General features: G+C 59.5%; 46 protein-coding genes (1 of these 46 running past the window's edge). 25 read left to right on the top strand and 21 right to left on the bottom strand.

Features of this window, described 5'->3' with window-relative positions:
• A protein-coding gene (gene argJ, locus P8K07_09935) for a bifunctional glutamate N-acetyltransferase/amino-acid acetyltransferase ArgJ (protein MDG1958842.1) crosses the window boundary here: on the bottom strand, positions 1-35 show its 5' end (the start). The gene continues 1,183 nt to the left of window position 1, outside the view; the window shows 35 of its 1,218 coding nt (coding positions 1-35); the start codon lies at positions 33-35; its stop codon lies beyond the left edge, outside the window.
• Positions 36-218: 183 nt separating this feature from the next.
• On the opposite strand from argJ, the gene lnt reads away from it, so the two are divergent.
• The 19 genes from lnt to P8K07_09840 all read left to right on the top strand — a co-directional run bounded on the left by lnt (position 219) and on the right by P8K07_09840 (position 24,717).
• Entirely contained in the window at positions 219-1,709 is a 1,491-nt protein-coding gene (gene lnt, locus P8K07_09930) for an apolipoprotein N-acyltransferase (GenBank protein MDG1958841.1), read from the top strand.
• Positions 1,710-1,802: 93 nt separating this feature from the next.
• A complete protein-coding gene (locus P8K07_09925; protein ID MDG1958840.1) occupies positions 1,803-3,851 on the top strand; it encodes an AAA family ATPase in 2,049 nt (682 codons plus the stop codon).
• Between the two features lie 286 nt (positions 3,852-4,137).
• Positions 4,138-4,914 (top strand): polysaccharide biosynthesis/export family protein, encoded by a 777-nt coding sequence (locus P8K07_09920; GenBank protein ID MDG1958839.1) that lies wholly within the window; start codon positions 4,138-4,140, stop codon positions 4,912-4,914.
• Positions 4,915-4,937: 23 nt separating this feature from the next.
• Entirely contained in the window at positions 4,938-6,065 is a 1,128-nt protein-coding gene (locus P8K07_09915) for a CpsD/CapB family tyrosine-protein kinase (protein MDG1958838.1), read from the top strand.
• Positions 6,062-7,489, top strand: coding sequence for a hypothetical protein (locus P8K07_09910; protein ID MDG1958837.1), 1,428 nt, complete (start codon positions 6,062-6,064; stop codon positions 7,487-7,489). Before P8K07_09915 ends, P8K07_09910 begins: the two co-directional genes overlap by 4 nt.
• 71 nt (positions 7,490-7,560) lie before the next feature.
• Positions 7,561-8,556, top strand: a complete 996-nt coding sequence (locus P8K07_09905) for a polysaccharide deacetylase family protein (protein ID MDG1958836.1) — start codon at positions 7,561-7,563, stop codon at positions 8,554-8,556.
• Complete coding sequence (locus tag P8K07_09900) at positions 8,553-10,127, top strand: O-antigen ligase family protein (GenBank protein ID MDG1958835.1); 1,575 nt, start codon at positions 8,553-8,555, stop codon at positions 10,125-10,127. Before P8K07_09905 ends, P8K07_09900 begins: the two co-directional genes overlap by 4 nt.
• Entirely contained in the window at positions 10,127-11,317 is a 1,191-nt protein-coding gene (locus P8K07_09895; GenBank protein ID MDG1958834.1) for a glycosyltransferase family 4 protein, read from the top strand. The genes P8K07_09900 and P8K07_09895 overlap by 1 nt, the downstream gene beginning before the upstream one ends.
• A 4-nt stretch (positions 11,318-11,321) precedes the next feature.
• On the top strand, positions 11,322-12,527 hold the full coding sequence (locus P8K07_09890) for a glycosyltransferase family 2 protein (protein MDG1958833.1): 1,206 nt from the start codon (positions 11,322-11,324) through the stop codon (positions 12,525-12,527).
• The gene (locus P8K07_09885) at positions 12,524-13,435 is read left to right on the top strand and encodes a DUF3473 domain-containing protein (GenBank protein ID MDG1958832.1); all 912 of its coding nucleotides are present in this window, start codon (positions 12,524-12,526) and stop codon (positions 13,433-13,435) included. The genes P8K07_09890 and P8K07_09885 overlap by 4 nt, the downstream gene beginning before the upstream one ends.
• A 14-nt stretch (positions 13,436-13,449) precedes the next feature.
• Positions 13,450-14,238 (top strand): formyltransferase family protein, encoded by a 789-nt coding sequence (locus P8K07_09880; protein MDG1958831.1) that lies wholly within the window; start codon positions 13,450-13,452, stop codon positions 14,236-14,238.
• A gap of 25 nt (positions 14,239-14,263) precedes the next feature.
• Positions 14,264-15,463 carry a radical SAM protein gene (locus tag P8K07_09875; protein ID MDG1958830.1) on the top strand — a complete coding sequence of 400 codons (1,200 nt, stop codon included), beginning with the start codon at positions 14,264-14,266 and terminating at the stop codon, positions 15,461-15,463.
• 10 nt (positions 15,464-15,473) lie between these two features.
• Positions 15,474-16,553, top strand: a complete 1,080-nt coding sequence (locus P8K07_09870; protein ID MDG1958829.1) for a Gfo/Idh/MocA family oxidoreductase — start codon at positions 15,474-15,476, stop codon at positions 16,551-16,553.
• The gene (locus P8K07_09865) at positions 16,541-17,518 is read left to right on the top strand and encodes an NAD-dependent epimerase/dehydratase family protein (GenBank protein MDG1958828.1); all 978 of its coding nucleotides are present in this window, start codon (positions 16,541-16,543) and stop codon (positions 17,516-17,518) included. The genes P8K07_09870 and P8K07_09865 overlap by 13 nt, the downstream gene beginning before the upstream one ends.
• Before the next feature lie 112 nt (positions 17,519-17,630).
• Positions 17,631-18,734 carry a glycosyltransferase gene (locus P8K07_09860; GenBank protein MDG1958827.1) on the top strand — a complete coding sequence of 368 codons (1,104 nt, stop codon included), beginning with the start codon at positions 17,631-17,633 and terminating at the stop codon, positions 18,732-18,734.
• Between the two features lie 7 nt (positions 18,735-18,741).
• Positions 18,742-19,950 (top strand): glycosyltransferase family 4 protein, encoded by a 1,209-nt coding sequence (locus P8K07_09855; GenBank protein MDG1958826.1) that lies wholly within the window; start codon positions 18,742-18,744, stop codon positions 19,948-19,950.
• A complete protein-coding gene (locus P8K07_09850; protein ID MDG1958825.1) occupies positions 19,951-20,784 on the top strand; it encodes a polysaccharide deacetylase family protein in 834 nt (277 codons plus the stop codon).
• Positions 20,785-20,803: 19 nt separating this feature from the next.
• Complete coding sequence (gene asnB / locus P8K07_09845) at positions 20,804-22,723, top strand: asparagine synthase (glutamine-hydrolyzing) (GenBank protein ID MDG1958824.1); 1,920 nt, start codon at positions 20,804-20,806, stop codon at positions 22,721-22,723.
• Between the two features lie 62 nt (positions 22,724-22,785).
• Positions 22,786-24,717, top strand: coding sequence for a sugar transferase (locus P8K07_09840; GenBank protein MDG1958823.1), 1,932 nt, complete (start codon positions 22,786-22,788; stop codon positions 24,715-24,717).
• Here the strand turns inward: P8K07_09840 and P8K07_09835 are convergent.
• The gene (locus P8K07_09835; GenBank protein ID MDG1958822.1) at positions 24,708-25,970 is read right to left on the bottom strand and encodes a right-handed parallel beta-helix repeat-containing protein; all 1,263 of its coding nucleotides are present in this window, start codon (positions 25,968-25,970) and stop codon (positions 24,708-24,710) included. The two genes, P8K07_09840 and P8K07_09835, sit on opposite strands and share 10 nt — an antisense overlap.
• Positions 25,971-25,979: 9 nt before the next feature.
• Here P8K07_09835 and P8K07_09830 point away from each other — a divergent pair, with 9 nt between their 5' ends.
• From P8K07_09830 to P8K07_09815, 4 genes are all read left to right on the top strand, one after another.
• Complete coding sequence (locus P8K07_09830; GenBank protein ID MDG1958821.1) at positions 25,980-27,494, top strand: oligosaccharide flippase family protein; 1,515 nt, start codon at positions 25,980-25,982, stop codon at positions 27,492-27,494.
• A gap of 9 nt (positions 27,495-27,503) precedes the next feature.
• Positions 27,504-28,181 carry a YdcF family protein gene (locus P8K07_09825; protein MDG1958820.1) on the top strand — a complete coding sequence of 226 codons (678 nt, stop codon included), beginning with the start codon at positions 27,504-27,506 and terminating at the stop codon, positions 28,179-28,181.
• Positions 28,178-28,831, top strand: coding sequence for a thiamine phosphate synthase (gene thiE / locus P8K07_09820; GenBank protein MDG1958819.1), 654 nt, complete (start codon positions 28,178-28,180; stop codon positions 28,829-28,831). The genes P8K07_09825 and thiE overlap by 4 nt, the downstream gene beginning before the upstream one ends.
• A gap of 245 nt (positions 28,832-29,076) precedes the next feature.
• Positions 29,077-30,630 (top strand): GDSL-type esterase/lipase family protein, encoded by a 1,554-nt coding sequence (locus P8K07_09815; protein MDG1958818.1) that lies wholly within the window; start codon positions 29,077-29,079, stop codon positions 30,628-30,630.
• A gap of 116 nt (positions 30,631-30,746) precedes the next feature.
• Here the strand turns inward: P8K07_09815 and dnaB are convergent, their stop codons facing one another.
• The 15 genes from dnaB to pyrR all read right to left on the bottom strand — a co-directional run bounded on the left by dnaB (position 30,747) and on the right by pyrR (position 49,995).
• Complete coding sequence (gene dnaB, locus P8K07_09810) at positions 30,747-32,138, bottom strand: replicative DNA helicase (GenBank protein MDG1958817.1); 1,392 nt, start codon at positions 32,136-32,138, stop codon at positions 30,747-30,749.
• A 58-nt stretch (positions 32,139-32,196) separates the two neighbouring features.
• The gene (locus P8K07_09805) at positions 32,197-32,868 is read right to left on the bottom strand and encodes an HAD-IB family hydrolase (protein MDG1958816.1); all 672 of its coding nucleotides are present in this window, start codon (positions 32,866-32,868) and stop codon (positions 32,197-32,199) included.
• A complete protein-coding gene (locus P8K07_09800; GenBank protein MDG1958815.1) occupies positions 32,868-34,052 on the bottom strand; it encodes an acetyl-CoA C-acetyltransferase in 1,185 nt (394 codons plus the stop codon). The genes P8K07_09805 and P8K07_09800 overlap by 1 nt, the downstream gene beginning before the upstream one ends.
• Before the next feature lie 47 nt (positions 34,053-34,099).
• A complete protein-coding gene (locus P8K07_09795) occupies positions 34,100-35,248 on the bottom strand; it encodes an NAD(P)/FAD-dependent oxidoreductase (protein MDG1958814.1) in 1,149 nt (382 codons plus the stop codon).
• Positions 35,229-35,657: a cobalamin B12-binding domain-containing protein gene (locus tag P8K07_09790; protein ID MDG1958813.1), complete on the bottom strand. Its 429-nt coding sequence runs from the start codon at positions 35,655-35,657 to the stop codon at positions 35,229-35,231. Before P8K07_09790 ends, P8K07_09795 begins: the two co-directional genes overlap by 20 nt.
• Complete coding sequence (locus P8K07_09785; protein MDG1958812.1) at positions 35,654-36,424, bottom strand: enoyl-CoA hydratase-related protein; 771 nt, start codon at positions 36,422-36,424, stop codon at positions 35,654-35,656. The genes P8K07_09790 and P8K07_09785 overlap by 4 nt, the downstream gene beginning before the upstream one ends.
• A gap of 5 nt (positions 36,425-36,429) precedes the next feature.
• The gene (gene glpX, locus P8K07_09780; protein MDG1958811.1) at positions 36,430-37,392 is read right to left on the bottom strand and encodes a class II fructose-bisphosphatase; all 963 of its coding nucleotides are present in this window, start codon (positions 37,390-37,392) and stop codon (positions 36,430-36,432) included.
• Positions 37,392-38,765, bottom strand: a complete 1,374-nt coding sequence (locus P8K07_09775; GenBank protein ID MDG1958810.1) for a homoserine dehydrogenase — start codon at positions 38,763-38,765, stop codon at positions 37,392-37,394. The genes glpX and P8K07_09775 overlap by 1 nt, the downstream gene beginning before the upstream one ends.
• Positions 38,755-40,002, bottom strand: coding sequence for an alanine transaminase (gene alaC, locus P8K07_09770; GenBank protein ID MDG1958809.1), 1,248 nt, complete (start codon positions 40,000-40,002; stop codon positions 38,755-38,757). Before alaC ends, P8K07_09775 begins: the two co-directional genes overlap by 11 nt.
• A gap of 77 nt (positions 40,003-40,079) precedes the next feature.
• Positions 40,080-42,668: an ATP-dependent DNA helicase RecG gene (gene recG / locus P8K07_09765; protein ID MDG1958808.1), complete on the bottom strand. Its 2,589-nt coding sequence runs from the start codon at positions 42,666-42,668 to the stop codon at positions 40,080-40,082.
• A gap of 1 nt (position 42,669) precedes the next feature.
• Positions 42,670-45,900 carry a carbamoyl-phosphate synthase large subunit gene (carB, locus tag P8K07_09760; protein MDG1958807.1) on the bottom strand — a complete coding sequence of 1,077 codons (3,231 nt, stop codon included), beginning with the start codon at positions 45,898-45,900 and terminating at the stop codon, positions 42,670-42,672.
• Positions 45,901-45,902: 2 nt separating this feature from the next.
• Positions 45,903-47,054 carry a glutamine-hydrolyzing carbamoyl-phosphate synthase small subunit gene (gene carA / locus P8K07_09755; GenBank protein ID MDG1958806.1) on the bottom strand — a complete coding sequence of 384 codons (1,152 nt, stop codon included), beginning with the start codon at positions 47,052-47,054 and terminating at the stop codon, positions 45,903-45,905.
• Positions 47,051-48,415 (bottom strand): dihydroorotase, encoded by a 1,365-nt coding sequence (locus P8K07_09750; GenBank protein MDG1958805.1) that lies wholly within the window; start codon positions 48,413-48,415, stop codon positions 47,051-47,053. The genes carA and P8K07_09750 overlap by 4 nt, the downstream gene beginning before the upstream one ends.
• Positions 48,408-49,403, bottom strand: coding sequence for an aspartate carbamoyltransferase catalytic subunit (locus tag P8K07_09745; protein ID MDG1958804.1), 996 nt, complete (start codon positions 49,401-49,403; stop codon positions 48,408-48,410). The genes P8K07_09750 and P8K07_09745 overlap by 8 nt, the downstream gene beginning before the upstream one ends.
• A 4-nt stretch (positions 49,404-49,407) precedes the next feature.
• Positions 49,408-49,995 (bottom strand): bifunctional pyr operon transcriptional regulator/uracil phosphoribosyltransferase PyrR, encoded by a 588-nt coding sequence (gene pyrR / locus P8K07_09740; GenBank protein MDG1958803.1) that lies wholly within the window; start codon positions 49,993-49,995, stop codon positions 49,408-49,410.
• 174 nt (positions 49,996-50,169) lie between these two features.
• Here pyrR and P8K07_09735 point away from each other — a divergent pair, with 174 nt between their 5' ends.
• The gene (locus P8K07_09735) at positions 50,170-51,411 is read left to right on the top strand and encodes a TIM barrel protein (GenBank protein ID MDG1958802.1); all 1,242 of its coding nucleotides are present in this window, start codon (positions 50,170-50,172) and stop codon (positions 51,409-51,411) included.
• A gap of 4 nt (positions 51,412-51,415) precedes the next feature.
• Entirely contained in the window at positions 51,416-52,543 is a 1,128-nt protein-coding gene (locus P8K07_09730; protein MDG1958801.1) for a Gfo/Idh/MocA family oxidoreductase, read from the top strand.
• 54 nt (positions 52,544-52,597) lie between these two features.
• Here the strand turns inward: P8K07_09730 and P8K07_09725 are convergent, their stop codons facing one another.
• The 4 genes from P8K07_09725 to P8K07_09710 form a co-directional block, all read right to left on the bottom strand.
• A complete protein-coding gene (locus tag P8K07_09725; GenBank protein ID MDG1958800.1) occupies positions 52,598-53,953 on the bottom strand; it encodes a nucleotide sugar dehydrogenase in 1,356 nt (451 codons plus the stop codon).
• A 123-nt stretch (positions 53,954-54,076) separates the two neighbouring features.
• Positions 54,077-54,706 carry a signal peptidase I gene (gene lepB, locus P8K07_09720; GenBank protein ID MDG1958799.1) on the bottom strand — a complete coding sequence of 210 codons (630 nt, stop codon included), beginning with the start codon at positions 54,704-54,706 and terminating at the stop codon, positions 54,077-54,079.
• The gene (gene lepA / locus P8K07_09715) at positions 54,700-56,499 is read right to left on the bottom strand and encodes a translation elongation factor 4 (protein ID MDG1958798.1); all 1,800 of its coding nucleotides are present in this window, start codon (positions 56,497-56,499) and stop codon (positions 54,700-54,702) included. Before lepA ends, lepB begins: the two co-directional genes overlap by 7 nt.
• A gap of 77 nt (positions 56,500-56,576) precedes the next feature.
• Positions 56,577-57,533, bottom strand: coding sequence for an SDR family oxidoreductase (locus tag P8K07_09710; GenBank protein ID MDG1958797.1), 957 nt, complete (start codon positions 57,531-57,533; stop codon positions 56,577-56,579).
• Positions 57,534-57,671 lie beyond the last annotated feature (138 nt).

Below are 57,671 nucleotides of genomic sequence, written 5' to 3'. Positions count from 1 at the left end.
GATTTGCTCCGTCTGACTGCCTTTTGTTTTGCCATGCCATGCCGCCTTCCCGAAGAGTATCTCCGTGGAGAGGATGATGGCCATCCGAGCGTCAGACGCAACCGTGGGCGGGCATTTTTCAACATCCATGAGAATTATTTGAAAGCATCGGCGTGCGCGGCTATCGATGAACGACCGTCGGGTTCCCGCCTCAGTGTTGGCGTCCGGACGAAGCCGATATGCCACTGAACTACTTTCTTTGCGCGTTGGGCGGGTTGGCCGTGGCCCTCCCCTTTATTGCGCCGGTCTGGGGTCCAATTGCCTGGATCGCCTTCCTCCCGTTCCTGTGGGCCGCCCCGCGTGCCTCGAGCTACAGGCAGAGCTTGGCTCTGGGGATGGTCATGGGTGGCACAGCCAATGGCATTGTCTGTCTCTGGCTGATCGACACGATCACCATCTTTGGCGGATTTCCATGGCCTCTGGCCGCCCTCTTTTATGTGATCCTGATCGGCTACACGGGCATTCCGTTTGCGGCCGTCGGCGTGGCCCTGCGATTTGCCGGTCCGGCGGCACCGAGCCTGCTCGCACCCGCTCTCTGGGTGGGAACCGAGTACCTTTTTCCCAATCTCTTTCCATGGAGGATGGCCTATACGCAGCGGGAGTTTCCCCTCCTCATTCAGTCTGCAGACGTGGCCGGACCCTATCTTCTCTCGTTTGCCATCTTGTGGTTTGCCGCCGGACTCGTGCGTCCGCGTATCACTCGCATCGTCCCTCCGTTAATCCTCGTGGCCCTGCTCCTCGCCTATGCCCAGTGGCAAATGCCTCGGGTGCAGACGGCGATAGAGACCGCGCCCTCGTTGCGTGTCGGTGTCGTGCAAGGAAATCTCTCTCTTTTTGCAAAACGTGACCCCAACGATCTCGACAGGAACCTGAAGACATACCGGAGGCTCTCCGAGAGCCTCCAGCCCCCGCCGGACTTGCTGATCTGGCCGGAAACGGTTGTGACCTGGGGCCTGCCACAAGACCGCCCCCTCGAGGCCGCGCGGGACCCTTACCCCGAGGCGCCCACCGCGATGCTTTTCGGCGCGCTTTCCTATCGCCAAACTCCGCAAGGGCTGGATTTTTACAACAGCCTTTTCCTGCGCACCGCCGAAGGCCGGCTGAAGGGTCGCTATGACAAAATGGTCCTGATGCCCTTTGGCGAATTTCTGCCCTTCAGTGAACAATTTCCCATCATCCGATCGTGGAGTCCAAACTCCGGAGATTTCCACGCCGGCCGGGAGGCTACGGTCCTCTCGCTGAATCAGGATATCCGCATAGGGCCCGCTATTTGTTACGAAGACATGATGGCCTCGCCACTCGGCACATCGGCCGCCAAGGGAGCCAACCTCCTGGTCAGCGTCGCCAACGACGCCTGGTACGGCGACAGCGCAGCCCTGCTCCTGCATGAGACTCTGGGACAATGGCGTGCCTTGGAAAACCGCCGATATTTCGTTCGCGCGACCAATTCCGGACTCACCTCCGCTATCGACCCGATGGGCAAGCGGTTTTTCCAGCTTCCCCGAGGGAAGAGCGTTGCGGGCACCCTCGAGGCCCGATTGCTCGACCAGAGCACGGTCTACCAGAGACATCCGCACAGTTTCCCGCGATTCGTGCTAGGTCTCAGCCTTGTCGTTCTCGGATGGGCCCGCGCGAGAAGGTTCCGAGGCAACGAAAACCTGCCCAATTAAAGGAACCCACGTCGCGGGACGTTGAGCAAAGGAGATCCTCGCGCGCCATTATGGCACGTCGGGGGAATCGACGGCGATATTCGGAGAGAAGCGATGTACCTGGAGTTCTACGGACTCAGCGAAAAACCCTTCACGCAGACACCCGACCCTCGCTTTCTGTATTGGAACGATGGCTACCGGGAGACTTTGGCCAGCCTGCGCTACGGGATCCTGGAGCGAAAAGGCTTTATCGCGATGGTCGGAGAGGCTGGCACCGGCAAGACCACACTCCTCCGAAAACTGCTTGACGATCTCGGAGATGAGGTTGTTTCGGTTTTCCTCTTCAACCCGAACGCCACGTTCGAGGAGATCCTCGAATATACCCTGAGCGAATTGGGCATCAGCTCACCGGCCGGAAAAAAGCTGGCGATGCTCCAGCAATTGAATGAATTTCTGCTCGCGGCCTTCTCCGAAGGACGCAACACGATTCTGCTCATCGATGAAGCCCAGGACCTCGACATCGACGTTCTGGAATCCTTGCGCCTGCTCTCCAACCTCGAGACAGCGCAGGACAAGATCCTGCAGATCGTACTTTCCGGCCAACCGGAATTGGCCGACCGACTGGCCGATCCCAGCATTCGGCAGCTGAAACAGAGGATAGCCGTGCGTTGTCGGCTGGACCCTCTGACGCGGGAAGAGTTGCCCGAATTTATCGAGGCGCGCCTCGCCGTTGCCGGCGGCTCACCCTCTCTTTTTCTCCCCGAGAGCCTCGACGCAATCTGGCAATATTCCAGCGGAATCCCGCGCCTGATCAACACAGTCTGCGACAATGCCCTGCTCGTGGGCTACGCGCTGGGCCGCAAGACGATCGACAGCGAAGTTCTCCGGGAAGTCATTGCTGACCTCGAGAAAATCGACCCGCGTCACACCGCACCCATCCTCGAGCCGACCCGGCAAGATACTGAAAACAATAGGATAATTGCGGATTCCGCGACGACCAAGCCTGTCCCGACGACCGCCGATATCAGCCCGGAAAGCCGTCCCGCAGACCCCGCGCCCGAGGCGCCGAAAACGAATTCCGACAAGCCTGTCGAACCACCGCAGCGACCCGTGAACAATTCCCTTTTGGCTGGACTGCTGGCTGTCGGCCTTCTGCTCTTTGCCGCGGTCGCCTGGTTTGGCGAGGCACCTCCTGCACCCTCCGTGATGCCATCGGGCAGCCCCGGCGACGTGAGCACAACGAACCCGCCGATTCCCGCAAGGCCCTCCGCGCCGGTACTCGCGGACGCGCCTCGAGATGCGGAGAACGCCGCCCCCGAAAAATTACCGATCGCACTGCCGCTTCCGAGTCCGACTTCGGATCCGGTCCCCACAGCGACCCCGCAGCCGACGCCGGTGCCGAGCGCCAGCCCGTCACCGACGGTTAGTCCGACACCGACCGCAAGTCCGGCACCGAGCGCGAGTCCGGTACCCACCGCGAGCGCCCTGTCCACAGCAGCGCCGGTAGTGGTCGCGGCAATGCCACGAGAAACCGCGTCCGCAGCGATACAAAGCGGCGCCCAAATGCTCCAGCCAAAGCCAGTACCGGATGCTGTTCGGTTGGCTGCGGTCCTGCCGCCGTCAGTCGGGTCGTCCCCGACAAGCCCGCGCCCCGCGGCGACCCCGGTCATTGCGCCCTCCCAACCTGACGCATTGCCCGAGCCAGCCGAGGCCCGGCCGGAGACGTCAACCGAACGCCCCATAACCGTGCCTGCGCTCCTCGAAATCCAACTCGGAGACACCCTCGCCGCGATGGCCAACCGGGTCTACGGAACGCAGAGCTATACACTTCTGGATCTGATTCAGGCAGCGAATCCCGGCCTCGATGACCCCAGCCGGATCATCGCCGGCGGAGTTGTTCTTTTCCCGAGCCTCGACGCAGCCACGCGCATCGTCTCCGGACCGGATGGGCAACTCCAGGTCATTGCCCTGACCACGCCAAGCCTCCGGCAGGCACTCGCCCGCCAGAGCCTGCTGCAGAAGCAGTTGGCCCAGCCCGTCGAGATCGAAACGGTCAGCTTGTACGATGGCCCGGACCTTTATCGGGTGTTCCTGCCGGCCTTCACCGACCCCGATGACGCACTGCGCACCGCGCAAACCCTCGGTCCAGTTCTGCAAAAATAAACACTATTTTGGGCCGAACCCTCGTGGTTTTGCACGATTCTGCCGATGATTGGCATGGATGCACCAAAAACGTATCCATGGGAGGGGTGGCAGAACCTTGAAAAAGCTAGCATTTACATTGTTTTCTGAGAAATTGGCGGAGACCGCCTTGGCTTCAGATTTGCTTTTCTCTCTTTTGCGCCAATCTATTCCCGGGCAAGATGGCGACAGGCCGAAAGCGTTAAACTTTCACAAGCCTTTTCAGCCCGAAACCGCTATAAAAACTGTTCCACGGAGACACTCCAAATTGAAATTCACGCAAGCAAATGACTCGGGATCGCCGCAGTCCGGCTTTTCTCTCACCTTGATTCTGGTGATGACCGGACTGCTGGCTTCCGCTTGCGGCCCCAGCATCAGCCAGCAACGAGCGCTGATGATGATGGCGCAGGTTCCGGCCGAGCAGACCAGCCCGGCGAAACTTCTCCCCGAGCAGGTCGACCCTCTCAGCTATCGTTTGGCACCAGGCGACCTGATTGACGTGAAGTTCACCCATCATCCCGAGGAGAACGAACGCGTCCCCCTCCGGCCGGACGGGTTGATCAGTTTGCAGATCGCCGGCGACATCAACGCTGCCGGCCTCACGGTCGCTGAGCTGCAGCGTCTCATCGTCGAGAAATCGTCGGCAACACTCCGCGACCCCGTGGTCAGCGTGATCATCGCCCAACTGGCCGAGCATAAAGTCTACGTCGGCGGCGATGTGGCGAAGCCTGGATTCGTGAACTTCCGAGATGGCCTCACCCCACTCCAGGCCGTGATCGAACGAGGCGGCTTTACCGACACTGCTCGGATGGACGAGGTTCTCTACGTCACCCGCATGGGCGGTGAGATCCAGACACAGCGTCTGGATCTGGAAGCCGTCGTTCAGGGAGATTCGCCGGAAGAAATTTACATGGCGCCCGACGATATCGTCTTCGTCCCCAAAACCTTCATCGGACAAGCCAACATCTGGGTGGATCAATGGATCCGCGGCTTGCTCCCAACCGTACCGCGGCCAGGCTTCGACCTGAACGCAATGGCATTCTGACCAGAGATTCCCGGGAGATTCACGTGGGTAAGACATACGAAGCATTGAAGCGGGCCGAAGCAGAGCGAAAAGCCCGCCTCGCAAAGGAGGGCCGGCGCGACGAGATCGACGTCGAGACCACCGCCGCGAGCGCCACATCCAGCGGATCCGCCGAGAGTTCCGACTTGAACGCGGGGTCGGAAACCCGGGAAGCGAGCGCCAAACCGTCGGTCGAGCCTGCGCTCGAACCAGAGGCGCCCCACCAGAACCTCCCTGCCATGAACGAGGGCCGCTGGGCCCGCATCGGCGAACACCTCAAGAGGATGGCCGGCGGACAGGCGAACGGCAATGGACACGCCAACGGTAACGGACACGCCAACGGAAATGGCAACGGACACGCCAACGGGAACGGCAACGGCAACGGTAACGGTAACGGAGCCTATTACGGCGCCGGAAACGATTTCCACGGCCGCAAGCATTTCAGCTTCGACGTGCCTCCCACGACGGTCGAGGAGTTCCAGCAACTCCGCAAGAATATTCTGGCGGCCAAAGGCCCGCGGGCGCTGCAACTGATGCTGCTGGTCAGCTCCCGCCACGGCGAGGGCGTCACGACCACAACCGCCCTCCTCGGATCCACCATGGCCCAAGGGGGCCGCTGTCTGGTGATCGATGCGAACTTCCGCACCCCGGGACTGACCAATGTCTTCGGGGGCGAAACTCGCACCGGACTCTGCGAAGCGCTGGCCGACGGTGGCGATGGATCGGAACATATCCACCCTACCGATCTACCGAACCTCTACTTCATGCCCACCGGAATTGGCCCCATGCGGGTCCCCTATATGTTCGAAGGGCGCTCCTTTGACGATCTACTCAGCGCACTCCGCAAGGACTTCGACACCATCCTGATCGATGGGGCTCCGATGGAGATGTATGCAGACAGCGCCTACCTCGCGCCGCGCACCGACGGAGTCGTCGTCGTCATTCAGGCTGAAGCCACGCCAGTGAGCGCACCCGCGATCTCGCTGCGCGAACTCGAGAGGGTGAGCGCGCCAGTCATCGGCGCCATCCTGAACCGGACCCAGAACTACATCCCCGAAACGCTGACCCGACTGGCGAACCCTCAGGACGTCATCGAGGTTGCCGTGATTCCCGACCAGGGGGCGCGATCGTGAATGATGCCGTAAGAGAATTCCTCCACATTCTGTTCAAGAGGAAACGCTTTGTCCTGATCACTTTCCTCGTGGTTGCCGTACCCATCATTCTGTTCACCCTCTTGCGGCCGCCAACCTATATGGCGCGTGCGAAACTGCTGGTGGTCGGAAGCCGCTCCTATTTGCACCTCTCGCCGCAGGAGACGCGGAAGACGACACAGATCCCGGAAGCTCAGGTGCTCTTTGCCGAGATCGAGAACCTGCAGAACCGAACCTTCTTGCTGAAAGCCGCCAGCCGGCTCCAGCTGGAATTGGTGGACCCGGTCCCGGCAGACCCGAAGGTCCGCGCGCGCCGGACCGCCGCGGCGATGCGGCGGAACTTGCAAGTGACTCCATTTCCCAAAACGCCCATGATCGAAATCGCGTTCGAGCATCCCGACAAAAATGTCGCAGCCTCGGTCGTGAACACGATCGCCGACACCTACATCGAGTATCACCCCAGCCTATATGAGTCCCCCGAAGTCGCGGCATTCTACGACAAGCGTCAGACCCTCCTGCAAGGAGATCTTCGAGTCGCAGAATCCAATCTCGACAACTACCAGCGCGAGACCGGAATCGTGGACCTGGAACAACAACTCGATGAGTCCGTGCGCCAGATGATGGCCGCCGAACTGGACTTGCGCGAAACCGAGGGACTGATCCGACAGACCGGCCAGAATATCGCCCGCCTGAACCAATCCCTTGAGGCCGAACCCGAACGCGTGGCCAGCGATGTGAATATGGTCAACAACCCCGTAGCGCGAGCCCTCGAGGAACGAATCGGAATGCTCACGGTTGAGCTCTCGGAGTTGCGACAAAAATACACCGACAGCGATCGTCGCGTTCAGGACAAGATGCGCCAGATCGAAGAACTTCGCGGCCGCGTCGGGGAACAACCCCCCAGGATCGTCGGGACCGAGAGGTTCGAGAGAAACCCGATCCGTCAGAATTTGATGGAAGAGTTGCACCGCGCGAATGCAAACCGGGAAGGCCTGCTCGCCAAGAAGTCGACACTCGAGGAGTCCGTCGATGTCTATCAGGACCGGATTCATGCAATGGACGGTTCTGCTGGTCGACTCCGCGAATTGGAATCCAGCGTCCGACAAACACGGGAGGCATTGGACCTTGCGGTAAGGCGCAGTCAGGAAGCCGACCTTTCCCTCCAGATGAGCGCGGATAAACTCGACTCCATCCGCATCGTCGATCGAGCCCAACCACCGGTCAAGCCCTACGGCCAGAATCGAGGCCTGACGTTCATTGTCGCCCTGATCGCGGGTGCCGGGCTGGGCATCGCCGGGGCCTTTGGCCTCGAATTCCTCTACCAAACCTATCATTTTGCCTCAGACGTGGAGCGCGAGCTTGAGCTCCCCGTCCTGGGTCTGATTTCCGATATTCGCGCCCACTAATACTCGTTCCCCCTCCCCTTTCCGGGTGCGCACCAACGGGAGGTGTTCCCATTCGAAATACAATTACCAGCATGGCGAAGATTGCGATCCACTACGGTGGCATCGCCAGACTCGCCCGGACCTGCCTCAGCGGCAAAGCGGTTATCCTGCGCTATCACTCGGTAAGCACCGAGGCCGATGGGACCCATTTATGTCTCGACCCGGGACTCGCCGTCACACCCGCTGACTTCGATGATCAATGCACCTACTTGCGCAAGCACTATAATGTGATTTCGCTCGACGAGATGGTGGATCGTGTCAAGCAAGGCGAGCCGCAACCGCCCAAAGCAGTCGCCCTGACTTTCGACGACGGCTACCTGGACAACTACACGCAAGCATTCCCGATCCTGCGGAAGCATGATTTGAACGCGACGTTTTACGTCACGACCAACTGCATCGACAACGAAGAGATCTTCTGGGTCGGGCTCCTGCGCTTCGTGGTCTTCACCTCGCAGGTCGCTGTTCTGGAGACGAAGGATCCCATCGCCTTCCGGCTACCGCTGGGAGATGCCGTACAGCGTAAGGAAGCGTTCACCCAGCTGGTCATTCGCATGAAGAATATTCCCACGCCACAGCGACTGGCCCTTCTCGAAGCTGTACGCGTCGCTGGAGAGATCGACGACCTATCACCTCTCAGCGAGATCATGATGACATGGGACCAGGTCCGCGAAATGCACCAGGCGGGCATGATTTTCGGGGCTCATACCCTGACCCACCCCAACCTGCCGAACGCCACATTCGAAGAAGCCCAAACAGAAATCATCGGCTCGAAGGCGGCGCTCGAAGCGCAGCTGCGCGCACCCGTCCGGCACTTTTCCTACCCCAATGGTCGCGGAAGCGCGCATCTGACGGACGAAGTGAAGGGAATCGTGCGAGATGCAGGATACGACTCCTCGACGACTTCACTTACCGGGAGCGTCCAGGCAGGAGATGACCTTCTCGCGCTGAAACGTATTGGCATCTACAACCGTCATGGCGCGATGCCCGAATTCACCCTCGGCATCGAGAGAGGCAAGCTGCAAGCGTGAGCTCGCCGTCGCTACCGATCTCCCGACCTGCGACCCGGAGGCGCACAAGCGCCACTCCGGGGATTCCGCTTTGGTCGGTGGGCGTTCTCGTCATCTACGCAATCTTCCTTGCGTACGCGGCTCTGACCGACGAGAAGCTTGCGATCGGTGGGGCCTTCATTGGCTTGGCCCTGGTTGGTGCGGTTGCCGTTTTCTACCAACCCCTGATCGGCGTTCTGATCATCATGTCGACGATGCTGGTGTCCTACCCGGATGCGCTCAAAGGCTCTCCTCCCCTGACCATCAACAATTTGCTGGGGGCCTCGCTGATCCTGATGCTGACCTGGCACCTCTACCAGACGCGAGATTTCTGGTTTTTCCGAGAGAAAGAAATTCGTCTGCTCCTGATGATTGCCGTCTGGTTTATCGCGATCTCCTACGTCAGCGAGCTGTACTTGCCGGAGAAACGCCTTCTCCCTTCGGTTGAGGTCAAAGGCTCCATGGGTCGTTTCTACGGGGTCTCGGACGATAGCGGCCGGTGGATGTTCGAACTCCTCTCGCGCGTGGCCTTCGTGATCTTTTTCATCCAATGGGTCAAAACACCCAGCCAACTGCGCACCGTCCTCATCGTGCTGGCTGCGTGTATTGCCGCGGCGCTCCCCACCCTTGGCGGTGAGATCATTGCCGGCGAAGCGGACTACCGAATTTCCTCCAAATCTGTTGGCTGGGCGGTCAACTTGAACCGCTTTGCCTTCATGATGAACGTGGGCATCGCGCTCTTTGTCTATCTGGCGGTCACGGCTCGATCGATTGCCGTGCGCACATTATTCTTCTTCCTCGCAATTTGCAGCGTGCCGCTGGTTCTCCTCTCCGCTTCACGTAGTGGATTCCTCGGGCTCGCTCTGGTGGGATTCATGCTGCTCAAAGGTCCTCAGGTACCGCGTCGATGGAAGATTGGATCCGGCTTTTTCGGGATTGCCATTTTCGTTCTCGCCTTCAACTTCGCGTTGACCGAAAACCACCGCGAGCGCCTGCTGAATCTGAACCCCTTTGCGCCTGCTGCCTCGACGGACGGCAGTGCCTCTGCGGAAGGAAGTCGCTCCACGCAGGTGCGCACCACGACTCTGGCCGAGGCGACCACCATCATTTCCGAATACCCGATCACGGGCGTCGGCTTGGCGAACTTCCGTTGGGTCAATGCCATCATGCACGGCTCCTACAAGCCTCCACATAACTCGTATATCTGGTCTCTCGCCGAAGGAGGCATCATCGCCGGCCTTCTCTACCTGAGCCTCTTTGCTGCGCTCTATACGCGGATCCAAAAACTCCGGCCAAAATACAAGAACCACGAAACCCTTCCCTATCTGCCTGAATTTCTGAACCTCTACCTGATTCTGCTGCTCTTCTTCTCGATTTTCGCCGATGTCTGGCTCGAGGTTCATGTCTACTTCCTGGTCGCCATCGCCGTCGTCCTGTCCCGATGGGCCGAGGATGAAGAATTGCGTGGCCGCGGCCTGCCCGGACAGAATGCAGGCACAGCCGGCGCCCGACGTGCCGCCGCTCGAGCTCTCTACAGGCCTCAAGGCGCCTGATGTTTCGTGTCGCCTATATCGTTGACCATCTACAAATCGGAGGGGCGCAGAAGCATCTTCTCCGAGTCGTCGAAGGACTCGACCGTGACCAGTTCACGCCCGAGATCTGGACGGCGTCCGATGATCCCGGGGAATTAGCCGACGAATTTCGGGCCCGGGACACGGCCGTGCATGCCGTGGGGATCCGCGACAGCATGATGCGCCCGGCGACCCTGCGCTCGACATGGGAAATGTCGCGCGAGCTGCGCCGACACAAGGTCGATATCGTTCACGGCTACCTCTTTGAGGGCAACTTCCTTGCCGCTCTCGCCAGACTCTTCCGCGCTGCACCCGTGACCTTTGTCGCCAAGAGGAGCCTCGACCTCTACACACGTCGCGATCGGCGACTGGCAGCCGCGTTTTCCAATCGCGTCGCGGATCAAGTCGTGGTCAACGCAGGCTCCGTAGGTGAGCTTGTGCGGACTCACGAATGGTGTCCTCCGAGCAAGATTCTGGAGATCCCGAACGGAGTCGAGTTCCCCTCGGCCGCTGTCCGGCGACCGCTCGACCCCGCCCGGCCCACCATCGGCATGGTTGGACGACTGGGCTGGAAAAAGGGTTACGAATTCGCTCTGGAAGCATTCGCCGCTCTCAGAAAATTGATCCCGGGCCTGCAGGTCGAGATTGTCGGTGAGGGAAACCTGCGGGACGAACTTCTGCTGCAGCGGCACGCGCTCGACCTCGAGGATTGCGTCCAATTCCTTGGTCGGCGCAATGACGTCCCGGCCCTGCTTCCGCGCTGGGATGTCTACCTCTTGTCCTCGGTGATTGAGGGCATGCCCAATGCCCTTTTAGAAGCAATGGCTGCGGGACTCCCGGTCGTCAGCACCCGGGCGGGTGGCTGCGACGAAATTATCGAAGACGGTGTTTCCGGACTCCTCGCGGATACGCATGATGCGGCGGGCCTCGCCGATGCACTCGAACGTGTCCTGACCGATCCGCAGCTTGCCGCCAGCCTTTCCGGCGCCGGTCGAAAGCGGGTCGAAGAGCACTACAGCCTCGATGCCATGATCGGTTCGATGCAAAGAGCGTATCGCGCATCGCTGCAAGATGCTGGATTCAAGATTCCTGCAAATTGGGCCGAAAAGACTGTAGATTCTCGAAATTCGGGGAGTCCATTGCTCGAAAACGCTTCGCGAGGAAATATCTAGTCATATGTTCGGAATGATTCTCTTCTGGCTCTCGGTCGGAGCCTTGGGCTACCATTTTATTGGATACCCTCTCGCGCTGGTTCTGCTCGGCAAAGTCCGACCGAAGCCGCCCGTGCGCCCTCGCGAAGATGAGCTGCTGCCAAAAGCAACCTTGATCATCTCTGCCTATAACGAGGAAGAGGTTCTGGAACAGAAGATCGAGAATGCGATCGGCCTCAACTACCCCGAAGGGCGGCTCGAGGTGGTGGTCGCTGACGACGGCTCTGCCGATCGAACTCCCGAGATCGCACGAAGCTTTGCCGACCGTGGGGTCGTGCTCCATCGCTTTGAACCCAACCGCGGCAAAAACCTCGTGCTGAATGAAACCATGCCGCTGGTAACCGGCGACGTGATCGTTTTCACGGATGCCAACGGCATGTACGAACCCGATGCCCTCAAGGAACTGCTTTATCCATTCGCGGACCCGCAGGTGGGCTCGGCGTGCGGGGAACTCGTGTACCGGAATTTCAACGAAAACCCGATCGCCGAGGGCTACAACCGCTATTGGGAACTCGACCAGATGCAGAAGCGCATGGAGGGGTCTCTCGACAGCCTGCTCGGGGCCAATGGTTCGATCTTTGCCGTTCGCAAGGACCTATGCCGCTCGATCCCCAATGATGTCTGTAACGATATGGTGCAACCCATCTGGGTGGCCGCCTCCGGTTACGCCTGCGTCTATCAGGGAGGTGCCCTTTCCGTCGAAGCCGGTTCCAGCGACACCGATGATGAGCTCAAACGTCGCTCCCGCATCATCGGTCGCGGCATTCGCGGAATCGCCGCCGTATGGCCGGAAATCGCCGCCCGGCGCGCCGGGCTCATCGGCTGGGAACTCCTCTCGCGCAAGGGCCTGCGCTATCTGATGCCCTTCCTTTTCCTGGGCATCTTTATCGGATCGGCGCTGGCAGAGGGATGGTTCTACAACCTCGCCTTTGTTGCTCAACTGGCAGTCTATCTGGCCATCCCCATCGGATTCAGGCTCCCGGACGGCGCTCTGAAGAAAGCGATCTCGCCTGCTGTCTATTTCGGGATCGGAAACCTCGCCGCGCTGCAGGGGTGGAAGAAAGTGCTTTCAGGGTCCGAACTGGGTAAATGGCAAACCGCCGAGCGCCCCTTCGAGACGGAAACCGCAAGAGAGAGTGCCGCCAAGCCGAGTTCGGGAGTGGAACCATGAGCTCCGAAATCATCAATGGATTCTCCGTCGATGTCGAGGACTGGTACCAGGTATCGGACTTCGAAGACAAAATCCCGCTGGACCAATGGGACCGTTACGAAAGCCGAGTGGTTCCCAACACCCGCAGGATCTTGAAACTCCTCAAGGAGTTCGATGTCCGAGGAACCTTTTTCATCCTGACCTGGAACGCGGTCCGGCACCCCGATCTGGTGCAGGAAATTGCCGAGGCGGGCCATGAAATCGCAACGCACGGGCATACCCACCGACTCGTCTACGAGCAGGGACGCGAATTGTTCGAGGAAGATCTGTTGCAGTCCCTCGAAATTCTTCGCGCCGTACCAGGCGTGGAGGTCCTTGGTTATCGAGCACCTTCCTTCTCGGTCACTGCGAAGTCTCTATGGGCACTCGATGTGATGGTGGACGCAGGCCTGACCTACGACTCCAGCGTCTTCCCCGTTCAGGATCCTCTCTATGGCATCCCCGGAGCGCAGCGCTTTCCCTTCACCGTGCACGAGAGCGAAGGGCGCAAGTTGGCAGAATTTCCGATGACGACCATGGCGATCGGAGGACGGAATTTCCCTCTCGGCGGCGGAGCCTATCTGCGTCTACTTCCCTACAAATACATGCAATGGGGTATGCGCCGGGTCCATATGGAAAACCAACCCGCCGTCGTGTACCTCCATCCTTGGGAAATCGATCCGGAGCAGCCACGGCTCCCCATCAAGGGAAAACGAGGGTTTTCAACGCATTATTGGCGCCTGGAGGCTATGGAACCGAAACTTCGCCGACTTCTGAGCGATTTCCGGTTCGCTCCAATTCGAGACGTCCTGACCACCGCCGGACATCTCGCAGGGCCCGAAATTCCCGTATTGCCTGCGACGGACAAACCCCACATGATGAACCCCTGAGACGGAAACTCGAAATGCCCCTAAAAACCCTCATTATTACACAGGAAGATTGCCTCTACCTGCCTCAGTTTCTCGAGACCGTCCTCTCCGAAAGGCGCCAGAACTTCGTCGGCATCACCATTCTCCCCACCTTGATGCCGAAACAGACCTGGACCTCGACCGCGCTCGAGCACCTGAATGTGTACGGAGTCACCCAATTCCTGAAGCAATCCATCCGCTATGCCAGCCGTAAAGCACTCGGACTCGCCTCGGGATGGGTTCCGGTTCCCGGACATTTTTCGGTCACCTCGGTCGCCAAGGCCCACGGAATCCCGGAAATATCGACGACCAGCGTCAATGCCCCCGATTATCATGCGAAATTGCGAGAACTCGGAGTCGATCTGGTCATTTCGATCAATGCGAGCCAGGTTTTCAAGACCGAAATCCTCGCACTACCCAAATTGGGCTGCCTGAACGTCCACGGCGCCCTTCTTCCGCGTTACCGAGGACGCCTGCCGAGTTTCTGGGTCCTCGCAAATGGCGAGAAGGAGACCGGCGCCACCGTCCATTTCATGAACGAAAACCTCGACGATGGGCCGATCCTGCTACAGGAAAAGGTCGAAATTACCGACGAAGATACACAGGACAGCCTGATCCGGCGGACCAAATCCACCGGCGCGAGGCTGATTATCCGGGCGATTGATCGCCTGGAAGCTGGTAACGTAGAGACGATTCCGAATGACCGAGAGAGTGCAACCTACTTTTCTTTCCCTACAAAGGAAGATGGCCGACGCCTGCGACAGCAGGGACGACGCTTCCTCTGACTCCGGATTGCCGGGAGCGAACTAAATGACGAACGAAGAAAATACTCTGGCTGATGGCGTAAAAGGATGGCTCCGCGACCGCGGACTGACCAAAAGCAATCTGCAGAGCTACAAATATTGGCTCCCCTATACCGTCGCCGGCGGCAAGGCCTGGACCCCGCAGTCCATGACGTTCGAACTGACGCTGAGGTGCAACCTCTCCTGCCAGATGTGCCCTCTCGATATTCCCCGGATGATGCACAACAAGACCGATGCGGATTATGTGAAGTCGCGCCAACGAGCCGAGGTGACCACCGAGGAAGTGAAGCGGACCATCGATGATATCGTCGAGATGGGCGTCAAGGATATGACCATCACCGGCGGCGAGGTTTTCCTGCGCAAGGACGCCTTCGAGATCATCGAATATATCGGCAAGACACCAATCCATCTCTGCGTGAACACCAACGGTTGGTTCCTGCGACCAGCCGAGGCCGAGCGACTGGTCTCTCTCAAGCCTCACTCTCTGTCGATTTCGATCGACGGACCCGACGATCTCCACGATGAGATTCGCCGCGGCAAGGGCAGCTTTCGTCGCCTGCTCGAAGGCATTCGCAACATTCAGGCAGCCAAGAAGAAACTTGGGGTTCGTCGCCCGAAAATCGGAATCACCGTGACCGTGACGGCGCTCAACCAGCACCGCTACAGCGAAGTCCTCGACTGGCTCAAGGACACAGGCGTCGACACTGTCGACTTCGATTATATGTTCTACACGACGCCCGAGCATGACAAGGAAACTCGGGAACTGATGCCCCTGCCAGAGCATGACAAAGAGGAAAACCAGGACCTCCCGATGTATCTGCGTCAGGTCAACGGTGAAACCCTCCATGCCGAATCCCAAAAAGCGATTCAAAAGGGCGAGGAGTATGGAATCCCCGTTGGCTTCGGACCTCCGCTGAAGACGCCCGAAGAAATGGAACGCCGGTTCCTCGATGACGAGTATGCCTTCGTCGAAAAATGCTTCTACCCCTGGAAAACGTTCCGAATCAATCCCTATGGCGATGTCTATTCCTGTTCGCTCGACGTCGCTTTCGGGAATATCCGTGACAAAAGTGTCAAGGAAATCTGGAACAACGACGCCTACACCTTGTTCCGCAAATCGCTGAAAGAGCGAGGTCTCTTTCCAAGTTGCGCGAAATGCTGTGCCTTGAACAACGAGTTCTGGCGCTACCTGCCCACCTTCGGCTGAGATCAGAAACATGAGCAAACGTAATAACCGGGTGGCGCTGATTGGCGCCGGTCGGATCGCTGCTGTCCATCGTGGTTTCATTCGCGGCATCGCCGGGGCCGAGGTTGTTGCCGTCTGTGACGCCGACGCCGCCCTCGCCGAGACGTTCGCCAGCGAAAAGGGTATCCCAAACCACTACACATCCATTGATGAGATGATGTCTGCCGAACAGCCGAACATTGTCCACATCTGCACGCCTCCGGCGACCCATGCCAATCTGGCCATTCGAGTCATGGAACAGGGTGCCAATGTTTTTGTCGAAAAGCCCATGGCCATGTCGGTGGAGGACTGCGACCGGATGATCGAGACGGCCGAGCGCTATGGCCGTCGGATCTGCGTGGACCATAACCGACTGATGGACCCGGTCATGCAGAAAGTCCACAAACTGGTGGCCAAGGGCGGCCTCGGTGACATCGTCACCGTCGAGGCACATCAGGGTGTGAATCCGCCCGAAGATGATACCGGCGGCCATTGGAGCGTCGCAGATGCCTTCGCGCCGCTCTACAACCTCGGGCCCCACCCGCTCTATCTCGTAGAGGCTTTCAGCGGACCCGCACGGGATATCATTGTGCAGGGCGCGCCCATCGCCAGCGACGGCGTTCTGCGTGAAATAAGAATCATGCTGCCCGGTGAAAAATGCGACGCCTTTGTGTCGTTTTCGATGGGGGCGCAGCCCTATCTCAACCACCTCGCCATCTATGGCACGAAAGCAACGGCACGCGTGAACCTGAACACCATGACACTGGTGGTTGAGCGTGACCGCAAACTGCCCAAGATGGTGGCCAAATTACTCGCCAATCTCGATCCTGCCGCCCAGATGGTTCAGGCGACGATCTCGGTGACGCTCGCGGTCCTGCTGCGACGCATGAAAACCTACCCCGGAATCGGCAATACAATCCGCGCGTTTTACCGCAGCCTGGACGAGGGAGATCCATCGCCCAACTCCGGCTTCTCGGGACGCGAGAACGTCCGCGTGCTGCGCGCGATCGAGAGCGCCTTGCGCAAGGACCCTCCGGCAGATCAGGAAAGAGAACTCACATGGAACTCCTGACGGGATGTACAGGCTACCTCGGACGCCACCTCGCCCGAAAACTTGCCGACGAGGGCAAACAGATCCGGGCCTTGGTGCGAACCGGAACCGATTTGAAAAGAATTCCATCGGAGGTAGGCGAGGTCGTGTGGGGATCCCTCGACGACCCTGCCGCGATCGCACGAGCCACCCATGATGTGGATACGATTTACCATACCGCAGCTCGGGTCAGCAGCGGCGGTAATCGCCAGCGCTTCGAGGACGACAATGTCCTTGCGACCGAGTCGCTATTGGAAGCGGCCGAAGCGGCCGGAGTCCGTCGCTTCATTCATATCAGTTCGGCCGGGATTTACGGCGCCGAAACAGCCGGCACCGAAATCCACGAGAATACGCCCCTCGACCCGAGAATCGAGGAAAGAGGCGCATACGCATGGTCCAAGGCGGAAGCCGATCGACGTGTGCGTGCCTTCGGCGAGAACTCGCGCCTCGAAACGATTATTATCCGCCCCGGCCTTTTGTACGGAGCCGAAGCCGCACCCTTTGTCGCTCGGCTTCATTTCCCGATCCCACGCTCCGGCGGCAGACGCCTCATCGTCGGCCGGCGCACCAACCTGCTGCCCTTCACACACGTCGACAACGCCTGCGAGGCAATTCTCAATGCCTCCAACCATGGAGTCTCTGGTCGGGCGTATAATATTATCGACGGTCGAGTCACGCAGGGCGAATATCTCGAAGCTCTCCGCAATCAGGGAATCAAGGATGTTCAGGCAACCTACGTCCCCCCGGCCGTATTCATGCCCGTTGCTGCGGCCTGCGATATCGCCAGTCGCCTTCTGAAACGAACCCTACCCCTCTCGCGGTACAAATTGACCCGAGCTACGGAAAATTTGAAATACAGCACCGACGCAGCTCGCTCCGAACTTCAATGGCGACCGACGCTCGACATACAGGCCGGCGTCGCCACGTTTGAAGAACGAATCTCCTGAAGCCTTACGGGTGCCTGACGCACCCTTTCCAATGTTCCCCATGATGAATTCGCCGCATTCCAACGGCGCAGAGCCCGGCTCTGTTCCGAACCGCCCTCTCCGGCTGCTCTGCATGCTCGACGAGCTCGACATCGGTGGGACAGAACAGCAGATTCTGGAACTTGTGAGGCGGATCGACCGCGATCGCTTCGAGCCCATGGTCTGTTGCTACCGGCACGGACGCAAGGCGGAAGAGATCGCCGACATGGGCGTGCCCGTGTTCCAAATCGAAAAAACACATAAGCTCGACGCAGGTATCATCCCTCGGATCGCCAAACTGCTGCGCGAAGAGCGAATCGATATTCTCCAAACCTACCTCTGGACGGCGAACACCTGGGGGCGGGTCGCCGCACGAATGGCCGGCACTCCGGTCGTGGTCGCCTCGGAACGCAATGTCGATATCTGGGAGCAATCCTACAAGCGCGTGATCGGGCGTTACCTGGCCGGAGCGACCGATAAAATCATTGCGAACTCTGAAGCCGTCAGGGAATACCTGCTGGGTCGCGGCGGACTGGCGCCGGAAAAAGTCGTGCGGATTTACAACGGAGTCAATTTCGAGCGCTTCGAGAAGCCCTTCGACCCACTCGAAAGACGTCGGGAACTGGGCATGCCCGGCGACGCACTGCTCGCGGGTGTCGTCGCCCGCGTCGAGCCCGCAAAGGATCACGACACACTCCTTCACGCGATGGCCTGCGTCCGCGAGCAAACCTCCAACCTCCACCTTGCAGTGGTCGGTGATGGACGCCAAACCGAACGCCTGACCGCGTTGGCTCACGAGCTCGGAATTGGCGACCGCGTTCATTTCACCGGTTTCCGCACGGATGCAGCCGAGTGGATTCGAACGTTCGATTTTTCGGTCCTTTCGTCGGTCAAGGAGGGACTCTCCAATACCGTGATTGAGTCCATGGCGGCGGGAAAGCCCGTGATTGCCACAGCAGTCGGAGGCAACCCGGAAGTCATCGTCGAAGGCGAGACCGGATTCCTCCTGCCCACACGCGAACCCGAACTCTTTGGCGCAGCAATCGCCAGCCTGGTGGCCGAACCGACCAGAATCCTCGAACTCGGTGCCGCCTCCAAATTGCGAGTCGAATCGCTTTTCTCGGTCGAGAAAATGGTGGACAACACCAGTGGCCTTTACCTCGACCTCTTTCAGAACGGCCGCAAGAAGGCAGCATAAAGAAACCATGATCGCTTTTGTCGTCAATCAATTTCCCCGCCAAGTCGATGCCTACTTCCTTCGCGAACTGGTGGGTCTGGCACGAGAAGGTTTGGACTTTTCGATTTACTCGCTTCTTCCCGCACCCAGCGGCTGGAAAGTCCATGAGGACGCGCGCCAATTGCTCGAACGGACAATCTATCCGTCAGCGCCCGGACCACGGCTCGCCAAAGGAGCGGCTCAGTTCCTGCGACACCCGGGAAAGTCCACGCGACTCGCCGGCGAGATCGTCCGTGGACACAAGTCGATGCCGAATGCTTTGGCCAAATCCCTGGCGGTATTCCCGCAGGCGATGGAATTCTCGACCGATATGCAGGCCCGGGGCGTAAGACACCTGCATGCAAACTGGGCGACCTATCCCGCAACGGCAGCGATGATCATCTCGCGCCTGTCCGGAATTCCCTTCAGCTTTTCGGGCCATGCAACGGATATCTTCGTGCACCATGCCATGCTGGAGGAAAAACTTGCCGCCGCACGGTTCGTCATCACCTGCACCTCGTTTAATCGGGGCTACCTCGGTGATAAATGTCCCGAGGCGCGCGAGAAGGTCGAAACCATCTATCACGGTGTGGACCTCGAGCGCTTTGCACGCAATGGAGCGCCCCGAGAAGCCGATTTGATTCTCAGCGTAGGCACCCTGCGAACTTGCAAGGGCTTCGACGATCTCATTCGATCGGTTGCCATCCTCAAGCAACGACAGAAAAGCGCTCGGCTGGAAATCCTCGGCGAGGGAGAAGAACGCGAGGCCCTCGAAAATCTTGTGCGCAGCCTTGGGTTGGAAAAGGAAGTCTCCCTGCCCGGCTATCTGCCCCAGGAGGAGATCATCCCGGCCTACCATCGCGCCGCGGCCGTCGCCCTGCCCGCGCACCATGAAGACCATTTCGGAATCCCGAATATTCTCATCGAAGGACTCGCGGCAAGTGTTCCTGTTGTCTCCACAGAACTCCCTTCGCTTCACGAACTGATCGAGCACGAGAAAAGCGGTTTGTTCGTACCCGAGAGAAATCCGGAAGCTCTCGCCGATGCCCTCGAAAGGCTTCTCGATGCGCCTGATTTCGCAGCAGCAATCGCCGAAGAAGGTCGTCGTCGGGTGGCACGCGATTTCGACATGCGGGAGACCGTGCGCACTTTGGCCGCGCGATTTGCCGAGGCGGACCGCACCGGCGGTGCTGACTGAATGCGCTCCCGACTCGGAACAATGCTGCGTCGAAGCGCAGCCGAGGCCAGTTCATGGCTCCAACCGCGCGGGGTTTCCACGCGTGGCGAACTGCGGATTATCTACTACCACCGCATCGACAACGAAGAGCACCGTTCCTGCGTTTCCGTTAACGCATTCGCTGAGCAAATGGCTCTTCTCCGAAGCGAGGCCTGGACGATCCTGACGCTGAAACAGGTAGCCGAGCATCTCAGCACGAAGAAACCCTTTCCCGATCGGGCGCTCGCGGTCACTTTCGATGACGGATTCGAGGACAACTACACAGCCGCTCTCCCTATCTTGCAAAAGGAAGAGATTCCGGCGACCGTTTTTCTCACGACCGACTATATCGGGACCGACGAACTGCCGGTTTTGCGGGATCGCAGGGGCATTTCCCCCTTGAACTGGGAGCAGGTGCGAGCGATGGCCGCCGGCGGGGTTCAACTCGGCGCCCATACCCTGACGCACCCGTCACTCAATGCGATTTCTTCCGAGATGATGGTGCACGAGATTCGCGAATGCCGTGCACGAATTCAGGAAGAGACCGGCGTCTGGGCCGAGGATTTCTGCTATCCGCGCGGACATTATAATGAAGCGGTCGAGAATGCGGTTCGAGAAGCTGGCTACTCGACGGCTCTCACGACACGACCTGGAATTGTGTCTCCGGACGACACCCCCTTCACGCTTCGACGCACCTTCATCGCGCGCGATGATCGCCTGCGTGACTTCTCTCATAAACTCGACGGAAGCTATGATCGCCTCCACGCCCTGAAACAGGCGTGGGGCCGTCTACGCGCTTCCGGAAGAGCGAAATAGACACTCGAGGTTCCTGTTCATGTGTGGCATTGCCGGCGCTCTTTCGTTGAATCCAGAGGAAACCCTTCCAGCATCGATTGCTCAGGCCATGTGCGATGTCATCGTGCACCGCGGCCCCGACGACGAGGGCATTCTTGCCGAAGGGCCCCTATCGATCGGGATGCGCCGCTTGTCCATCATCGACCTTGAAGGCGGCCAACAGCCGATCTGGAATCAAGCCCGCGACATCGCGGTCTTTCAAAACGGTGAGATCTACAACTTCAATGAACTGCGACGTGACCTGGAGAGCCGCGGGCATACCTTCCACACGGCCAGCGATACCGAAGCGATTCTCCGTCTCTATGAGGAATACGGCACGGATTGCGTCAAGCACCTTCGGGGGATGTTTGCGATCGCAATCTGGGACCGCAACAAGCGACGCCTTATGCTCGCGAGGGATCGGTTGGGGATCAAGCCGCTTTATTACTCGACGGAGAACGGCCGATTGCTTTTCGGCTCCGAGCTGAAATCTCTGCTCGCTGCCGGCATGAGCCGGGAGCTGGATCGGCAGGCTCTGCACGACTATCTGACGCTGACCCATATACCGGCACCCCAATCGATTTTTCGCGCCGCACGAAAGCTGGAGCCGGGCCACCGACTGATCGTCGAAAATGGGAACATTCGCGACGAGACCTGGTGGGAATTGGATATGACGCCAGCTCATTTCAGCTCGGAGGGTGAGATTCTCGAGAGAATCCGGGCCTCCGTGGATGATGCGGTGCGGAGCCATCTCGTTTCCGACGTTCCCCTGGGCGTCTTTCTTTCCGGAGGCGTCGACTCGGCAAGCCTGGTCGCCGGAATGCGGCGACACCATAGCGGCGAACTCAAGACTTTCTCGATTGGCTTCGAGGAGAAGACTTTCAACGAACTGGACCGGGCCCGCATTGCGGCCAAGCACTACGATACCGAACATCATGAGCTGATCGTCAGACCCGACGCCACAGAATTGGTCCCGGAACTGGTGGCTTCATTTGACGAGCCCTTTGCTGACTCTTCGGCGATCCCCGTGCTCTCGGTGGCCCGCCTCGCCCGAGAACACGTGACCGTCGCTCTCTCCGGCGAGGGCGGCGATGAAATATTTGCCGGTTATAAAACTTACTCGGCGACGATGCTCGCTGGATGGTACCGCCAGTATGTTCCCGGCTTCGCTCGACGGATCGTGCCGGCGATCGTCGATCGCTTGCCGGTATCCCATGGTCGTCTGAGCTTTGATTATATGGCCAAACGATTTGTGCGCGGTGCCGAAAATCCCCCCATGGCCTCACATCTGGCCTGGAAGGCCATCTTTGACGAGACACGCAAAGCAAGCCTCTACAGTGATGAGGGAGAAGGATTGGAAGGCACCCTTCGACTTTTCGAGCGTGCCGCGGCCGGGGTACCGGAGAAGGATATTCTCGCGCAGTTGCTGGCCGCCGACACCAAGGTGGGGCTCGAAGGCGATATGCTGGTCAAAGCCGATCGCATGACCATGGCTACCTCTCTCGAGGGTCGAGTTCCGCTTCTCGACCACCACCTGGTCGAGTTGGTCGCATCCATCCCCAGCCGGTGGAAAATGAAGCGAATGACCAAGAAGTACCTTCTCCGCAAAGCCATGGAGCCCTACCTCCCGCATGAAACGCTGCATGGTCCAAAGCAAGGTTTCAACGTACCGATTCCCTCCTGGCTTCTGGGGCCCCTCCGGGAGCGCGTACGAGACACTCTGGCACCGGACCGCATTCGTCGCGGAGGGCTCTTCCAGCCGGAAATGGTGCAGAACCTGATCGAGGGACACGAGTCTCGCCAGATGGACTATAGCCGCGACATCTGGACACTCCTGATGTTCCAGACCTGGCAAGACTCTATAGGCACATCGGCGGTAAACCCTCAGGAATCTGGACCGATAACTAATCTTGTGGGTTGACCGCAGCCGCGTGGTTCGGGCACCCTGATGCTGGTTCCCCGAACAAAGAAAGTCCCCGCCAAGTGCCGAAACTAGTCGTCGTATCGAAGTCAGAGCCTCCAGCCGAACAAGTGGCAACTGAGGCCGAAAAAGCGCCCGCGAGCCAGCGGGAGATTCCGCCTGCACTTCCTGAATCGCCAGTCCGCTACCTGCTCCAGGCATTGATGGCGATCACGGCACTCGCCGTACTCTCTCCCGTTCTGCTCATGGTCGCGATCGCGGTCAAGCTCACCAGCCCCGGGCCATTATTCTATGCAGGAATTCGAACCGGCAAAAATCAGATTCTCTATACGATGTACAAATTCCGGACTCTCGGAGAGGGTTCGGAAAGGCAAATCGGCGGGCGATTGCTCACGGCTCAGGATGATTTCTACACGCCCGTCGGCAAATTCCTGAAGAAGTCAAAACTGGACGAGGTCCCGCAACTCCTCAACGTCTTGCGCGGGGAAATGAACTTCGCCGGGCCGCGCCCCCTGCGACCGGTCTTTCTCGAGCGGTACCTTGAAGAGATCCCGAACTACGCTGATCGTTTTCGCGTCGCGCCCGGGATGACCGGCCTGGCACAGGTGCGCGGCGGATATTTCACGTCGGCGCGCAACAAGCTTCGTTTCGATCATCTCTATATCCAGCACCGATCGCTGCTTCTCGATGCACAGCTCGTCTGCCTGACAGCCCTGAAGGTTTTGAATCGCTGGCTGACGCTCGGGGCTTTCCTGCTGGTCCTTCTGCTCTTCGTATCCTTCATTCCTTCCGGTTCACTCGAGAACCTGTATATCGAGACACTCGGCGTGAAGGTCAATCCGCTACATGGCGTCATCGCTTTCGGCGCTCTCTGGATGCTGCTGCGACATGCGCCCAAGGACCGAATCAACCTCTATCGTACCCCGCTGAACACACCCATCGCAGTATTTCTTCTCCTCGCGCTCAGCTCGGCATTCCTCTCCGAGGCGCCGCTGCAAGCGATGCGGGGGTCCGCCTATTATCTGATAACGGGCTTCATCGTCACGCTGGCCATCATCAACGGCACCTTTACGAAATCCTTCGTCCGAAGCGCGATCAGTGCCGTCGCCCTGACCTCGTTGACAATTTCCATGGTCGGTATTCTTGAAGTCGCTTTTGCCGAATACTTCACATCCGCTCCCCAGCTTTCGACCGGGCTGGGCATGAGCTCCGTGGGGATCTCCTCGACGCTCGGCAGTCCTATTGCCTTGTCCACCTATCTCCTGCTCGGCGTGCCCTGCGTTCTATGCAGCCTTGCACGCGCTCAGAATCGCAGCAGCCGCGACTTCTGGATCGCAGCGACTACGCTGGTGATGGTCGGCGTTCTTCTAACGAAAAACCCGGCGGGTCTCGCCGCTCTCTCCCTGATCATCACCATCTACGTGTGGCGACATTTCACGCCACTCGCCGGGCTTGTCGCTCTGGTGATTCTCGCGCCAGCCTCTTTCCTTGCGGTAGATCATCGGCTCACCAGCGCAGGGTTCACTGCAGGAAGCATGATCTGCGGCTCGGCGCAGGAAGCATGCGCGCAGCTTGGGCAGCTCTCGTGGAAGGAACTTCTATTCGGCATGGGGCCCAGAACGCTGGGCGAATTGAATATTCCGGGTTTGGGAAGCGCGCAAAATTTGATCGAGGGCGCGAACGCCAATGTGCGGCTGATTCTCGAAAATGGACTTCTCGGTTGGGGGGCCATGATGTGGATTTTTGCAGCCGCTCTCTTCTCCCTCTATCGCACCCAATCCAGAGTGAATGATCCTGGACTGCGGTCGGTCCTTTGGGCTGTGATCCTCGCGATTCTTGGATTCCTAGTCGCGATGCAGGCTTTCGATCCTTTCGACAACATCGCGCTGCAGATTCTATTCTGGGGCCTGCTCGGAATCGGGATCGGCACTGAGGTGCGTCTCTCGGGGCGTTCTTCGGAATATCGAATCGCCCTGAAACTCGGTCAGCCCTGATCTGCTCCGGCCGGCTCGACCGGTACCAGCACGACCTTGCCGGCTTTCGGATTCAGCGGTTCGGTCCAGGTGCCTCGAGAGGCTCGCAATCCCGTCGAAGACACGTCCCGTGCGGGACAGGTCAGCGTCGCCAGCGGAAGGACACGCTCCACTCGACCGTCGCTGGACGACTTTCCCCAGGAAACCCCCTGATTGTCCAGCACCGTCACACCGCCGACACCGGCGCCCTGAGCATCGACGAAACGCTGCTCGAGATATCCCAGCTGGGTGACGGCTCCGGTGCCCTCACACCGCGCCTCGGTAAACGAGTCCAGAGTCACGCGAACGTCGGCGCCCTGCTCCACGGAAACACTCCCCCGACAGGAGAATTTCACGTTCTCGACCCAAACCTTCCGGGCCCCCCGCAGCCTGACGCAGGCGTGGCCGGGCGTTTCGATCTGTCCACCCGAAATTCGCACTCCCTCGGGAACGTCGTCCTTGAAGGGCTCCAGATTCACGGAGCTTTTTCGCAAGCGATTATCGACCAGACGCACTCGATCCGAGCGACCCCGAAGCTGGATGGGACGATCAGAAATCTCGTTCTCCGACAGCACGGTTTCCGGAGCATGTTTGATATAGAAAGCGGCCGCGCCGCCCCCATGGAGCTTCGATCGATGAACCTCATTCCCTCGATTCTGCAGGAAATAGATATTCTCGCGGTAGTTGTCGAAGACTTCCGAGTCCTCCAGGCGATTTCGGTTCGCGCCCGTACCGAAATGAATTCCCTCATCGGCGTTCTCAAACACGCGCAACCCCACCAGAATATTCTCGGACGCTCCCCGGGCGAGATCGACCCCGTAGCCAACCGCCGTCTTTCGGTCTCCATTATGGTGAGACTGAACGTTCTCCAGACGCGCGCCCCGCACCCCGGCAAACCGAACCCCGCGCTTGAACCCGGAGACTTCGAGGTTCCGAACCACTGCGCCGATGGCCTTTTCATCAAAGATAATCCCGGCCTCGCGCCCCGAGCCGCGGATCGCTTCGCCGTTACCGTCGAGCGTCGCGCCAGGGCCCATGCGCAGTCCCACGCCCGGGCACGGCCCGAGGGAGCGGGTCAGAATATGGTCACGGACAACCTTGTCCCCGCAATCGCAAGCCTTCCGGCCTCCGCAATCGCGGGCATCTGCCGGCATTGCCACCACCAACATCAGAATCATTAAAATCGCGAGGATTTCTTCCCCTCGCACTCGGGACTTCAGCAGAGTACTCTTCATATTCAATTCATGCTCGCAAAACTCAAAACCCTTCTCGGCCACACAATGATCTACGGCCTCGGGAACTACGGAATCAAAGTCGTCGGCTTCCTGCTGATTCCTGTATACACCCGATACCTCACTCCGGGCGACTACGGAATCCTGGCGCTTGTCGCGATGTACACGCAGGCCATGTTTGTCGTGATGAATCTGGGGCAAACCGTCGGGATTTTCCGCTTTTACTACGACCACGACGACGATGCCGGCCGCGAGCGCGTCATCGCGGCCGCCATATGGATTGTTTTCCTCTTCTCGGTACCGCTGAGCCTCGTTCCACTTGCCTTCTCGGGGTTCATCGCTGGATGGCTCCTCGACAATGAAGCTCTCTGGTTCCTGATTTTGATGGGAACGGCGACCGTTCTGGCCAAGGTGCTTCTCCGCATGCCGTTTTCGATCATGCGGGCAAGAGAGGAGTCCAAGCGCTACGCCAAATGGTCTCTCCTGCGCAGTGCTCTGGCCACAATTGTCGCCGTGGTCCTGGTCGTCGGTTTTCATCAAGGAGCAGCCGGCGTGATTGGGGCTCAATTCCTCGCCGAATTTACCATGTGCCTGTTTTTGACCGGCACCACATTCCGAATGCTTCGATCGGGTTTCCGCTGGGTCGATATTCAGCAGCAATTGAAATTCGGCTTGCCTCTGGTGCCTGCCGGCGTCGCCACCTTCCTGCTGGATCTATCCGATCGGTGGTTCATTCGTCACTACTACTCGGTCGATGATGTCGGCGTCTATTCTCTCGCCTATCGGTTCGGCGAAATCCTGCTTCTTATCATCACGGCTTTCCAGCTCTCCTGGGGGCCCTTCGCCTACTCCCACCGACGCGACCCCGAGGCACCGCAGCTCTTTGCCCACCTCACCAGCTATCTCCTCGCGATCTACCTCTTTCTGTGGTTGGGCCTCGCGACCTTCGCACCCGATTTTATCAAAATCATGGCGCCGGAAGGTTATTGGGGCGCCGCGCCACTCATCCCCATCCTCGCCTTCGGTCTGATCTTCGACGGAATCATGCCGATGGTGAATCTGGGGCCGGCGTTCACAAAACGGACAATCCTCCGGACCTATACCGTGATCACCGCAGCCGTGATCAATGTGATCCTCAACTACCTTCTGATCCCCGTATACGGGCCGGCAGGAGCGGCCTGGGCAACTCTGATCGCTTTCGTGATCCAGACAACCTTGGCGCTGGTAGTTTCCTTGAGGCTCTACCATGTTCCCTATCAGTACGGCCGTGTCGCCATCGCGGCTGCTGCTGCCATGCTCCTCTTCGCGGTATCCCACCTGATTCCGGCCGAAGATCTCACGATTCGTTTGGCAGCCAAGGCCGGGCTCATTATCAGCTATCCTCTGGCGCTTCTCTGGGGCGGCTTTTTCGCCGCGGAGGATCTGGTTCAGGGCGTTGCGATCGTGACGAAGAAATACCCCGCAACCGCAAACGTGATTCGGAAGATCGGCCCGATCTTCCGATTGCCACCCCCGCCCGAGAGTTAGGAGAGACCGTTGCGGCGCTTCCTGCAGATCCTCACCGTCCTCGCTATCGGCGTGCTCGCGTTTCCCTATCTGCCCGACCTGCTCTCACGAAGCGACAAGCTCCCGCCCACCGCCGATGCCCTTTACGTATTTCCCGGCAAACTCGAGACCCGCGCCAAATGCTCGGCCCGACTTTTTCGCCAGGGGCTGGCGCCTCTTGTTGTTTTCACCGGCAGCAGGATTCGTCCGGAATTGCGGGCCGTCGGCATGCCCTACTCGGATGCAGAACTCGGAGCCAAACTCGCCGCCCGCGCGGGCGTGCCAGCCTCCGCCGAAGTCATTATACCCTCCGGTCGCAGCACGTGGGCCGATGCGGCCGCCGTCAGCGAGTGGGCAGCGCAGACCGGCAACCGAAGCATCATTGCGGTGACCTCACCGAGCCACGCTCGTCGTGCCGGCGAATCCCTGCGAATCGCCCTCGAACCGATCGGCGGCAAAGTCTGGATGACGACTTGCGAGAGAAGCTATAGCGACATTTCAGGGTGGTGGTGGCATGAAAAACCTCTAATTGAGGTGAGCAATGAGACCATCAAACTGGGTCTCTACTTGTTCAAATATTTCCTCCCTTCCTGGCTCGGCCTGAGCCCCGAGGCTCCTTCCACCGAGATCCAACCTCAGCCCGCTCCCTCCGAGAAGAAAACCCGATGAGCAAAACTGCCAATCTCGGAGAGGCTGATATCTGCGGCCTTTATGCGATCCTGAATCTCGCGGGAACCGTTGCCGACTCCGCGCCGCAGCTGGCTCTGGCTCATGCGCTTGTCGCCGGTGGCGCACGAATTTTCCAACTCCGTGCAAAAGATAGCTCGGCCGAGCAAACCTTGTCTGTCGCCCGTGAACTCCTCGAGATTCTCCGTCCGTCCGGCGCCCGACTCGTCCTCAACGACCGAGTCGATCTCGCCCTTGCCGCTGGCGCGGATGGTGTCCACCTCGGGCAAACCGATCTTCCGCCTTCGGTGGCTCGCACCATGACACCCGAGGGATTTCTGATCGGGCTTTCCACCCATAACCCCGCTCAGGTCCGCGCCGCCAGAAACCTGCCAGTCGACTATCTGGGTTTCGGACCGATTTTCCCGACCACTTCCAAGCCGGACGCTGAGGCGCCACAGGGCATCGAGGGGCTGCGCGCTGTTCGCCAAATCACGACCCAGCCTCTGGTTGCCATTGGTGGGATCACCGCCACAACAGCCCCCGAGGCGCTCGCTGCCGGAGCCAGTGCCGTGGCCATGATCGGTGCATTGGAGCAATCTCCCGACCCGCGAGCCCTTGCAGAAGCCCTCCGGCGACCCGAGAGGCGTTAGGCTACACCTTCGCCGCGTGCGCTTTCCCACCGACCGGGCGTCGGATTGCTACTTTCACGTCAATCCAGCATGACTTGATGACGAGTCAGCCGATGCGAGCAATACCAATCAAAGAGATCTTTGCGACCGCGGATTCATGCGAACGCGTTTGGGGAGAAAACAGCCGGCCTCCGGAAATACAGCGATTCGTTCGTACGTTTTTCAGTTTCGGAATGCTCCTCTTCGTTTTGGCCGGTTGTGGTTCCGTGACAGCTACACCTAAGCACCAGAAGACTTATAGCGGTGCGCCCGTCCTGGAAATCGAGGCCGTCGGCAATCTCGTTTTCATCGCCCAGACGGACCCGGCAGGCCTGCAGATCTACCAACGCGCCTCGGACGGCAAGCGCGGCCTTCTGAAGCACGGCCACGCTCGAATCTCCGGCCAGCCAACTGCCGTTGCCGGTACAGCCTTGCGAGCCTTCGTTGCCACCACAGATCCTGAATCCGAACTTGCGATCCTCAACCTCAACGACCTTGACCACCCCAGCGTCGTTGGCACTTACGATGCACCGAGCCAACAATCGGGAACCGCCATTTTCGCTTCCGGAAACTCCGTTTATTTAGGAACCACCGAGGATCCCACCGCTCCCGAAGTCTTCATTCTGGACGTATCGGAGATGAGCGCACCGCAGCAAACCGCCTCCTTCGACCTGCGCGAGAGTGTCACCGAAATTCACGTGGAGGGTGGCTTTGCCTATATTGGATCGCGGAAGGGTCTCCATATTCTGTCGATCGAGGATCTGTCGGCGCTGAAGGAGGTTGCGTTCCTGCCCGTCGGTCACGTTACCGGGCTCGACATAAACAGTGGGCGTGCCCTTTTGACGACCGCCAGCCCCGACGAGAACTTCTTCGTCATCGATCTCGAAGAACCGGAGTCCGCAAGCACCTTGCACTCGGGAGTGGTCGGAACGGAGGCAACGGACATCGAGGCTTATCACGACACAGCCTATGTCTCAGGTCGAGATGGAATTTATATCCTGGATACTTCGTCGGAGCCCAACATCATCGGATCCCATGAAACAGCGGCGCCATTGAATGCGCTCGACATCGCCCACGGCACCTTGTACGCGATCTCCACTGAGGACCGAACACTTGTCGTCCTCGACCCCGGCGTTGCTTCCGGTCAGGCGATCTCCGACCTAAACGGAGACGGTGAAATCCTCATCAGCCACCTCGGCGACTCCAACACCGCGCTGGAATGGTCCGGTCTGGAGACCTGGTCCGAAGTATCTCAGCGACTCTATGATCGCGAGGGCCTCGACTGGAAAATCGATGCGACACAAGCAATTGGAGGCGCGACCGTTGCAGATTTCGGAATCTTTCTCCCACCTCGCCACCTTGCCGCATGGAGCCAGCTCGAACGGACGCTGAAGGGTCCGACACCGGACGTGTTCATCTTTTCCTTTGTGACCAACGATATGCGCTTCTGGTCCGAAGGCATGCTCCCTCATAAAAGCATCCGGGAGATTGCCGGCGCCTACCGAGAGCATGCTGCGTCGATCGCGACCTTCGATCCCGAGATTCCAATCTTCATCACGACTTCGACGCCTCTTCATCACAACTCGGATCGTCAATTGCGTTTCAACCTCTCAGCCATGAATGACGCGATCTTCGAGGCCTACCCTGCGAGGCAAATCATCGACACGTTCTCGGCACTGGACTCGCAGATAGATCTTGGAGAAGACGGAATTCATCTCTCTCAGGCCGGGCATGACCTCCGAGCAGAACTGGTCGTTCAAAAACTGACTCTCGGGCAATAAGGCTGGCGGCTTTCGGCCATCAAATACCAGCGAATTTCCCGGTCCACCCGACGGGCGCAAGGCAGCGCTTCACGACTCGGATCGCGGAGACCTGCGCCGCCACGTTTGATCTTTCGCTAAAGAGCGAAATCGTCTCCGGCCGGTGGATCGTCTTCGTCTTCTTCTCGACCGCTGAGGTTCTCGAAAAGAGTCAACTCCTTGCGGAAACCGAGCTTGGCGGTGCCTTGGGGCCCGTTACGCTGCTTGGAGATGATCACCTCGGCGATGCCCTCTTCAGGCGACGCCTTATTATAAAAGTCGTCGCGGTAGATGAAGCTGATCACGTCTGCATCCTGTTCGATGGCACCGGACTCGCGAAGGTCCGCCATCATGGGGCGCTTGTCTGCTCGCATCTCGACGCCACGATTGAGCTGTGAAAGGGCGATGACCGGAACATGAAGCTCCTTGGCGAGCCCTTTGAGCGAGCGCGAGATCAGCGAGATCTCCTGCTCTCGGTTATCGACTTTCTGGTGGGCGCGCATCAACTGAAGATAATCTACGATGATCAGCCCAAGCCCCTCGGGGTGCTCCCGCATCAATCGACGGGACTTCGCCCGCAATTCCAGGACCGAAAGCGCGGGCGAGTCATCGATGAAAAACGGGATCTGTGTCAATCGACTGGCCGCGGCCGCAAGGCGCGGTAAATCATTATCGAAAAGATTACCGTTACGAACTCGGCCCATGCTGACCCGCGCTTCCGCGCAAAGCATACGCATGACGATCGACTCTTTGGACATTTCCAGAGAAAAAACGCCTACCGCCTTTCCCGAATGCTGCGCTGCGTACTGCCCACAGTTCACTGCCAATGCGCTTTTGCCCATCGACGGACGGCCGGCCATGATAATCAGATCGCCGGGTTGAAAACCGGAGGTCAGCTTGTCGAGATCGTAGAAACCGGACGCAATCCCGGTAACCGCCTCTTTTCGTTCAAAGAGTTGCTCGATCTGGTGAATCGATTCCTCAACGACGTCCTCAACCTTGGTGAAGCCTTTTCCGATCCGGCCCTCGGAGAGACGAAAGACTGCCGCCTCCGCATCCTCGAGCAACTGATCGACCGCCCCACCACTATCCATTGTCTGGGTGACGATATCAGTCGCGACTTCGCCCAACTGCCGAAGAACAGCCTTGTCCTTGACGATGCGTGCATAGTGCTTGACGTTGGCTGCGGTCATCGTCCGGTCGGCAAGCTCTGCCACCGTGGCAACTCCGCCCACCGCCTCCAATTCCCCCAGCCGCTGCAATCGGTCGGTCAGCGTGACCACATCGGCAGGCTCCCGATCTTCATCGAGTTCCAACAGGGCGCGAAAAATCTTGCGATGAGCTTCTCGGTAGAAATCCTCGATCACAAGAATTTCATTGACCGCATCCATTGCGCGATTGTCGAGCAAAATCCCACCCAGAACCGCCTCCTCGGCTTCGAGGCTCTGCGGGGGTACGCGGGGGTTGGTGGCTAGGGCTGCAGTTGTCATCTCTCTCCAGAAATCCTGCCAGGAATCTGCAGGATTCTCTTATCTCCCAGAAGAACCCTCAAGGATCAATGATGGGCCACCCGTTCGCTCGAGCTTTTCGTCGCAAGAGTCGATCCGGCGCCACAATCTCGGGGAAGCCGACCAACTCGAGCAGCGGAAGGTCGGTGATGGAGTCGGTATAAAAGTAGGCATTCTGGAGGGAAATCTGGCGTTCGCCCAGATATTCGCGAGCGTAACCGATCTTCCCCTCTCCGTAGCAAATCGGAGGTACCGGCTTCCCGGTGAAGCAGCCGTCCTGAATCTCGAGCCGAGTCACGAGAAGGTCTTCGACGTCCAGATCCCGCCCCAGAGGCTCGGCCAGATAGCTCGTCGTACTCGAGAGCAAAGCAATCGAGTGCCCGGCGGCGCGATGCTCCTCCAGGCGCGACCGCATCAGCGGAACAATATGCTGCCGGATCTCCTCGCGATACCAGCGCTCGGCAAAGGCTGCGACCTCCTCCTCGGACTTGCCGCGGATGCCACTGCCGGCACTCTCTGCAGCCTTGGCAATATCCAACCGACCCAACCGATAGAGAGCGAGGTAAAAGCCCGCCCGAACCAGATCCCGACGTCGGCCGATGCCCTTTTTGCGCAGATAACGCGCGTAGAGTGTCGCCGAGTTCACCGACAGCAGCGTTCCATCGATATCGAAGAACGCTGCTGTCGGCTCGCTGGAGGAAAAGGAATGGATTATCCGCGCTCGACGATCATGGCAACGCCCTGCCCACCGCCGATGCAGAGGGAAGCGATGCCGCGCTCAACGTCTCGATCCTGCATGGCGTGGAGCAATGTCACCAAAACGCGGGCACCACTGCAGCCAATCGGGTGACCCAACGCAATCGCTCCGCCGTTCACGTTCACCTTGTCGGCGTCGATCTTGAGCTCGGCCAGAACACCCAGCGACTGAGCCGCGAACGCCTCGTTCAACTCCCAAAGTCCGATATCGTCCTTGGAGAGGCCGGCTCGGTCCAGAGCCTTCTCGCAGGCGGGCCACGGTCCCATACCCATGATGGAGGGATCCACACCGGCAGATGCCCAGCCGCGGATTCGGGCCAACGGCTGCAAGCCACGATCGCGGGCCACATCAGCATTCATCACAACCAGCGCGGCCGCACCATCATTGATCCCCGATGCGTTTCCTGCCGTCACCGAGCCATCTTTCTTGAAGGCGGCACGTAATTTCCCGAGAGACTCGGCGGTGGTGCCAGCGCGAGGAAATTCATCCTTGGCAAACGACACTGTCTCGCCACGCTTCTTTCCCGGAGCATCGAAAGCAAAAATTTCTGCATCAAACTTGCCGGCTTCCTGAGCGGCGACAGCCTTCTGCTGGCTTCCGGCGGCGAAAGCGTCCTGCGCCTCGCGCGAGAGATCATATTTGGCAGCGATATTCTCAGCCGTAATCCCCATATGCACATCGGTGATCGGACAGGTCAGGCCATCATTGATCAAGGAATCGAAGATCTTGTCATGACCCAGACGGTAGCCGTAACGTGCCTTGTTCAGCAGGTAAGGCGCCAGAGACATATTCTCCATGCCACCAGCGACACCAGCATCGTACTCACCGAGCATGATGCCCGAGGCAACGTTTGCAACGGCCTTCAGGCCCGAACCACAAGCCTTGTTCAGGGCGTAACCCGGAACCTCCTGAGGGACCCCGCCCTCCAGATAGGCCACGCGGGCCGAGTTCAGTCCCTGACCAGCTTGCAGGACATGACCGAGGACAACTTCGCCGACTTCGGCCGGGTCGATGCCCGCACGGGCGACGGCCTCGCGGACGGCAGCCGCCCCCAACTTTGTGGCGGGAACTGTAGAAAGCGAACCACCCATGGAACCAATTGCGGTACGCGTCGCTGAAACGATGACTGCCTCTGCCATTCAATCCTCCAAATTATCAGTGTTATCAGCCGTATCTGGGATGAAATTCACGGCTTCCGGTTGTTGATTTCGCTTGAGGGGGCCGACAAGGGACCCACTCCATTATACCAATGCATGCCCGCCCGCTGAGCTCGACGGCTGACGCGCGCCAGCCGGAACCAGGTCCGACGGCGCGCTCCATAGAAGACTTTGGCGGCCAGACCGAGCCGGCGCAACTTTCGCCCCGCATGAGAATCTCTTACCGCCCGTTCATAGCCCGAAAAGTCGAATTCGCCCAACTCGAGGGCGCGCTTTACGTGTTCCGCGGCCAGCATGCCGTATTCGAGCGAATACGATATGCCTTCCCCCAATAGAGGGTCGATTCCGGCCGCGTCGCCGACCAGCAAGACGTGCGGCGCCACCAGCGGATCCTTCGGATCGTAGAGTCGAATGGGGAAGGCACGATTCCGCGCCTCGACACCCGCCTTGCGACGCTCGAGCAGAGCCTTGATCTCATCGCCTTGCGACTCACGTGCCATCGAGTAGACCCCGACATTCCAGTGCGGCTGGCCGTCCACCAGACAGGGGAAGGACCACTCGTAGCCATCGAGTTCTTCGCGCAAGACCGAGCGAAAATCAAAATGGAACGATTCCGGCAAGTCCCCCTCCACCGGCACGTCTGCCATCGCCGCCCGCGCAACCCAGCCTTCTTCCTGCGTCACGAGATCTCGCCGAACTCGGCTTCCCGAACCATCCGCACCGACGACGACGCGCGCATCGATCGTCCCCGAGGTCGTCTCCAAACGGATACCACCCCCGACCGGGGTCGCCTGCCGCAGCGAGGCGCCCTCTCGTATTTCCACCCCGCGAGCTCGCGCCTCGGCGACGAGCATCGCGTCGAACTCGAATCGACGAATCACGAAGCAGCAACCCTGATCAGGCATCCGAATCGCCGGACCACCCGCTTCGACCACCGCTTCATCGACGCGTACATAGGGCACTTCCAGCCCCACACCCAGCGAGCGCAGCAGAGAAAGCGTTTGTGGAATCAAACCACCGGCGCAGGTTTTATCACGAGGGAATTGCGCTCGGTCCAGCACCAGTGTCCGCTGCGCCAGAGCGGGATCGATCTGTGCGAGACGAAGTGCCATCGCGGTCCCGGCCGGACCGGCACCCACGATCACCAGATCGCGTTTCTCAACCGTCGCTGCGGACATTTTCCTGCACCCATTTGATGATCTCGTCCGTGGACGTCCCCGGCGTAAACAAGCGCGCTACGCCCTGATCCTGCAAGATCGGGAAGTCCTCTTCGGGAATGATCCCGCCCCCGAATACCACGATATCGCTCGCACCCTTGTCTCCGAGAAGCTCGCAGACTGCGGGGAATTGCGCGAGGTGAGCCCCCGAAAGCAGCGAGAGCCCCACCGCATCGACATCTTCCTGCAGAGCCGCTTCCGCGATCATTTCGGCGGTCTGATGCAACCCGGAATAGATCACTTCCATCCCTGCATCGCGCAACGCACGGGCGATGATCTTGGCACCGCGGTCATGGCCGTCGAGGCCCGGTTTCGCGATCAAGATCCGCAACGGCCGCGAGGCCGCTCCCTGTGTGGTCGAAGAGCTCACCGACCCTTGAATTCGGCCGGGCGCTTCTCGAGGAAGGCCTCAAGCCCCTCGCGTGTATCAGCAGCACCAAAAAGACCGGCAAATGCCTCCACCTCGACAGCCTGCGCCGAGCGAGCGTCGGATGTCTCGGCGGCGGCCATGGCAACCTTGGCACGTGCGCAGGCCAATGGAGGCCGGGTCGCCAATTCCGCAGCCCAGGCGTCAGCCTCTTCTCGCAAGGACTCGGGGGCCACGATACGATTGACCAGTCCGAGCGTGCGCGCCTCTGCCGCATCGACCAGGCGCCCTGTGTAGACCAACTCGCGCGCCGCGGCGACACCAACACGGCGCAACAGTCGAGAACACCCACCGAAGCCCGGGATCAGACCGAGGTTGGTTTCCGGCTGGCCGAATCGGGCCTTCTCGCTGGCGATCACCAGATCGCAGGCAAGAGCCAATTCACAACCACCGCCAAGCGCTGCACCTTGCACGACCGCGAGGACGATTGAAGGCAAGCGCTCAATTGCATCGAACGCAGCGTGGCCGAGCAGGGTAAACTCTCGAGCCTCCTCCGGTGTCATGGTCGACATCGACGCAATATCTGCCCCGGCCACAAACACGCGATCTCCGGCAGAATCCAGAACCACAACTCGCGGTGGATCCATGGCCAGATTTTGCATGCACTCACGAAGGCTCCGAAGCGTATCGGCGTCCAATGCGTTCAGCGCACGGGGACGTGAGATTGTGACGGTAGCAACTTCACCCTGACGGGTCATCTCGACGGACATAAGGTTCAATACTCCGGTTTGAAATCAAAATGATGGTGAGTCTCGATCCAGCGGGTCGTACGCGTCGCCGATCGAACGACGACAGAATTGGTCCGCGCCCCTCCCTTGAAAAACTGTACGCCGGACAAGAGGTGCCCGCTCGTCACGCCGGTGGCGGCGAACATCACGTTCTCGCCAACCAGGGCTTCCGATGGGAAAATCCGATCAGCCTCCTCAAGTCCCGCTTCTTTCAGGAGAACAGTCTCGTCGCCTGACAAGGGGCGAAACCTTCCTTCGAACACGCCGCCCAGACCCTGCAGAGCGCCCGCGGCCAGCACGCCCTGTTGGCCGCCGCCGATTCCGAGCAGGATATCGACGCCGGAGTCCGGACGTGCCGTTGCGATAGCGGCGGCCAGATCTCCGTCGGCGAGCAACTGAACACGGGCACCGGCTTCCCGGATCTCGTGCACGAGGCGACTATGACGTGGGCGATCCAGAATCACCGCTGTGAGATCTTCAACGTAAACACCCTTGGCGGCCGCAAGTGCCTTGAGGTTCTCCGTAGGGGACTGGGCCAGCGAAACCACGCCCTTCCCCTCCGGCCCACAGGCAATCTTCTCCATATAGGTTTCCGGGCAGCACAGAATTTCACCCGGCATCCCGACCAGAATGATCGACAGGGCATTTGCACCCCCGGTCGCGCAGACAGTGACGCCTTCCAGAGCATCGAGCGCAACATCCATGGCCACCGGAGCATCTTCCCCGCCGCCGCCCACGAATTCTCCGACATGAAGGGGATCGCCGGTCCCGACAGGGGCCTCGCCAATCACGATCTTGCCCGTGGTCTCGATCGCCCCGAACGCTCGATGCATGGCGGCCGTAGCCGCTTGATCGATCGCCATCGGATCACCGCGTCCCATCAACCGCCCCGCGGCCAGCGAGGCGGCCTCCGTCACGCGCGCCAGTTCCAATGCAAGGTTACGATCCATCAGCCCGGAGCCTCCTCGATGCGGATCGCGACCGGCCTGCCCTTGACCGCAGGCAAGGCCGCGACGCGGGCCAGAGATTTTCGCAGATCCTTTTCGCGAGTTCCGTGCGTCCGGATCACGACGGGCACTGCACCACGGCCCACCCGCTCGCGTTGCACGACCGACGCGATCGAAATCCCCGACCGGCCGAGTTGGCCGGCCACTTTCCCGAGGACACCCGCCTCATCACGAACCATGATCCGCAGGTAGTAGTCGCTTTCGATGGCACCGATCGGTCGAACCTTCGCGGCGACCTGGCGCGCGATCGGATAACCCAGCGGTGCCAAACGAGGCCCACCCTGACCCAAACGATCTCGAGCCACATCCAGAACATCGGCGATTACGGCTGCGGCCGTCGGCATCATGCCGGCGCCCTGCCCGTAGTACATGGTCCTCTCGAGACCGCGGGAATGCACGCAAACCGCATTATACGCACCATCGACAAGAGCCAGAGGGTCGGTGGCGGGAATCATCGTGGGATGAACGCGGGCCTCGATATCCTTGCCATCCCGCTTGGCCACCGCCAGAAGCTTGATCACGTACCCAAGCTCTTTGGCGTAAGCCATATCTACCCGATCCACGTCCCGAATCCCCTCCGTATGAATGGCATCCAATGGCAAAGCCACTCCGAAGGCCAACTGAGCCAGGAGCGCGAGCTTATGAGCCGAGTCGATACCGTCGACATCGTAGGTCGGATCCGCTTCGGCCAGACCGCTGGCCTGAGCCGCGGCGAGCACCTCGGCAAAGCCCAGGCCGTCGGCGGCCATGGTGCTGAGAATATAGTTCGCGGTTCCGTTCACGATGCCGAATACCGCCTCATGTTCGTCCGGAGAGATGCCTTCACGGAGAGTCCGGATGATCGGGATCCCGCCACCGACGCTGGCTTCGAAACCGACGCCGACGCCGACCTCTTCGGCCGCGGCAAAGATTTCAGCTCCGTGATGAGCGAGAAGAGCCTTGTTTGCGGTCACGACATCCTTGCCATGGCGAATCGCTTCGAGCACAAACGTCCGAGCAGGCTCAAGACCGCCCATTAATTCGACAACCACGTCGATTTTAGGGTCGCTAAGGATCGATCGGGCATCCTTGGTCAGAAGCGATTTGGGTACGCGCACCGCTCGCTTGCGGGTCAGATCAAGGTCGGCAACTCGCGCCAATTCGATCGGGGCCCCCAGGCGAGACGCCAAATGCTCATTCGACTCACGCAGAAATCGGATCACGCCCGAGCCAATCGTACCCCAGCCAACGACGCCAACGCGCACGCCCGCTCGAGTCGCTGGCGCCGGCCGCCTTGCGGGACCACGCGAAGCCGCACGTCCTTTTTTAGCGCCCATCGTTCTCACCTCCCGGCTTTTGCGTTGCCGCAGCCGTCATTTCTTTTGTGATCAGGGGAGGACTTCCTCCCAAATTCAAAGCCTTGCGAACGCCCCGGATCGCCTGGCGAGTTCGATGCTCGTTTTCAATCAAGGCAAAGCGTACAAAATCGTCGCCATACTCGCCGAAACCAATCCCGGGCGAAACAGCAACCTTGGCCTCCTCGAGCAGAAACTTCGAGAATTCCAGCGAGCCCGCTTTTTTGAATTCATCCGGAATTTCTGCCCATACGAACATCGTCGATTTCGGTCGTGGCACATTCCAGCCAGCACGCGTCAGCCCGTCACAGAGGACATCTCGACGCGAGCGGTAGTGATCTCGAATCTCGTCGAGACAATCTTGCGGGCCATTCAAGGCTACCGTCGCTGCGATCTGGACCGGCTGGAAAATGCCGTAATCCAGATAGCTCTTCATCCGCGCCAAAGCCGCAATGATTTCCTGATTGCCGCAGGCGAAACCCACTCGCCAACCCGGCATACTGTAGCTCTTCGAGAGAGAGAAGAATTCCACACCGATTTCGCGGGCGCCCGGAACCTGCAACAAGCTTGGCGGCGTGTAGCCGTCAAAGCAGATATCCGCATATGCCAAATCGTGAACCACAAGCATATCGTGCGCACGGGCGAACTCGACGATCCGCTCAAAGAACTCGAGGTCGACAATCTCCGTTGTGGGATTATGCGGAAAGTTCAGAATCAGGAACTTCGGCTTCGGCCAACTCTGACGCGTCGCCTCGAGCAGATTTTGAAAGAAATCCTGTCCGGGCCCGAGTGGTACCGAACGCAAATCGCCGTTGGCGATGATCACGGAATACTGATGGATCGGATAAGTCGGCGTCGGCGCGAGCACCACATCGCCCGCGCCCAACATCGCCAACGAAAGGTGGGCAATCCCTTCTTTGGAACCGATCGTGACAATCGCCTCGCTATCCGGATCCAGAGACACTCCGTAGCGACGCGCGTACCAATCACAAATCGCCAATCGGAGCTTGTAGATCCCGCGCGACACCGAATAGCGGTGATTCCGGGGGTTCTGAGCAGCCTCGACCAGCTTGTCCACAATATGCTTCGGGGTCGGCGTGTCCGGGTTACCCATCCCGAAATCGACAATATCCTCCCCCCGAGCCCGGGCGTCGACCTTCAAGTCACCGATGACGTTGAAGACGTAGGGCGGGAGGCGCTTGATCCGCGGAAATTCCATATCTAGTGGCTAGCATTGAAAAGGGGTTTTCGTCCAAGTCGCGCCCCGCTTTTCCTGCACAATCGTCGAGAATCGGTTCACCCAACCCGGGCCAGACCCAAACGACCTGCCCATCGCGCGGCCAGAGCGTCACGCAACCCTTGTGACTCGGGCGCTGACAGGTCCGGATCGCCCTCCAGCAGGGCCATCGCCACATCTCGGGCCTCATGCAGAAGCGCCTGATCCCGTAGAATATTCGCCACCCGGAAGTCGGGAACACCCGATTGGCGCGTTCCCAACATCGCTCCGGGACCTCGGATCGCGAGATCCGCTTCCGCAATTCGAAGACCGTCGGTGGTCTCGGTCATCACCCGCAGGCGCTCTCGCGCCTCGCGGGACTGCGCCCAGTCCGCCACCAGTAGACATCTCGCGGCCGAAGCACCCCGCCCGACCCGCCCACGGAGCTGATGTAATTGAGACAAGCCGAAGCGCTCCGCATGCTCGATCACCATGACGGTCGCATTCGCTACATCGATACCCACCTCGATCACCGTCGTCGCCACCAGGATCTGGTAGGCCCCCTCCTTGAATTCGCGCATGATCCGCTCGCGCTCTGCCGCCGGGACGCGGCCATGGATCAGGGCGACCGAGCATTCCGGCAGGTTCGCCCGGATCTCGTCCGCGCCCGACGTCGCGTCACGCAGGTCGCTATTTTCGGATTCCTCGATCAACGGATAGACGATATACGCCTGTCGACCGGCCGAAACCTCCTCGCGGATCGCCGCAAAAACCTGCTCCCGCCTGTCGGCTGCGAGGATTTCGGTCCGGACCGGCTTTCGCCCCGGAGGCAGTTCATCAATGATCGACAGGTCAAGATCACCATAGACGCTCAAGGCCATCGTGCGGGGAATCGGGGTTGCCGTCATCAGAAGGATATCCGGCGCTTCCTCCACGCCGTCCTCGCGGCCCAGCACCGCACGCTGCATCACACCAAAACGATGCTGTTCATCAATCACCGCCAGACCGAGCCTGCCAAACTTCACGCCATCCTGAATCAGGGCATGCGTACCGACGACGAGTCCCGGCTCGCCCGCCGCCAGCCGCGGCAAAATCTCACGACGCGCGGCCGTACCGACCTCACCGCTCAGAAAGTCCAGCGCGATGCCCAACCCGCCCGCCACATCCTGCACCGTTTTCCAATGCTGCTCCGCCAGAAGCTCGGTCGGCGCCATGATCACAGCTTGGTAGCCGGATTCGATTGCCTGCAATGCCGCCACCACCGCGACGATCGTCTTGCCACTGCCCACATCCCCCTGCACCAATCGATGCATGGGCTGCGGGCGTCCCATATCGGCTTCGATTTCGGATAGAACGCGCTCCTGCGCAGCCGTAAGGGCGAAGGGCAGCGAGGCCAACAACTGATCTACTCGCGCGCCTCTCGGCGCAAAAGCGATCCCCGGTGTCGCTTTGACCTCGCCCTTGCGCAGCAGAAGACCCAGTTGCACCAGAAAGAGCTCCTCAAAAACGATGGAACGATGTCCTGGGGAACGCATCTCTGCCAGAGCCGTCAAATCCGCATCCAGTTCCGGGATATGCACCTGCGAGAAGGCCTCTGCCATGGGCAGCAGCTCGAGTCTTTCCCGCGCCGGCAACGGGACCACATCCGGAATCCGCGCAGCGAAGCCCTCCACAGCCGCGAGGACCGCTCGTCGCATCGCCTGACGTGGCATGGCTGTCGGCTTTTCATACACCGGAACCACGCCGGCCACCGGAGCATTCCCACCATCTTCAAGCAGCTCGGCTTCGGGGTGAACGATGCGCAGAAAGGCACCGTATGCGGCTTCCACTTTCCCATGGACCAACCACGTCGAATCGGTCTTGAGCCGCTGGGCGAACCAACGGATCTGGTTATACCAGACCAATTCAACCGAGCCGTTCTCGTCGCCGGCCACGACCGTCAGAATACGGCGTCGGGCACGACCCGCGGAGCGCTCGTCCACATGGCGAATCTTCACCGCAAGAGTCGCCATCTCGCCTGCCTGCAGATCGCGAGTCGTCATCACCTGACGACGATCCTCGTAACGAAACGGGAGATGGTAGAGGAGATCTTCCAAACGCTCGAGCCCGAATTTGGCCAACTCCTGCTCGCGTTTGGGCCCTACCCCTGACAGAGCCGAGAGCGGCGCTGCCGCGACCTGCTGCCATGGGGCCGCCGGATCGAGCACGTCGACTTTTTTTCGCCCACCTGCAGAAGTCGCCCGAGCAGATCGGCTCGTCCCTGCCTTCTTCGTAGCCCTCGATGCGGGCTTCCGCCCCGTCGCCGCCGACGCGGGTGGAGATGCGGGTTCAGTCGCAGGTACGGAGGTGGAAGCAGACACGATGTCGCCGGCAGGCAGGTCCGACCCCTCACCACCAGGGTCCGGCAGCTGGGCAAAAGCCTCCAACAGGCTGAGGCAATGGTCAACGACCGGATCGACAGCTTCGCCCTTGGCGGTCCGAAGAGCCTCGATTGCTTTCCGAAGCTCATCCACCAAAGGGCCCGAATCCCGCAGTTCGTCGAGAGAACCGAGCCATGCATCCAAAGGGAGCCGAATCCGAGTGCGTTGGCCCGGATCAGCCTCGCGGAGAAAGACCAATGGCCGCCGGGCGTTCTCGGTCAACTCTGCCCGCAGATTCCGCCCGGCCAAATCAGCTCCCCCGCGCAGCCGCGTCCTCGGCGTGATACTCCTGCAACCGGCGGACTTCCGCCGGGGCCTTGGCTCGCTGCACCATCCCTTCAGCCGCCGCACCCGCTCCGGCAATTGTCGTAAAGTATGGAGTCTTGGTCTCCAAAGCCGTACGTCGAAGCGAGAAGGAATCCAGAACGGACTGCTCTGTGGAAATCGTATTCACGACAAACTGAATCTCGCCCGCTCGCAAGGCGTCCACGATATGCGGCGAGCCCTCGAAGACCTTGTTGATCGATTCAGCCTTCATCCCCAAATCGCGTAAATACTTCGCCGTACCACTGGTCCCGACGAGCTCGAACCCCGCGCCAATCAAATCGCGGGCAACCGCCTCCAGAGCACCCTTGTCCTCATCACGGACGCTCAGAAACACCCGACCACTGCGGGGCAGGAAACAACTCGCCCCATCCTCAGCTTTCCAGAAAGCGGTGGCAAAATCGCGATCGATGCCCATGACTTCTCCGGTCGACTTCATCTCGGGGCCAAGCAGAGTATCCACACCCTGGAACTTCAGGAATGGGAAAACGGATTCCTTGACGCAGAAATGTTTCGGCACGATCTCGTCGAGAATGCCCTGCTCCCGCAGGGTCTTGCCGGACATCACACGAGCGGCAATCTTCGCCAGCGGGCGACCGATCGCCTTCGAGACAAACGGAACCGTCCGGGACGCGCGAGGGTTGACCTCCAGAACAAAGACCTTCCCATTCTGGACGGCAAATTGGATATTCATCAAGCCGACGACACCCAACTCCCGCGCCAACTCGACCGTCTGTCTCCGGATCTCGGTCTGGGTGGTCGCATCCAGGGATCGCGGGGGCAGCGAGCATGCCGAATCACCGGAATGAACGCCCGCAGGCTCGATATGTTCCATCAAGCCACCCACAACAACGTCGGTTCCATCGCCGATACAATCGACATCGATCTCGATGGCATTGTCGAGGAACTGATCGACAAGAACCGGATGGTCTGGCGAGGCCTTCACCGCACGCTTCATATAGGAGCGAAGACCGTCCTCATCGCGAACGATCTCCATGGCGCGGCCCCCGAGCACATAACTGGGCCGCAAGAGGACCGGGTAGCCGATCCTCGAGGCAATTCTTGCCGCCTCCTCGACCGAACGGGCTGTTCCATTCGCCGGTTGGCGCAAATCCAGATCCTGCAGCAGCTGCTGGAAACGCTCGCGATCTTCGGCACGATCAATGGCATCCGGCGGCGTCCCGATGATCGGGGCGCCCGCTTTCTCCAGCTCGACAGCCAATTTCAGAGGCGTCTGCCCCCCGAATTGCACAATCACACCCTCGGGCTTCTCCTTGTCGAGGATATTCATCACATCTTCGAAGGTCAGGGGCTCGAAGTAGAGCTTGTCGGAAGTATCGTAATCCGTCGAAACCGTCTCGGGATTACAATTGACCATGATCGTCTCGAAACCATCCTCGGAGAGCGCATAACAGGCGTGCACACAACAGTAGTCAAACTCGATCCCCTGTCCGATACGATTGGGACCACCCCCGAGGATCACGATCTTGCGGGCATCTGTCGGCTCGGACTCACATTCGCCATCCTCGTACGTGCCGTAGAGATAGGGAGTGTAGGCCTCGAATTCAGCCGCGCAGGTATCGACCTTCTTGTACACGGGGCGAATCCCGACAGCCTCGCGCTGCGCGCGGACCGCAGCCGCAGGCACGCCACAGAGTTCGCCAAGCCGGATATCAGAGAAACCCGACCTCTTGTGACGACGCAGGGCCTCGGCATCAAGAGCCGACAGACCGCCGCTGGCGATCTCTTCCTCATCCAGAACGATCCCCTCGATTGCACGCAGAAACCAGCGGTCAATTCTCGAGAGTTCGTGCACCGTCTCGCGAGAGAAACCGCGTCGGAAAGCTTCGCCAACGAGAAGGATTCGCTGGGCATTCGGGACCCGAAGGCCCTCACGCAACTGCTCCTCGTCCAAGTCGCGTCCCGAAACATCGAATCCCGAGATACCAATTTCCATGGAACGCAGAGCCTTCTGCATACTTTCCCGGAAGGTCCGGCCCATCGACATGGCTTCACCGACGGACTTCATTTGCGAGGTGAGCCGATCCTCTGCCTGAGGGAACTTCTCGAAAGTAAATCGAGGAACCTTGGTGACGACATAATCAATCGTAGGCTCGAAGCAGGCCGGCGTGACTCGGGTAATATCGTTTCCGATTTCGTCCAGCGTGTAGCCCACCGCCAGTTTCGCCGCGATTTTGGCTATAGGAAAACCGGTGGCCTTCGAGGCCAATGCCGAACTCCTCGATACGCGCGGGTTCATTTCGATGACGACGAGTCGTCCGGTATCCGGATCGATCGCGAACTGCACGTTCGACCCACCCGTATCCACGCCGATTTCGCGCATGATCGCAATCGCTGCATCCCGAAGGATTTGATATTCCTTGTCTGTCAGGGTCTGGGCCGGCGCGACAGTGATCGAGTCCCCTGTGTGCACGCCCATCGGATCCAGGTTCTCGATCGAACAGACGATCACGACATTATCCGCCTTGTCGCGCATCACCTCGAGTTCGAATTCCTTCCAACCCGCGATCGACTCCTCGATCAACAATTCGCTATTCGGCGAAGCGTCCAATCCCCATGCGACGAGTTCATCAAACTCTTCGTCGTTGTGAGCGAAGCCACCACCCATACCACCGAGCGTCCGCGAGGGACGAATGATGATGGGATAACCAATCTCGTCGCGAACCGTGCGGGACTCCTCGAGGCTCCGCCCGTAACCCGACCTTGGAACACTGAGACCAATATCCTCCATCGCAGTCTTGAAAAGGTCCCGGTCCTCCGCTTTTTTGATCGCCCCCACATCCGCGCCGATCAACTCGACGCCATGCTTCTCGAGAATGCCTCGCTCGGCCACTTCGAGGGCCAGGTTCAATCCCGTCTGCCCGCCAATGGTCGGCAAGAGAGCATCCGGCTTTTCTCGCTCGATGATCAGCTCCAGAATTTCCGGCGTCATCGGCTCGACGTAGGTCGCGTCGGCAAACTCCGGATCAGTCATGATCGTCGCCGGGTTCGAGTTCACCAGAATGACTCGGTACCCCTCCTCCCGCAGAGCCTTGCAGGCTTGAGTTCCTGAGTAATCAAACTCACAGGCCTGCCCGATTACAATCGGGCCGGAACCAATGAGCAATACGGATTCGATGTCATTACGGCGCGGCATGATTAACGCGGATTCGCCTCCATCATCTCAACAAATCTTTGAAAAAGGTAATTCGAGTCGCGAGGACCCGGGGATGCTTCGGGGTGATACTGAACCGAAAAGAGCGGCAGCGTCTCGTGCCGCAATCCGGCGACCGTATTGTCGTTCAGATTGACATGCGACAGGACGGCTGTCCCTTGCAGAGAGTCGGTATCGACCGCAAACCCATGATTCTGGGATGTGATCTCGACTTTACCCGTAGCCAGATCCTTCACGGGATGATTGGCGCCGTGATGACCGAACTTCAGCTTGTAGGTCTTGCCACCCAGCGCGAGACCAAGAATCTGATGCCCCAGGCAAATGCCGAAGATCGGACGCTCTCCGATCAACTGCGCGACATTTTCTCGGGCACCGGCGACCGCATCCGGATCGCCCGGGCCATTCGAGAGGAAAATCCCGTCGGGCTTCATCGCAAGCACTTCGGCCGCCGGGGTATGCGCGGGAACCACGCGCACGCGACATCCCGCCTCGACGAGCCCGCGCAGAATATTACGCTTCAGGCCAAAATCGAAAGCCACGACGAAATACTGGCCGGGCTCCCGAACTTCATAGCCGCTGCCGAGCGTCCACCCCCCCTCGGACCAATCGTAAGCCGAATCGCAGGTTACGCGACTGGCCAGGTCCTGTCCCTCGAGAGAAGGCAATGCGGCGGCTCGCGCGATCAGCGGCGCAATATCCTCGACCGCAGGGCTGAGAATGGCCTGCTGCGCTCCGGTGTCGCGCACGTGGCGCACCAGAGAGCGGGTATCAATATCCTCGATGCCCACAATGCCATGTTCTCTCATATAGTCGCCGAGACTCAGCTTGGCGCGCCAACTCGAGGGCTCGGGCCAATACTCCCGAACGATAAATCCGCCGACATGGGGCCGGCCCGATTCCACATCTTCCGGGTTCACGCCGACGTTTCCGATTTCCGGATACGTCATCGCGACCATCTGCCCTTCGTAGGAGGGGTCCGTCAGAATCTCCTGATACCCCGACATCGAGGTATTGAAGACCACTTCACCCGACGCCTCACCCGCGGCACCGAAGGCCCGCCCACGGAACGAGGTCCCGTCCGCCAGGACGAGCACAGCCTCCTCACGGGTTTCGGCTTTGGATACGACAGGACTCATTGACCACCTCCAGAGTTCGCGGCGGAGCCCATCTTCGCCTCGATTTGCTCATGAACCAAAGCGCCGGCCACGAGCGTCTGCGTCGCGCGCCCCCGCATCTTCCACCCCTTGAAGGGCGTATTCTTACCCTTCGATTTGAGCTCGGTCCGCGTCACGGTCCATTCGTGCTCGGCATCGACGACGGCGATATCCGCCGGCGCACCAACCGCCATTCGTCCGTAGGCTGTCTTGAGGATCTTGGCAGGCTCGCTGGTCACGCGCGCGATCGCGGTCGGCAGGTCCAGCACGCCCTCTTCAACGAGACGCAGGGTCAGAGGCAGCAGCGTTTCGAGTCCGACAACACCGTTTTGGGCAATCGAGAACTCGACATCCTTCTCATCTCGATGGTGCGGTGCATGGTCAGTAGCAATCGCATCCATCGTCCCGTCGACCAGGCCTTCCCGCAGAGCGTTCCGGTCCTCTTCGCTGCGCAGAGGAGGCGCCATCTTGGCATCGGTGCGGTAAGGGACCACCGCCTCATCGGTCAGTTCAAGATGGTGGGGGCAAACTTCGGCTGTGACGTTGATCCCGGAGGCCTTGGCCGCCCGCACGATCTCGACAGCACGCCCTGAACTCATATGGCAGATGTGCAGGTGCCCGCCCGTGAGTTCCGCCAGCGCAATATCGCGCGCCACCATCACGTCTTCTGCAGCCGCCGGAATCCCCTGCAAACCGAGCCGCAGGGACACCGCACCTTCGTGCATGCATCCGCCCGCGACCAGGGTCGGGTCCTCTGCGTGGTCGAGGACCGGGATATCAAAGAGCCGCGCACACTCCAGTGCGCGTCGCATCAATTCGGCATCCCGCACAGGCAGGCCGTCGTCGGATACCGCGACGATCCCCTCCTCCACCATGCCCGCGAATTCAGCGAGATGCTCGCCGCCGAGGCCAACGCTGACCGCACCAACTGGCAGCACCCGGGCAAGCCCCGCCTGCTCGGCTCGGTCCAGAATAAATCTTGTCACCGAGGGGCAATCATTCACGGGGCGAGTATTCGCCATACAGGCAACGCTGGTCACCCCGCCCGCAACAGCCGCCAAAGCGCCAGTTTCGATCGTTTCCCGGTATTCATAGCCCGGTTCCCGCAAATGAACGTGCATATCGACCAAGCCGGGCATCACGAATCGACCGGCTGCCTCGATAATCAGAGCATCTTCGCCGCCGGCCCGGGAAGCGTGCAGCCCGGGCTCGATCGCGCGAATCACGCCATCCTCGAGAAGGACGTCTGCCTTCATTATGCGTCGACCTTCAGGGTCGATCACTTCCCCACCAACAATCAGTACGGGTCTGTCGGCCGCTCGCCGAATTCTTGGTTCACTCACTATGTGCCGCCTTTTTCAAAAATTCCTCTGTTTCCGTGAACGACGAATCATCCTCATTGGCCTCGGGACGCCGTCTTCCTACCAGAACGTAAAGCGCTGCCATCCGGACCGCGACGCCGTTCGTCACTTGGTCCATGATCACCGAATATGGGCCATCCGCGACGGTACTGGAAATTTCGACCCCGCGGTTCATTGGCCCCGGATGGAGAATGATCACCTCGGGATCTGCACGCTGGAGCGCCTCGACCGACAGGCAGTAGAGTCGCGAATACTCGTAGAGCGACGAGAAATACTTGCCGTTCATCCGCTCCCGCTGGATGCGGAGCATCATCACGACGTCCGCATCGCGAACGCCCTCTTCCAGATTGTAAAAAAGCTCGGCCCCCATGGCCGCGAACTCTCTGGGCACCAATGTCGGCGGGCCGACAAAGCGCACCTTGGCCCCCAACGTCAGCAGTGCGTGGAGATTCGAGCGCGCAACCCGGCTATGCAGAACATCACCGACAATCGCTACCGTCAGACCAGCAATCGAGCCCTTGCGCTCCCGGATCGTCAGCAGATCCAGCAGGGCCTGCGTGGGGTGCTCGTGGGAACCATCGCCGGCGTTGATAATCGGACAGTCCACATGGCGCGCCAGCAGGTCCGGCGCACCGGAGGCTGGATGGCGCACCACGATCGCATCCGGACGCATCGCGGCTATATTTCGTGCGGTATCGCTCAGCGTCTCGCCCTTGGTCGCCGACGAGGCTTTCTCGTTCAGGTTCACCGTGTCTGCGGACAACCGCTTCGCCGCCAGTTCAAACGATGTCCTTGTGCGCGTGCTCGGCTCGAAGAACAGGTTGATGACCGTCCGCCCCCGGAGTGCGGGTACTTTTTTGATCTCCCGTTCGGAAACTTCCTTGAAGGACTCCGCGGTGTCGAGCAGGAAGGTCAGTTCCTCTGCAGTCAGTCCTTCCAGGCCCAGTAAATGCGGACGTTCAAAAAGCATATGCCTACCGTCCTTCCGTCTTCAGATCGGCAAGCGCGCCCCGATCCCAAATGCGCACCTGATCCTCTGCGCCCGTCTCGGCGAGATGAACCTCTACTTCTTCGGTACGCTGCGTCGGCAAATTCTTGCCGACAAAGTCCGCCCGGATCGGTAATTCCCGGTGGCCTCGATCAATCAGAACGGCCAACTGGATTGCTTGCGGTCGTCCGAAATCCATTACGGCGTCCAGAGCCGCGCGAACGGTCCGACCCGTAAAGAGAACGTCGTCCACCAGCAGCACGGTCCGCCCGGCCACTTCCCAGGGAATCTCGGTCAACTGGACCAGAGCATGGTCGGCGCCGCGGCTGAGGTCGTCCCGGTATAGCGTGATGTCCATCGCTCCGAAGGGAACCTCGACGCCTTCGAGGCGTTCAACTTCACGCTGGAGGCGCTTGGCGAGAAAATCGCCGCGGGAACGAATACCAACAATACCAAGACCGTCGACGCCTTTATTCCGCTCGACAATCTCGTGTGCGATTCTGGTGATCGCTCTCTGTATGGCTGGAGCATCCAGGACCAGTCGGCCCCGCACTCCTTCGTCGTTTATCGTCATCCTCCGACCCTTCCGAACCTCTCCGGATTCACTTAAAAGGCCTCTGCGAGGAATACATCCGGCAATTCCGGATGTAAAGGCCGAGATCTGAAAGCGGGCATTTTTTGCGAGAAATTGTAGCGTCGCTCGATTCGTTGTAGCTACAGACCCCGTCCGGCGAGAAAGGAAAATCATATGGCCATCAAGGAATTCCACCCCCGCTTCATGCCCCTCGGGGTGCTGACCGCGGCACTTCAGGAACTGACCCCCCGAGAAAGACGGGACCCCGACCCGGATCTGGCAATCGAGGAGTGGCTGGAATTCGCAGGTCGCCTCTCGGCAGACTGCATCCAACTGGCGGCAGCCCTGCACCCGTCCGAGGCCGATGTCCCGCCCGAGGCAATGCTCGACCCGGTGGCCAATACCCTCGACCTCCGCGAACCCTTCACCGCCGAGCGTGCGGCCCGAGTGGACCGGGCCGTTGCCGCAACCGGAGTCACGATCGCCGATATCGGGTATTTCGATAATATGTTGCACGAATCACCCCCCGTCCGGGCAAAGAAATCGGCCTTCATGAAGCGATGCATGGATGCGGCTGCCGCCCTCGGTGCTCCGGCTGTATGCGGATTCGTGGGTCGCAATCAGGACCTGTCGATGGATCAAAACCTTCAGGACTTCGAGGAGTCCTTTATCCCCCTGTTGCAGTACGCGAAGGACCGTGAGCTGGAATACCGGGTCGAGCAATGCCCGATGCCCGGTTGGACGACGGGAGACAACTTCTACAACAATATTGCTTATGCGCCGGGGACCTGGATCGCCCTGCACAGGATCTGCGAAAAGCATGGGCTCGGAGATCAGTTCCGCGTTCATTATGATCCGTCGCACGCAGTGCTGATGGGACAGGATACCCGCAGTATTTTTCAATACCTCAAGGACGAAGGCTATGGCTTTCTGATCACGGGATTTCACGTCAAAGGTCAGGTCACCGACTCCCGAGGAATTTCGGCGTGGGGCTACGGCGGCCAGACGGTCGAGCGCGGCGACTGGATCGACGGCAAGCCATCCCCCAACCCGGCCGATCAGGGACATGCCTGGAAAAAGCAGACCAGCACTTGCGAGCACGAACTGCCCGGCACCGCTCGGCATGACCCCCTCGCCTACCTGCAGAACCGCACCGTCGATTGGCTCGACCACCAACTGGCTGCGCGGGAGCTTCTCGATCTCGACATCGAGAACACACCCTTGATCGTCGAGCATGAATACTCTCCGGCGCGCGTGCAGGAAGTCGAAGCACTCGAGCCTATCCTCGCGGGATCGGTCGCCTTCACCCGGCATATCGACGAAGCCGCGGCGTCCATGTACGCGCTGCAGGCCGAGGTGCTTCCCGCGCAAAACATTCCGGTTCAAGGCATTGGCCGAGAACCCTACCGGAGCTGATCCGATGAAGAAGACATCCGCACGAGTCGCCATGATCGGCTATCAATTCATGGGGCGGGCCCACGCCAATGCCTGGCGACAGGCCAAACATTTCGCAAAGCCGGCACTCACGCCCGAATTGAGGGTGGTCTGCGGCCGCGATGCCAAAGCCGCGGAGATCGCAGCGGAGACCCTTGGCTTCGCGGAGTCGGATACCTCATGGCAGAGAGTCATCCAACGCGACGATATCGACATCGTCGACATTTGTACGCCGGGCGATTCGCACGCGGAGATCGCGATTGCCGCGGCAGCCGCAGGCAAGGCGATTCTCTGCGAGAAGCCGCTGACCAATACGGTCACGGAGGCTCTCGCGATGGAGCAAGCCGCCGAAGCTGCCGGCATCGTCCATATGCTCTGCCATAACTACCGCCGCGTACCCGCCGTCGCTCTGGCCAAACGACTGCTCGAGGAGGGCCGCCTCGGACGCATCTTCCATTTCCGGGGAACCTACCTCCAGGACTGGATCATCGACCCCGAGTTCCCTCTGGTCTGGCGGCTCCAGAAGACCCGGGCCGGATCCGGAGCGCTCGGCGATATCGGATCACACTCGCTGGACCTCGCCCGCCACCTTGTCGGCGAGATCCTCGAAGTCAGCGGTCATTTGACGACCTTCGTCGACCAGCGCCCCCTGGAAGACGGATCAGGCACCGGAGCGGTCGATGTCGACGACGCTGCCCTGAGCCTGCTGCGCTTCGAAAATGGTGCCATCGGGACGATGGAGGCATCTCGATTTGCCGCTGGCCGGAAGAACGCCAACAGGTTTGAAATCAATGGCGAGAAGGGCAGCCTCTCGTTTGACCTCGAGCGACTCAACGAGCTGGAATTCTATGAAGAAGCTGGAAGCGAAAGTGGCTTCCGCACCATTCTGGCAACCGACGAGTCCCATCCCTTCGTCGAGGGCTGGTGGCCGCCGGGACATCTCCTGGGGTACGAACACAGCTTCACCAATACCATCCTCGACTTTCTGGCTGCCGTAGCGACAGGCTCGTCGCCATCACCGAACTTCTCCGACGGACGACAAAATCTTCAGGTCCTCGAGGCCATCGAAAGGTCCAGCAACTCGCGCCACTGGGAGCACGTCATCGCGGCATAAAAAAAGGGCGGGCCCGCCAAGGACCCGCCCTCTTTCTTCTCATGCCGATACGAATCAGGCGCTTTCGGCCAACTTGACCTGCGGCTGCGAGTACCCAGCCGGCGCACCCAATTTGATGATCCTTTCACCAAACCGATCTTCCAAGCCGCGGGTTGTGTTTCGAGTATCGACCACCAGACGGGAATTCTCGACCACCCACGAGATGTCGTACTCGGTATGATCGGTCAAGATGACCACGCAATCAGTGAGCCGCAAAGTCTCCTCCGAGAGCTCCACACTGGCCATGGCACCATCTTCGGTCACCATCTCGGCCACATAGGGATCGTGATAGCTGACGGAAGCACCGCGCTCGACGAGTTGATGGATTACCGACAAGGCCGGCGACTCACGCATATCGCTGACGTCCTTTTTATAGGCAACGCCGAGAGCCAGGACCCGAGAGCCCTTTACGGCACGGCCGTGGTGATTCAGTCCATCCGCGACTTTCTCGACGACCAGCGCCGGCATTTTCTGGTTCACTTCGGACGCTAATCCGATGAAGCGTGCGGTGAAATCGTGCGCCTTCAACTTCCACGCAAGGTAATGGGGGTCGATGGGAATACAATGCCCGCCGAGACCCGGCCCCGGGTAGAAAGGCATAAAGCCGAAGGGCTTGGTCGCTGCCGCATCGATCACTTCGTAGGCATCAACACCGAGGGTGTCACACATCGAAGCCAGCTCGTTGACCAGGCCGATATTGACGCTTCGGAAAGTATTTTCCAGCAGCTTCACCATCTCGGCAGTTCGCGCACTGGACACGGGCACCACCGTCTTGATGAACTGCGAATAGAGCAGCACCGCGAGTTCCGTGCAGCGAGGAGTGATCCCGCCAACAACCTTGGGCGTATTACGCGTCCCATGAGTTTTGTTGCCCGGATCGATTCGCTCCGGCGAGAAGGCGAGGAAGAAATCCTTGCCCGACTGGAAAGTTTCGCTTTCCAATTCCGTTCGAATCAATTCGTCTGTCGTTCCAGGATAGGTGGTACTCTCCAGAACGATTAACTGGCCTGACTTCAGATGCTTCTTGATCGAGGAGACCGCCGACAGAATGTAGCTGACGTCGGGATCCTTGGTCTTGGACAGAGGCGTGGGAACACAGATACTGACGGTATCAAGTTCGGCCAGGATGCTTGGATCCGTTGTCGCCGAGATCTTGCCCGCCTTGACCAGAGCCGCGAGTGTTTCGGTTTTGACGTCGCCAATATACGAGCGACCTTCATTAATCTCGGTCACCTTGCGTGGGTCGGAATCGATTCCAACAACCTCGAAACCAGCTTCCGCCATTTCGACAACCAAGGGCAGACCAACGTAGCCGAGGCCGATGACGCCGACACGGGCTTCGTGATTTTTGAGCTTCTCACTCAGGGACATGGGTTTCCTCCGGGAACATGGCCCCTATCAGGGCCGTTTAGATAGAACGTGGAACGAAAATGAGAACCCCCGGGAGCCGGCTGGAAACTCGAAAACAATGCTCGATCGGCTGAAGAGCCGGTTCTACTGCAGAAGGTTTCCGATACGATTGAACCGAACCCAGGTTTCTTCTCCGTCCCAGGACCAATAAATGACGACGGCCTTGCCCTTGATGTTCTCAAAGGGCACGAAGCCCCAGAACCGGGAGTCATAGCTCCGGTCACGATTGTCCCCCAATACAAAGACATTTCCTTCGGGAACCGTTTCCGGTCCCCAATTGTCTCGGGGGACTTTATTCTGTGACTGGTCGAGGTACTGGGCATAAGGCTCATCTCCGTCATCGACCATCTGGCCGTTGCGGAATAGTTTTTTTTCGCGAATCTCAAGCACATCGCCCGGGATGCCCACGACTCTCTTGATGAAGTCCTTGGCGGGGTCCTCCGGGAAGACGAAGACGATGATATCCCCTCTCTCCGGCGCGAAGAAGTCAAAATATCGCTTTCCGACAATTGGGACCCGGATGCCATAAAGCAGCTTGTTGACGAGCAAATGGTCCCCGATCTGCAGTGTCGGCAGCATCGATCCGGAAGGGATTTTGAAGGCCTGAACGAAAAAAGTCCTTATGAAAAGGGCCAAAAGCAACGCCACGATGATGGCCTCGGCCCATTCCCGGACAATGGACTTTCCGGGCGCTGCTTTCTCTCGACTCAAGATTCCACCTTCAAGGCCGCGAGGAAGGCTTCCTGAGGAATTTCGACGTTCCCGACCTGCTTCATTCGTTTTTTGCCCTCCTTCTGCGCCTCGAGCAGCTTTCGCTTGCGTGAAATGTCGCCACCGTAGCACTTCGCCGTGACATTCTTGCGCAGAGCCTTGACCGTTTCCCGTGCAATGACCTTGTTGCCCAGAGAGGCCTGAATGGCAATTTCGAACATTTGCCTCGGAATGAGTTCCTTCATTTTGGACGTCAGTTCGCGACCACGAGCATAGGCTCGGTCACGATGAACAATCAACGACAAGGCGTCCACCACATCGCCGTTGATCCGCACGTCCAGCTTGACCAGCTTGCTTTCGACGAAATCATGCATCTCGTAGTCCAGCGAAGCGTAACCGCGAGAGAGAGTTTTCAGTCGGTCGTAAAAATCAGCCACAACCTCGTTGAGGGGCATTTCGTAGACAAGCAGAGCCCGGTTTTCACCCGCATAGCGGATCTCCTTCTGGGTGCCGCGCTTGTCCTCGCATAACCGTAAAACCGAACCCAGATATTCCGTGGGCAGATGTACGGTCGCCAGAATGACCGGTTCCTCGATTTTCTCGACCTCGGTTGGCTCCGGCAGCTTGGAGGGACTGTCGACGAGAAGTACATTGCCAGCCGTATCCGTGACTCGATAGGCGACCGTAGGAGCGGTGGTGATCAACAAGAGAGAAAATTCTCTCTCGAGGCGCTCCTGGACGATTTCCATATGCAGCAGCCCGAGGAAACCGCAGCGGAAACCGAAACCCAATGCGATCGAGCTCTCGGCCTCATACGAGAACGCAGCGTCGTTCAGCTTCAGCTTTTCCAGAGCGGTGCGCAGTGCCTCGTATTGCTTTCCATCCGTCGGATAAAGGCCGCTGAAGACCATCGGCTTTACTTCCTGGAATCCAGGCAATGCCTCAGTGGAACCCTTTTTGGCCAAGGTCACCGTATCGCCGATACGAGCGTGTTCGATCTCCTTGATCGAGGCCATCAAGATGCCGACTTCGCCCGGGCCCAACTCCGGCACCTCAGTTGCCTGAGGTGCCAGCACGGCGAGTCGGGTCACATCGTATTCCTCTCCGGCCGCCATCAAGCGAATGCGGTCCCCCTTGCGAACAACGCCCTCTTTCACGCGCATCAGCACGACAGCACCGTGGTATGGATCGAACCAGGAATCGAAGATCAGAGCTTGGAGGGGATTCTCCGGGCGACCCGTCGGCGGAGGCACGTGGGCCACCACTTGTTCGAGAATCGACTTGATCCCCGTACCGAGCTTGGCCGAGACCTCGGGAGCATCACTGGCATCCAGCCCGATCATATCCTCGACTTCTGCGCGCACCCGAGGCGGGTCCGCCGATGGCAGATCAATCTTGTTCAGGACCGGAAGAATTTCGAGGTCGTTGTCGAGAGCGAGATAGACGTTCGCGAGGGTCTGGGCCTCCACGCCCTGTGCGGCATCGACGACCAAAATAGCGCCTTCGCAGGCCGACAGGCTCCGCGAAACCTCATAATGGAAGTCCACATGCCCCGGAGTGTCGATGAGGTTGAGGATATACTGCTCACCGTCATCGGCCAGATAGGTCAGACGAACGGCTCGTGCCTTGATCGTGATGCCCCGCTCCCGCTCGAGATCCATGTCATCAAGGAGCTGAGCCTGCATTTCTCTGGAGCTTACCGTACCCGTCTGCTCCAGCAGTCGATCGGCAAGCGTCGACTTGCCATGGTCAATATGAGCGATGATCGAGAAATTCCGAATGCGTTCCGTATTCATGAAGCCGTGGTCCGAGGCTCCAGCCTATCAGACAACGATGCTTCGCGCAGAACCTGCCTCAGTTGCTCGGGGACGGATCAGGGCGCGGCAAAGAGCTCCCGAAAATACTCGATCGTATGCCCAAGCCCCTCGTCCAGGCTGACCTGAGGCTCCCACCCCAATACCTTGCGGGCCTTGGTGATATCCGGTCGGCGAACTTGAGGGTCGTCCTTGGTCCTCTCGTCCGTCGGCACGACATGGTTCAGCGCCGAGACTTCACCGGTCAATCGGCGCACGACTTCCGCGAATTCCAGAATCGTCATCTCGCCGGGATTGCCCAGATTGACGGGATCGACTTCATCGGAGTCCATCAATCGAAGAATGCCCTCGACCAGATCACTCACGTAGCAAAAGCTTCGCGTCCGTGATCCGTCGTCATAGACCGTCAGGTCCTGACCATGGAGCGCCTGGTTGATGAAATTCGTCACGACTCGTCCGTCATCCGGACGCATCCGTGGGCCGTAGGTATTGAAGATACGAAAGATCCGCGTGTCCAGCCCGTGGTAGCGATGATACGCCATGGTCATCGCTTCGGCGAAGCGCTTCGACTCATCATAGACCCCGCGAGGCCCGACCGGGTTCACGTTCCCCCAGTAGTCCTCTGGCTGAGGATGCACGAGCGGGTCGCCATAAACTTCGGACGTCGAGGCCAACATGAAACGCGCGCCCTTTGCTCGCGCCAGCCCCAAGGCCTTGTGGGTTCCGTGCGCGCCGACCTTGAGTGTCGGAATCGGCAACTTCAGATAATCGACGGGACTGGGCAGCGAGGCCAGGTGCAGCACAACATCCAGATGGCCTTCGATATAAATATACTCGGTGACGTTATGGTGGATGAAGCGGAAGTTGGTATTCCCGGCCAGATGCTCGATATTTCGGGTATGCCCCGTGGCGAGGTTATCAATAGCGATCACCTCGTTTCCGTCCGCAAGAAGGCGGTCGGCCAGATGCGAGCCAATAAATCCGGCACCACCGGTAATCAGGATTCGGCGACTCATTTCAGCCCCGGCCCCACCGTCGGTCGACCCATCGAATAATACGTAAAGCCTGCTTCTTCCATACGAGCCGGGTCGTACACGTTCCGACCGTCAAAAACTACCGGATACTTCAAAAGTCCCTTCATGCGTGAAAAATCA

It is taken from the genome of Candidatus Binatia bacterium (assembly GCA_029248525.1).
Taxonomy (GTDB): domain Bacteria; phylum Desulfobacterota; class Binatia; order UBA12015; family UBA12015; genus UBA12015.
The sequence above is the reverse complement of the archived record's forward strand: the minus strand, read 5'-3'. Positions and strand labels throughout refer to the sequence as shown.

Excerpts from the sequence above, each read along its gene's own strand:
- P8K07_09835 (MDG1958822.1), bottom strand. The coding sequence starts at position 25,970 with ATGAAGAGTACTCTGCTGAAGTCCCGAGTGCGAGGGGAAGAAATCCTC.
- P8K07_09775 (MDG1958810.1), bottom strand. The coding sequence starts at position 38,765 with ATGGGCGCTAAAAAAGGACGTGCGGCTTCGCGTGGTCCCGCAAGGCGG.
- alaC (MDG1958809.1), bottom strand. The coding sequence starts at position 40,002 with ATGGAATTTCCGCGGATCAAGCGCCTCCCGCCCTACGTCTTCAACGTC.
- dnaB (MDG1958817.1), bottom strand. The coding sequence starts at position 32,138 with ATGACAACTGCAGCCCTAGCCACCAACCCCCGCGTACCCCCGCAGAGC.
- carA (MDG1958806.1), bottom strand. The coding sequence starts at position 47,054 with ATGAGTCCTGTCGTATCCAAAGCCGAAACCCGTGAGGAGGCTGTGCTC.
- P8K07_09865 (MDG1958828.1), top strand. The coding sequence starts at position 16,541 with ATGGAACTCCTGACGGGATGTACAGGCTACCTCGGACGCCACCTCGCC.
- asnB (MDG1958824.1), top strand. The coding sequence starts at position 20,804 with ATGTGTGGCATTGCCGGCGCTCTTTCGTTGAATCCAGAGGAAACCCTT.
- P8K07_09850 (MDG1958825.1), top strand. The coding sequence starts at position 19,951 with ATGCGCTCCCGACTCGGAACAATGCTGCGTCGAAGCGCAGCCGAGGCC.
- P8K07_09735 (MDG1958802.1), top strand. The coding sequence starts at position 50,170 with ATGGCCATCAAGGAATTCCACCCCCGCTTCATGCCCCTCGGGGTGCTG.
- carB (MDG1958807.1), bottom strand. The coding sequence starts at position 45,900 with ATGCCGCGCCGTAATGACATCGAATCCGTATTGCTCATTGGTTCCGGC.
- P8K07_09855 (MDG1958826.1), top strand. The coding sequence starts at position 18,742 with ATGATCGCTTTTGTCGTCAATCAATTTCCCCGCCAAGTCGATGCCTAC.
- P8K07_09875 (MDG1958830.1), top strand. The coding sequence starts at position 14,264 with ATGACGAACGAAGAAAATACTCTGGCTGATGGCGTAAAAGGATGGCTC.
- P8K07_09860 (MDG1958827.1), top strand. The coding sequence starts at position 17,631 with ATGCTCGACGAGCTCGACATCGGTGGGACAGAACAGCAGATTCTGGAA.
- lepA (MDG1958798.1), bottom strand. The coding sequence starts at position 56,499 with ATGAATACGGAACGCATTCGGAATTTCTCGATCATCGCTCATATTGAC.
- P8K07_09905 (MDG1958836.1), top strand. The coding sequence starts at position 7,561 with ATGGCGAAGATTGCGATCCACTACGGTGGCATCGCCAGACTCGCCCGG.
- thiE (MDG1958819.1), top strand. The coding sequence starts at position 28,178 with ATGAGCAAAACTGCCAATCTCGGAGAGGCTGATATCTGCGGCCTTTAT.
- P8K07_09895 (MDG1958834.1), top strand. The coding sequence starts at position 10,127 with ATGTTTCGTGTCGCCTATATCGTTGACCATCTACAAATCGGAGGGGCG.
- P8K07_09785 (MDG1958812.1), bottom strand. The coding sequence starts at position 36,424 with ATGTCCGTCGAGATGACCCGTCAGGGTGAAGTTGCTACCGTCACAATC.
- P8K07_09710 (MDG1958797.1), bottom strand. The coding sequence starts at position 57,533 with ATGAGTCGCCGAATCCTGATTACCGGTGGTGCCGGATTTATTGGCTCG.
- P8K07_09745 (MDG1958804.1), bottom strand. The coding sequence starts at position 49,403 with ATGCTTTTTGAACGTCCGCATTTACTGGGCCTGGAAGGACTGACTGCA.
- P8K07_09890 (MDG1958833.1), top strand. The coding sequence starts at position 11,322 with ATGTTCGGAATGATTCTCTTCTGGCTCTCGGTCGGAGCCTTGGGCTAC.
- P8K07_09870 (MDG1958829.1), top strand. The coding sequence starts at position 15,474 with ATGAGCAAACGTAATAACCGGGTGGCGCTGATTGGCGCCGGTCGGATC.
- lnt (MDG1958841.1), top strand. The coding sequence starts at position 219 with ATGCCACTGAACTACTTTCTTTGCGCGTTGGGCGGGTTGGCCGTGGCC.
- P8K07_09725 (MDG1958800.1), bottom strand. The coding sequence starts at position 53,953 with ATGTCCCTGAGTGAGAAGCTCAAAAATCACGAAGCCCGTGTCGGCGTC.
- P8K07_09795 (MDG1958814.1), bottom strand. The coding sequence starts at position 35,248 with ATGTCCGCAGCGACGGTTGAGAAACGCGATCTGGTGATCGTGGGTGCC.
- glpX (MDG1958811.1), bottom strand. The coding sequence starts at position 37,392 with ATGGATCGTAACCTTGCATTGGAACTGGCGCGCGTGACGGAGGCCGCC.
- P8K07_09885 (MDG1958832.1), top strand. The coding sequence starts at position 12,524 with ATGAGCTCCGAAATCATCAATGGATTCTCCGTCGATGTCGAGGACTGG.
- P8K07_09830 (MDG1958821.1), top strand. The coding sequence starts at position 25,980 with ATGCTCGCAAAACTCAAAACCCTTCTCGGCCACACAATGATCTACGGC.
- P8K07_09925 (MDG1958840.1), top strand. The coding sequence starts at position 1,803 with ATGTACCTGGAGTTCTACGGACTCAGCGAAAAACCCTTCACGCAGACA.
- P8K07_09730 (MDG1958801.1), top strand. The coding sequence starts at position 51,416 with ATGAAGAAGACATCCGCACGAGTCGCCATGATCGGCTATCAATTCATG.
- P8K07_09800 (MDG1958815.1), bottom strand. The coding sequence starts at position 34,052 with ATGGCAGAGGCAGTCATCGTTTCAGCGACGCGTACCGCAATTGGTTCC.
- pyrR (MDG1958803.1), bottom strand. The coding sequence starts at position 49,995 with ATGACGATAAACGACGAAGGAGTGCGGGGCCGACTGGTCCTGGATGCT.
- P8K07_09880 (MDG1958831.1), top strand. The coding sequence starts at position 13,450 with ATGCCCCTAAAAACCCTCATTATTACACAGGAAGATTGCCTCTACCTG.